The sequence below is a fragment of the Exiguobacterium sp. SH5S4 genome (genome assembly GCF_004337045.1).
GTDB classification, from domain to species: Bacteria; Bacillota; Bacilli; order Exiguobacteriales; family Exiguobacteriaceae; genus Exiguobacterium; species Exiguobacterium aurantiacum_A.
The window spans coordinates 1-54,333 of sequence record NZ_SJUQ01000013.1 but is presented as its reverse complement, the minus strand read 5'-3'; the positions used below and the strand labels follow the sequence as shown (position 1 = coordinate 54,333).

The 54,333-nt window shown below is 53.6% G+C and carries 64 protein-coding genes, 1 pseudogene and 1 other annotated feature (1 of these 66 only partly in view); of the genes and pseudogenes, 33 read left to right on the top strand and 32 right to left on the bottom strand.

Going from position 1 to position 54,333, the window contains the following annotated elements; genetic code table 11:
* Positions 1–384, bottom strand: partial view of a glycoside hydrolase family 55 protein gene (locus EVJ32_RS08825; protein WP_131457932.1) — the start only. 1,215 nt of this gene lie to the left of the window's left edge; only the first 384 of its 1,599 coding nucleotides appear in the window; the start codon lies at positions 382–384; its stop codon lies beyond the left edge, outside the window.
* Between the two features lie 265 nt (positions 385–649).
* On the opposite strand from EVJ32_RS08825, the gene EVJ32_RS08820 reads away from it, so the two are divergent.
* From EVJ32_RS08820 to EVJ32_RS08800, 5 genes are all read left to right on the top strand, one after another.
* Positions 650–850 (top strand): cold-shock protein, encoded by a 201-nt coding sequence (locus tag EVJ32_RS08820; protein WP_016507985.1) that lies wholly within the window; start codon positions 650–652, stop codon positions 848–850.
* 125 nt (positions 851–975) lie between these two features.
* Positions 976–1,389 (top strand): pyridoxamine 5'-phosphate oxidase family protein, encoded by a 414-nt coding sequence (locus EVJ32_RS08815; RefSeq protein WP_070328358.1) that lies wholly within the window; start codon positions 976–978, stop codon positions 1,387–1,389.
* A 213-nt stretch (positions 1,390–1,602) separates the two neighbouring features.
* A complete protein-coding gene (locus EVJ32_RS08810; protein ID WP_131457931.1) occupies positions 1,603–2,694 on the top strand; it encodes an RNA-guided endonuclease TnpB family protein in 1,092 nt (363 codons plus the stop codon).
* Between the two features lie 315 nt (positions 2,695–3,009).
* Entirely contained in the window at positions 3,010–3,513 is a 504-nt protein-coding gene (locus tag EVJ32_RS08805) for a DoxX family membrane protein (RefSeq protein ID WP_131457930.1), read from the top strand.
* 82 nt (positions 3,514–3,595) lie between these two features.
* A complete protein-coding gene (locus EVJ32_RS08800) occupies positions 3,596–3,892 on the top strand; it encodes a DUF3817 domain-containing protein (RefSeq protein WP_021068057.1) in 297 nt (98 codons plus the stop codon).
* 25 nt (positions 3,893–3,917) lie between these two features.
* On the opposite strand, the gene EVJ32_RS08795 is transcribed toward EVJ32_RS08800, so the two are convergent.
* The 3 genes from EVJ32_RS08795 to EVJ32_RS08785 form a co-directional block, all read right to left on the bottom strand.
* A complete protein-coding gene (locus tag EVJ32_RS08795; RefSeq protein ID WP_201740688.1) occupies positions 3,918–4,223 on the bottom strand; it encodes a hypothetical protein in 306 nt (101 codons plus the stop codon).
* Positions 4,220–4,465 (bottom strand): hypothetical protein, encoded by a 246-nt coding sequence (locus EVJ32_RS08790; RefSeq protein ID WP_131457929.1) that lies wholly within the window; start codon positions 4,463–4,465, stop codon positions 4,220–4,222. Before EVJ32_RS08790 ends, EVJ32_RS08795 begins: the two co-directional genes overlap by 4 nt.
* Positions 4,466–4,529: 64 nt before the next feature.
* Complete coding sequence (locus tag EVJ32_RS08785; RefSeq protein ID WP_071398828.1) at positions 4,530–4,856, bottom strand: winged helix-turn-helix transcriptional regulator; 327 nt, start codon at positions 4,854–4,856, stop codon at positions 4,530–4,532.
* A 106-nt stretch (positions 4,857–4,962) separates the two neighbouring features.
* On the opposite strand from EVJ32_RS08785, the gene EVJ32_RS08780 reads away from it, so the two are divergent.
* Positions 4,963–5,763 carry a VOC family protein gene (locus tag EVJ32_RS08780; protein ID WP_131457928.1) on the top strand — a complete coding sequence of 267 codons (801 nt, stop codon included), beginning with the start codon at positions 4,963–4,965 and terminating at the stop codon, positions 5,761–5,763.
* A 12-nt stretch (positions 5,764–5,775) separates the two neighbouring features.
* Here EVJ32_RS08780 and EVJ32_RS08775 read toward each other — a convergent pair whose 3' ends face one another.
* The gene (locus EVJ32_RS08775; protein ID WP_070328350.1) at positions 5,776–6,768 is read right to left on the bottom strand and encodes a 5'-3' exonuclease; all 993 of its coding nucleotides are present in this window, start codon (positions 6,766–6,768) and stop codon (positions 5,776–5,778) included.
* Between the two features lie 193 nt (positions 6,769–6,961).
* On the bottom strand, positions 6,962–8,272 hold the full coding sequence (locus EVJ32_RS08770) for a hemolysin family protein (protein WP_071398830.1): 1,311 nt from the start codon (positions 8,270–8,272) through the stop codon (positions 6,962–6,964).
* Positions 8,273–8,473: 201 nt separating this feature from the next.
* Between EVJ32_RS08770 and EVJ32_RS08765 the strand changes: the two genes are divergently transcribed.
* Entirely contained in the window at positions 8,474–9,271 is a 798-nt protein-coding gene (locus EVJ32_RS08765) for a glucose 1-dehydrogenase (protein ID WP_131457927.1), read from the top strand.
* A gap of 41 nt (positions 9,272–9,312) precedes the next feature.
* Here the strand turns inward: EVJ32_RS08765 and EVJ32_RS08760 are convergent, their stop codons facing one another.
* Positions 9,313–11,268 (bottom strand): HAMP domain-containing sensor histidine kinase, encoded by a 1,956-nt coding sequence (locus EVJ32_RS08760; RefSeq protein ID WP_131457926.1) that lies wholly within the window; start codon positions 11,266–11,268, stop codon positions 9,313–9,315.
* 216 nt (positions 11,269–11,484) lie between these two features.
* On the opposite strand from EVJ32_RS08760, the pseudogene EVJ32_RS08755 reads away from it, so the two are divergent.
* Positions 11,485–11,718: pseudogene (locus tag EVJ32_RS08755) on the top strand (PadR family transcriptional regulator); the annotation flags it as partial.
* A gap of 73 nt (positions 11,719–11,791) precedes the next feature.
* Here EVJ32_RS08755 and EVJ32_RS08750 read toward each other — a convergent pair.
* The 4 genes from EVJ32_RS08750 to EVJ32_RS08735 all read right to left on the bottom strand — a co-directional run bounded on the left by EVJ32_RS08750 (position 11,792) and on the right by EVJ32_RS08735 (position 16,155).
* Entirely contained in the window at positions 11,792–12,487 is a 696-nt protein-coding gene (locus EVJ32_RS08750) for a LutC/YkgG family protein (RefSeq protein ID WP_131457924.1), read from the bottom strand.
* A complete protein-coding gene (locus EVJ32_RS08745) occupies positions 12,484–13,887 on the bottom strand; it encodes a LutB/LldF family L-lactate oxidation iron-sulfur protein (RefSeq protein WP_131457956.1) in 1,404 nt (467 codons plus the stop codon). The genes EVJ32_RS08750 and EVJ32_RS08745 overlap by 4 nt, the downstream gene beginning before the upstream one ends.
* Before the next feature lie 2 nt (positions 13,888–13,889).
* A complete protein-coding gene (locus EVJ32_RS08740; RefSeq protein ID WP_131457923.1) occupies positions 13,890–14,627 on the bottom strand; it encodes a (Fe-S)-binding protein in 738 nt (245 codons plus the stop codon).
* 238 nt (positions 14,628–14,865) lie between these two features.
* Positions 14,866–16,155: an NCS2 family permease gene (locus tag EVJ32_RS08735; RefSeq protein WP_016507932.1), complete on the bottom strand. Its 1,290-nt coding sequence runs from the start codon at positions 16,153–16,155 to the stop codon at positions 14,866–14,868.
* Between the two features lie 236 nt (positions 16,156–16,391).
* On the opposite strand from EVJ32_RS08735, the gene EVJ32_RS08730 reads away from it, so the two are divergent.
* The 5 genes from EVJ32_RS08730 to EVJ32_RS08715 all read left to right on the top strand — a co-directional run bounded on the left by EVJ32_RS08730 (position 16,392) and on the right by EVJ32_RS08715 (position 19,206).
* Complete coding sequence (locus EVJ32_RS08730; protein WP_131457922.1) at positions 16,392–16,625, top strand: hypothetical protein; 234 nt, start codon at positions 16,392–16,394, stop codon at positions 16,623–16,625.
* An 11-nt stretch (positions 16,626–16,636) separates the two neighbouring features.
* A complete protein-coding gene (locus tag EVJ32_RS08725) occupies positions 16,637–17,596 on the top strand; it encodes a LacI family DNA-binding transcriptional regulator (protein WP_131457921.1) in 960 nt (319 codons plus the stop codon).
* A 67-nt stretch (positions 17,597–17,663) separates the two neighbouring features.
* On the top strand, positions 17,664–17,948 hold the full coding sequence (locus EVJ32_RS08720; protein WP_131457920.1) for a HesB/YadR/YfhF family protein: 285 nt from the start codon (positions 17,664–17,666) through the stop codon (positions 17,946–17,948).
* A 96-nt stretch (positions 17,949–18,044) separates the two neighbouring features.
* On the top strand, positions 18,045–18,179 hold the full coding sequence (locus EVJ32_RS16450) for a hypothetical protein (protein ID WP_255417550.1): 135 nt from the start codon (positions 18,045–18,047) through the stop codon (positions 18,177–18,179).
* A 97-nt stretch (positions 18,180–18,276) separates the two neighbouring features.
* Entirely contained in the window at positions 18,277–19,206 is a 930-nt protein-coding gene (locus EVJ32_RS08715) for a manganese-dependent inorganic pyrophosphatase (protein WP_131457919.1), read from the top strand.
* A gap of 46 nt (positions 19,207–19,252) precedes the next feature.
* Here EVJ32_RS08715 and EVJ32_RS08710 read toward each other — a convergent pair whose 3' ends face one another.
* Genes EVJ32_RS08710 through EVJ32_RS08700 form a run of 3 tightly spaced genes read right to left on the bottom strand, consistent with a single transcriptional unit; the run spans position 19,253 to position 22,621 of the window.
* Positions 19,253–20,377: a DUF418 domain-containing protein gene (locus EVJ32_RS08710; protein ID WP_131457918.1), complete on the bottom strand. Its 1,125-nt coding sequence runs from the start codon at positions 20,375–20,377 to the stop codon at positions 19,253–19,255.
* Between the two features lie 21 nt (positions 20,378–20,398).
* Positions 20,399–21,952 carry an ABC-F family ATP-binding cassette domain-containing protein gene (locus tag EVJ32_RS08705; protein WP_131457917.1) on the bottom strand — a complete coding sequence of 518 codons (1,554 nt, stop codon included), beginning with the start codon at positions 21,950–21,952 and terminating at the stop codon, positions 20,399–20,401.
* A gap of 60 nt (positions 21,953–22,012) precedes the next feature.
* The gene (locus tag EVJ32_RS08700; protein ID WP_131457916.1) at positions 22,013–22,621 is read right to left on the bottom strand and encodes an NAD(P)-dependent oxidoreductase; all 609 of its coding nucleotides are present in this window, start codon (positions 22,619–22,621) and stop codon (positions 22,013–22,015) included.
* Positions 22,622–22,819: 198 nt separating this feature from the next.
* Here EVJ32_RS08700 and EVJ32_RS08695 point away from each other — a divergent pair, with 198 nt between their 5' ends.
* Positions 22,820–23,467, top strand: a complete 648-nt coding sequence (locus EVJ32_RS08695) for an NAD(P)H-binding protein (protein ID WP_131457915.1) — start codon at positions 22,820–22,822, stop codon at positions 23,465–23,467.
* A complete protein-coding gene (locus EVJ32_RS08690) occupies positions 23,464–23,856 on the top strand; it encodes an RDD family protein (RefSeq protein ID WP_131457914.1) in 393 nt (130 codons plus the stop codon). Before EVJ32_RS08695 ends, EVJ32_RS08690 begins: the two co-directional genes overlap by 4 nt.
* 25 nt (positions 23,857–23,881) lie before the next feature.
* On the opposite strand, the gene EVJ32_RS08685 is transcribed toward EVJ32_RS08690, so the two are convergent.
* Complete coding sequence (locus EVJ32_RS08685) at positions 23,882–25,147, bottom strand: purine/pyrimidine permease (RefSeq protein WP_131457913.1); 1,266 nt, start codon at positions 25,145–25,147, stop codon at positions 23,882–23,884.
* Positions 25,148–25,222: 75 nt separating this feature from the next.
* Here EVJ32_RS08685 and EVJ32_RS08680 point away from each other — a divergent pair, with 75 nt between their 5' ends.
* Positions 25,223–25,927 carry an alpha/beta hydrolase gene (locus tag EVJ32_RS08680; RefSeq protein WP_131457912.1) on the top strand — a complete coding sequence of 235 codons (705 nt, stop codon included), beginning with the start codon at positions 25,223–25,225 and terminating at the stop codon, positions 25,925–25,927.
* A 32-nt stretch (positions 25,928–25,959) separates the two neighbouring features.
* Here EVJ32_RS08680 and EVJ32_RS08675 read toward each other — a convergent pair whose 3' ends face one another.
* The 3 genes from EVJ32_RS08675 to EVJ32_RS08665 form a co-directional block, all read right to left on the bottom strand.
* Entirely contained in the window at positions 25,960–27,141 is a 1,182-nt protein-coding gene (locus EVJ32_RS08675) for an MFS transporter (protein ID WP_236635539.1), read from the bottom strand.
* Between the two features lie 114 nt (positions 27,142–27,255).
* Positions 27,256–28,047: an endonuclease/exonuclease/phosphatase family protein gene (locus tag EVJ32_RS08670; protein WP_070328331.1), complete on the bottom strand. Its 792-nt coding sequence runs from the start codon at positions 28,045–28,047 to the stop codon at positions 27,256–27,258.
* A gap of 52 nt (positions 28,048–28,099) precedes the next feature.
* Positions 28,100–29,728 carry a PTS transporter subunit IIBC gene (locus tag EVJ32_RS08665; RefSeq protein WP_131457910.1) on the bottom strand — a complete coding sequence of 543 codons (1,629 nt, stop codon included), beginning with the start codon at positions 29,726–29,728 and terminating at the stop codon, positions 28,100–28,102.
* A 221-nt stretch (positions 29,729–29,949) separates the two neighbouring features.
* Between EVJ32_RS08665 and EVJ32_RS08660 the strand changes: the two genes are divergently transcribed.
* The 3 genes from EVJ32_RS08660 (at position 29,950) to EVJ32_RS08650 (ending at position 31,822) form a co-directional block, all read left to right on the top strand.
* Complete coding sequence (locus EVJ32_RS08660) at positions 29,950–30,714, top strand: TrmH family RNA methyltransferase (RefSeq protein ID WP_131457909.1); 765 nt, start codon at positions 29,950–29,952, stop codon at positions 30,712–30,714.
* A gap of 58 nt (positions 30,715–30,772) precedes the next feature.
* Entirely contained in the window at positions 30,773–31,228 is a 456-nt protein-coding gene (locus tag EVJ32_RS08655; protein WP_236634030.1) for a GNAT family N-acetyltransferase, read from the top strand.
* A gap of 90 nt (positions 31,229–31,318) precedes the next feature.
* A complete protein-coding gene (locus tag EVJ32_RS08650) occupies positions 31,319–31,822 on the top strand; it encodes a hypothetical protein (protein ID WP_131457908.1) in 504 nt (167 codons plus the stop codon).
* 34 nt (positions 31,823–31,856) lie between these two features.
* Here the strand turns inward: EVJ32_RS08650 and EVJ32_RS08645 are convergent, their stop codons facing one another.
* A complete protein-coding gene (locus tag EVJ32_RS08645) occupies positions 31,857–32,366 on the bottom strand; it encodes a hypothetical protein (RefSeq protein ID WP_131457907.1) in 510 nt (169 codons plus the stop codon).
* A 115-nt stretch (positions 32,367–32,481) separates the two neighbouring features.
* Here EVJ32_RS08645 and EVJ32_RS08640 point away from each other — a divergent pair, with 115 nt between their 5' ends.
* Positions 32,482–33,138 (top strand): TVP38/TMEM64 family protein, encoded by a 657-nt coding sequence (locus EVJ32_RS08640; protein WP_131457906.1) that lies wholly within the window; start codon positions 32,482–32,484, stop codon positions 33,136–33,138.
* A 31-nt stretch (positions 33,139–33,169) separates the two neighbouring features.
* On the opposite strand, the gene queF is transcribed toward EVJ32_RS08640, so the two are convergent.
* From queF to queC, 4 genes are read right to left on the bottom strand one after another with little or no spacing between them, the layout of a single operon-like run.
* Entirely contained in the window at positions 33,170–33,658 is a 489-nt protein-coding gene (queF, locus tag EVJ32_RS08635) for a preQ(1) synthase (RefSeq protein WP_070328325.1), read from the bottom strand.
* 13 nt (positions 33,659–33,671) lie between these two features.
* Entirely contained in the window at positions 33,672–34,367 is a 696-nt protein-coding gene (gene queE / locus EVJ32_RS08630) for a 7-carboxy-7-deazaguanine synthase QueE (RefSeq protein ID WP_201738352.1), read from the bottom strand.
* Positions 34,364–34,822 carry a 6-carboxytetrahydropterin synthase QueD gene (gene queD / locus EVJ32_RS08625; RefSeq protein ID WP_131457904.1) on the bottom strand — a complete coding sequence of 153 codons (459 nt, stop codon included), beginning with the start codon at positions 34,820–34,822 and terminating at the stop codon, positions 34,364–34,366. The genes queE and queD overlap by 4 nt, the downstream gene beginning before the upstream one ends.
* On the bottom strand, positions 34,819–35,463 hold the full coding sequence (queC, locus tag EVJ32_RS08620) for a 7-cyano-7-deazaguanine synthase QueC (RefSeq protein ID WP_035386372.1): 645 nt from the start codon (positions 35,461–35,463) through the stop codon (positions 34,819–34,821). Before queC ends, queD begins: the two co-directional genes overlap by 4 nt.
* Positions 35,464–35,671: 208 nt before the next feature.
* On the opposite strand from queC, the gene nhaC reads away from it, so the two are divergent.
* The 4 genes from nhaC to EVJ32_RS08600 all read left to right on the top strand — a co-directional run bounded on the left by nhaC (position 35,672) and on the right by EVJ32_RS08600 (position 39,291).
* Positions 35,672–37,048, top strand: coding sequence for a Na+/H+ antiporter NhaC (gene nhaC, locus EVJ32_RS08615; protein ID WP_131457903.1), 1,377 nt, complete (start codon positions 35,672–35,674; stop codon positions 37,046–37,048).
* An 80-nt stretch (positions 37,049–37,128) separates the two neighbouring features.
* On the top strand, positions 37,129–37,719 hold the full coding sequence (locus EVJ32_RS08610) for a DNA-3-methyladenine glycosylase (RefSeq protein ID WP_131457902.1): 591 nt from the start codon (positions 37,129–37,131) through the stop codon (positions 37,717–37,719).
* Between the two features lie 71 nt (positions 37,720–37,790).
* Complete coding sequence (locus tag EVJ32_RS08605) at positions 37,791–38,303, top strand: type 1 glutamine amidotransferase domain-containing protein (RefSeq protein ID WP_131457901.1); 513 nt, start codon at positions 37,791–37,793, stop codon at positions 38,301–38,303.
* Between the two features lie 154 nt (positions 38,304–38,457).
* Positions 38,458–39,291: an undecaprenyl-diphosphate phosphatase gene (locus tag EVJ32_RS08600; RefSeq protein ID WP_070328320.1), complete on the top strand. Its 834-nt coding sequence runs from the start codon at positions 38,458–38,460 to the stop codon at positions 39,289–39,291.
* A gap of 166 nt (positions 39,292–39,457) precedes the next feature.
* On the opposite strand, the gene bshB2 is transcribed toward EVJ32_RS08600, so the two are convergent.
* The 3 genes from bshB2 to pdxK are packed head-to-tail and all read right to left on the bottom strand — an operon-like array spanning position 39,458 to position 41,360.
* Positions 39,458–40,111 (bottom strand): bacillithiol biosynthesis deacetylase BshB2, encoded by a 654-nt coding sequence (gene bshB2 / locus EVJ32_RS08595; RefSeq protein ID WP_131457900.1) that lies wholly within the window; start codon positions 40,109–40,111, stop codon positions 39,458–39,460.
* Complete coding sequence (locus EVJ32_RS08590; protein ID WP_016509734.1) at positions 40,108–40,479, bottom strand: YojF family protein; 372 nt, start codon at positions 40,477–40,479, stop codon at positions 40,108–40,110. Before EVJ32_RS08590 ends, bshB2 begins: the two co-directional genes overlap by 4 nt.
* Before the next feature lie 56 nt (positions 40,480–40,535).
* Positions 40,536–41,360 (bottom strand): pyridoxine/pyridoxal/pyridoxamine kinase, encoded by an 825-nt coding sequence (gene pdxK / locus EVJ32_RS08585; RefSeq protein WP_071398865.1) that lies wholly within the window; start codon positions 41,358–41,360, stop codon positions 40,536–40,538.
* Positions 41,361–41,546: 186 nt separating this feature from the next.
* Between pdxK and cbpA the strand changes: the two genes are divergently transcribed.
* Positions 41,547–42,182, top strand: coding sequence for a cyclic di-AMP binding protein CbpA (gene cbpA, locus EVJ32_RS08580; protein WP_070328318.1), 636 nt, complete (start codon positions 41,547–41,549; stop codon positions 42,180–42,182).
* A gap of 33 nt (positions 42,183–42,215) precedes the next feature.
* Here cbpA and EVJ32_RS16405 read toward each other — a convergent pair whose 3' ends face one another.
* The 4 genes from EVJ32_RS16405 to EVJ32_RS08565 form a co-directional block, all read right to left on the bottom strand.
* Positions 42,216–42,452, bottom strand: a complete 237-nt coding sequence (locus tag EVJ32_RS16405) for a GNAT family N-acetyltransferase (protein ID WP_255569901.1) — start codon at positions 42,450–42,452, stop codon at positions 42,216–42,218.
* Between the two features lie 12 nt (positions 42,453–42,464).
* A complete protein-coding gene (locus EVJ32_RS16400) occupies positions 42,465–42,740 on the bottom strand; it encodes a hypothetical protein (RefSeq protein ID WP_236639501.1) in 276 nt (91 codons plus the stop codon).
* 49 nt (positions 42,741–42,789) lie between these two features.
* On the bottom strand, positions 42,790–43,674 hold the full coding sequence (locus tag EVJ32_RS08570; protein WP_201738353.1) for a diacylglycerol/lipid kinase family protein: 885 nt from the start codon (positions 43,672–43,674) through the stop codon (positions 42,790–42,792).
* Positions 43,675–43,765: 91 nt separating this feature from the next.
* Positions 43,766–44,140: a hypothetical protein gene (locus EVJ32_RS08565; RefSeq protein WP_131457899.1), complete on the bottom strand. Its 375-nt coding sequence runs from the start codon at positions 44,138–44,140 to the stop codon at positions 43,766–43,768.
* A 159-nt stretch (positions 44,141–44,299) separates the two neighbouring features.
* On the opposite strand from EVJ32_RS08565, the gene EVJ32_RS08560 reads away from it, so the two are divergent.
* The 4 genes from EVJ32_RS08560 (at position 44,300) to EVJ32_RS08545 (ending at position 48,175) form a co-directional block, all read left to right on the top strand.
* Positions 44,300–44,731: a MarR family winged helix-turn-helix transcriptional regulator gene (locus EVJ32_RS08560; protein ID WP_016509745.1), complete on the top strand. Its 432-nt coding sequence runs from the start codon at positions 44,300–44,302 to the stop codon at positions 44,729–44,731.
* 118 nt (positions 44,732–44,849) lie between these two features.
* On the top strand, positions 44,850–45,485 hold the full coding sequence (locus tag EVJ32_RS08555; RefSeq protein ID WP_131457898.1) for an FMN-dependent NADH-azoreductase: 636 nt from the start codon (positions 44,850–44,852) through the stop codon (positions 45,483–45,485).
* A 78-nt stretch (positions 45,486–45,563) separates the two neighbouring features.
* On the top strand, positions 45,564–46,241 hold the full coding sequence (locus EVJ32_RS08550) for a uracil-DNA glycosylase (RefSeq protein ID WP_201738354.1): 678 nt from the start codon (positions 45,564–45,566) through the stop codon (positions 46,239–46,241).
* 123 nt (positions 46,242–46,364) lie between these two features.
* Positions 46,365–46,559, top strand: a binding site (T-box leader).
* Positions 46,560–46,612: 53 nt separating this feature from the next.
* Positions 46,613–48,175, top strand: coding sequence for an aromatic amino acid hydroxylase (locus EVJ32_RS08545; protein WP_131457896.1), 1,563 nt, complete (start codon positions 46,613–46,615; stop codon positions 48,173–48,175).
* 39 nt (positions 48,176–48,214) lie between these two features.
* On the opposite strand, the gene EVJ32_RS08540 is transcribed toward EVJ32_RS08545, so the two are convergent.
* On the bottom strand, positions 48,215–49,204 hold the full coding sequence (locus EVJ32_RS08540; RefSeq protein ID WP_131457895.1) for an alpha/beta hydrolase: 990 nt from the start codon (positions 49,202–49,204) through the stop codon (positions 48,215–48,217).
* 32 nt (positions 49,205–49,236) lie between these two features.
* Complete coding sequence (locus EVJ32_RS08535) at positions 49,237–50,058, bottom strand: Cof-type HAD-IIB family hydrolase (RefSeq protein ID WP_131457894.1); 822 nt, start codon at positions 50,056–50,058, stop codon at positions 49,237–49,239.
* A gap of 125 nt (positions 50,059–50,183) precedes the next feature.
* On the opposite strand from EVJ32_RS08535, the gene EVJ32_RS08530 reads away from it, so the two are divergent.
* From EVJ32_RS08530 to EVJ32_RS08515, 4 genes are all read left to right on the top strand, one after another.
* On the top strand, positions 50,184–50,876 hold the full coding sequence (locus tag EVJ32_RS08530) for a response regulator transcription factor (protein ID WP_131457893.1): 693 nt from the start codon (positions 50,184–50,186) through the stop codon (positions 50,874–50,876).
* Positions 50,873–52,252, top strand: coding sequence for a sensor histidine kinase (locus tag EVJ32_RS08525; protein WP_131457892.1), 1,380 nt, complete (start codon positions 50,873–50,875; stop codon positions 52,250–52,252). Before EVJ32_RS08530 ends, EVJ32_RS08525 begins: the two co-directional genes overlap by 4 nt.
* Positions 52,253–52,317: 65 nt before the next feature.
* On the top strand, positions 52,318–52,683 hold the full coding sequence (locus tag EVJ32_RS08520; RefSeq protein WP_131457891.1) for a DUF1499 domain-containing protein: 366 nt from the start codon (positions 52,318–52,320) through the stop codon (positions 52,681–52,683).
* Entirely contained in the window at positions 52,680–54,104 is a 1,425-nt protein-coding gene (locus tag EVJ32_RS08515) for a dihydrolipoyl dehydrogenase family protein (RefSeq protein WP_131457890.1), read from the top strand. The genes EVJ32_RS08520 and EVJ32_RS08515 overlap by 4 nt, the downstream gene beginning before the upstream one ends.
* Positions 54,105–54,333: the final 229 nt, after the last annotated feature.

Below are 54,333 nucleotides of genomic sequence, written 5' to 3'. Positions count from 1 at the left end.
CACGTGGACGTGGCGGTTCGACCGAAGCGCGAGCCGGAATGCGAGCGTGCAGTCCGTCTTGCCGTCCCCGACGGCCCCGTAATCGGTCACGTCGACGTGATGGCGTGTCGTCTGCAGTAAATTCAAATGTTCCGCGTCGAGACGACGCATCCAGACGGGCCGGACGAGATCGTCGACGACCTCGAGCGGGAGTGCACTCGTCACCGGTGTGATCCGTTCCGTCATCGGCAAGTGGGAGCGGTACGACTTCGATTGGTCAGGATAATGGTCGTGTCGCGTCGCTTGATGCCAAGCGAGCGTCTCCGTCAATAGCTCATCTGTCGACCAGGCCGCGTAGCGGGCGATAGTGGCAGCGATATGCGTGCGGTCAATTTGATTCATCATATGAGTCGTCCTCCTAACGTTCACTACATGTGATGTACCCGTTTTGAAATTATTTTTAGCAAACCGAAGTATTTAGTAGACAGAAGCATTTATCCATGGTATATTACATATGTGCTTAATTAAGAATAGCTGGAAACATAATTCACAATCGCTTGGGATTATTTTTCATGAAAGATAATCCAACAAGTTTTGTGCTTTTTTTTGGTCAGTTTTTTCTAGTAAGGCACTACTAGAACGCACAGCGTTTATTTCAGGAGGGTTCATTATGAACACAGGTAAAGTAAAATGGTTTAACTCAGAAAAAGGTTACGGCTTCATCGAAATGGAAGGCGGAGACGACGTATTCGTACACTTCTCAGCAATCCAAGGCGACGGCTTCAAGACACTTGAAGAAGGCCAAGCAGTAACTTTCGAAATCACTGACGGAGCTCGTGGCCCACAAGCTTCTAACGTTGAAAAAATCTAATCTTCCTTTCTAAGGAATTTTATAACCTGCTCGCTTCGGCGAGCAGGTTTTTTCGTGTCTTCGTGTTTAATCAAATGCCGCAAGGGAATGATTATACGAGTGACTATGATAAGGGGGCTTTTTAAATGGATGCTAAAACAACGGCACAACAAATTCTAGATGCAAGCAACGTCGGAACGATGGCCACGGTATATAAAGGGAAGCCGCACAGCCGATACATGACGTTTTTCCATGACGGTCTGACACTCTATACGGCAACCTCGAAAGATACGGATAAAGTCGATGAGTTGAAGAACAATCCGTACACGCACGTCTTGATCGGCTACGACGGGGACGGGGTCGGCGACACGTATCTCGAGATTTTAGGAGAGACGTCGGTGTCTGATGACGAGTCGATGAAAGAAAAAGTGTGGAACGAAAAACTTGAGGGCTGGTTCGACGGCCCGGATGATCCAAAACTCGTCATTTTAAAAATCTCACCGCAATCGATGCGTGTGATGAATAAAAAAGGCCAACCGCCACAACAAGTTGATCTTTAACATAATTAAGCGAGAATTCTCCCACCTCTAAGCGTCTGGGGCGAGGCCCAGCGTAGGTGGGAGATGAATCGCCCGTACATAAACCTCTTGGCCACCCCTGTGACAGATATGACGAACATAAGTTCGTAATTCCGTCAGATTTCCCTTCCCCCGTCGCGGGTATCGGATGAGGAAGGCGTTCATCACGATCATCGGCCGAGAGGAGGGGGAGACATGCTGAATGGCTACAAATACAGGCTCCACCCGACGTCGGAACAGGCCGATTTCCTGGTCAGGACGATCGGCTGTGCCCGGTTCGTCTACAACAAGCTGCTCGAGGACCGCATCGCTATCCACGAGGAGACGAAGGCGAGCGGCGGGTCGAAGCGAAAACTGCCGACACCGGCCTCGTACAAGCCCCTGTTCCCGTTCCTCGCCGAGGCGGACAGCCTCGCGCTCGCCAACGCGAAGCTTCACCTCGACGCGGCGTTCGCGAAGTTCTTCGCCGGGACGGCCGGCTTCCCGGTGTTCAAGTCGAGACGAAAGGCGCGCGCCTCCTACACGACGAACAACCAGCACGGCACGATCCGCATCGAGGGGGACCGGGTCCGGCTCCCGAAGGTCGGGTTCATCCGCTTCACACAGCACCGAATCTTCGACGGCGAGATCCGATCGGCGACCGTGTCGATGACGAAGACGGGCAAGTTCTTCGTGTCGCTCCTCGTCGAGCAGCCCGACGAGCCGTGGGTCCCGGCCGAGCACAAGATCGGGATCGACCTCGGCCTCGGGCACTTCGCCGTCATGACGAACGACGCGCTCGTCACGGAGAAGATCCCGAACCCGCGCAACCTGCGCGAGGCCGAGGAACGGCTGAGACGAGCGCAGCGCGCGCTTTCCCGCAAGAAGCCCGGCAGCAGGAACCGCGAGAAGGCACGGCTCGTCCTCGCGAAGAAACACGAGCAGGTCAAGAACCGACGGCACGACTTCCTCCACAAGCTGTCGCGACGCATCGTCGACGAGAACCAAGTCGTCGTCGTCGAGACGCTGAAGCCGAGGGAGATGATGCAGGACCGCCGCCTGGCGAAGTCGATCGGGGATGCCGGGTGGGGCGAGTTCGTCCGCCAGCTGGAATATAAGGCGAGGTTCTATGGACGGACGCTCATCAAGGCAGACCCCTGGTTCGCCTCGACCCAGGTCTGTTCGGCCTGCGGCGAGAACGGCGGCAAGAAGGGCCTGCACGTCCGCGAGTGGACCTGTGCCGCATGCGGCACGCACCACGACCGCGACGTCAACGCGAGCCTCAACCTGTTGCGTCTCGCAGACTAAAACACCCCAGGGCAGGGACTGCCCGACGAGCTTGGTCCACAACCGTGGCTAGTCAAAGCACGGTCTTCCCAAGAAGCTCCCACTTCAAGTTGCGAAGCAAATAAGTGGTGAGTAGTTCACAGCAGTGGAAGCGATGTCTCGAGTAGACATTGCTTTTTTTTGGTGCAATTTCCAAAAAGTTACTGACCTGTGACACACATATGAACGAAACGTGAACTATTGTCTCAAGCTATGTGAAAACATGAACATGGATGGTATATTGTGAATGTAATCACATATAAGCCATTATTCAACCATTCAAAAGGAGGAATTATCATGTTCACAAAGTTTTGGCAAAACCACAACATCGCAACCGGCATCTTGACGGTGTTACGGATCTGGCTCGGCTATCAATGGCTCACAGCCGGATGGGGTAAAATCACGGGCGGCTTCGGATCAGGCGGTTACCTTCAAAACGCAGCTTCACTCGCGACGGGAGATCACCCGGCGGTCGCCGGATGGTGGGCAGCTTTCCTTGAAAAATTCGCGATTCCAAACGCAGCACTTTTCGATATCTTAATTCCGTATGGTGAGTTCTTGGTCGGTCTCGGTCTCTTGCTTGGCGCCCTCACACGCAGCGCGGCTTTCTTCGGACTCGTCATGAACATGGCGTTCTTATTGTCAGGGACGGTCAGCACGAACCCGACGATGTTGATCGTATCGGTCTTGATTCTCGTCGCGGGCTACAACGCAGGCAAAATCGGCGTCGACGGCTTGTTCCTTCGCCGCTTCGTCGAAACAAAAATTGCGCATCGTTCACCAAATCGTCAAATAGCCTAACGACTTTCTAACGTTCCCCTGTGACAAACTTCACCTCTATCGGCTACGATGAACGTAGCATCGATTAAAAAGGAGAACGGATATGAACGCAACTCGATTCAAATGGCTCGGTTATACAGAGGGGATGTCATTCCTGCTCTTATTGTTGATCGCCATGCCGCTCAAGTATTTGGCTGGCATGCCGCTAGCCGTCAGCATCGTCGGTGCGGCCCATGGTTTCCTGTTCGTCGCTTACGTGGCGGCAGCGGTTTACATGGCGTGGCGCTTCAACTGGGGCTTCAAAGTGTTAGTCCTCGCGGTCATGGCTTCGGTCATCCCGTTCGGGCCGTTCTTGTTAGAGAAACGAGTCCTTCCATCAACAGAGAAGACATCGAACTGAAAAACGTTCGATGTCTTTTTTTCGTTCATTGATGTGTCGGCGCGCTTTCGACTTCAGCCAGTACCGTCGCTTTTTCAGCCGCGATATCGTGACGGATGCGATGCATCGCGAACAGCGTGATCGAAAGCAGGCATACCATGCAAATCGCATAAAGTGACGTGACCGACATCCATTCGCTCAATAACCCGAACGACACGAAACCGAGCGGGGTGATCCCCATCGCGAGCGATTCGAGGACGCCCATGACACGACCGAGGTAGCTTGGTTCCGTGTTCGTCTGCAAAAACAGTTGGATGGGAATATTGACGCGGATGATGAAGAAACCGCTCAACAAAGCGAATCCGGTGAGGAAGACGATGGCGGGTGTGACCGAGAAGTCGAAATAGAGCGGGACGGCCGGGCCGATTTTGCTTTATGTTGTGTCCAAACAGACGGTTCAAATTGAAGCGTGAAGCCGTGGCGTGCGAACGTCGTCTCGGCGTCGTGAAGTAAACTATGACGCGCGGCTGGTACTCCGGACGACGGGGCGGTTACGCCGACGTGGCGACCGGTCAACTGTGGATAACGAATCATGAGATCCTCCTGTGGATAAGTGATGGGCAGTGATACGGAAATGAGTTATCCACATGTGGACAATTTATTTTTGTTGCATGCGCGCAGCGTGCTTCATGCCCCAAGCGTTCATCGTCTCGAGTACCGGGATAAGCGTCTTGCCGTACTCGCTCAACTGATAGTCGACGCGCGGCGGGACTTCCGGATAGACGGTACGGATGATGATATCTTGCTCTTCTAAGTCACGCAACTGGGCTGTCAAAATCTTTTGGCTAATGTTCGGGAGCGAGCGTTTCAGTTCACTGAACCGGAGCGTCCCCCCGTTGATGAGCGCGAGTAAAATCGATGGTTTCCATTTACCGGTGATCAGTTCGAGTGCGGTATCGACTTCACAGCTTGAGATCATCGTCATGAGTCTCGCTCCTCTCTAAGTATCCTTTCGGTAACTATACCACCTTTTTGTGCCGTCTTCTGCAAACGGGACACGGCATGTATAGTAAAGAGAGAGGTGAGAAAACATGAAATTAACCAATATCCAACTCGGACCGGTCACGCTCCGGGTCAGTGAATTAGAAAACATGAAACAGTTTTACGAACAAGTCATTGGAATGGACGTACTCGAAGTCGGTAGCGACCGCGTCACGCTCGGTGCGCCGAATGCGCCGCTCGTCATCTTGCATGAAGTCAAAGGTGTGCGTCCGAACCGGAAGGCGGCCGGCTTGTTCCACATGGCAATCTTGCTGCCGGACCGCGTCGAACTCGGACGCATTCTCCGTCATTTGATCGAGCGACGGATTGAAGTCGGTCAAGGCGACCATTTGGTCAGTGAGGCGTTTTATTTGAACGATCCGGAAGGGAACGGCATCGAGCTGTATGCCGATCGGCCACGTGAGCAGTGGGAATATGAAGCGAACGGTCACGTGAAGATGTCGACCGATCCGGTTGAGTACGAATCGATGCTCGAGGCGGCAGCCGACCGTCCGTTCACAGGTCTTCCTGTCGGGACGACGATGGGACACGTTCACTTTAAAGTACGTTCCCTCGAAGCGGCCAAGTTATTCTATCAACATCGACTCGGGTTTACCGTCACGACCGATTCATACCCGGGCGCACTGTTCCTCGCGGCCGACGGGTATCATCATCACATCGGTGCGAACGCCTGGGCCCGTCCGACTGAACCGATGAACGACGAGGCGGGACTTGAAGCATGGACGCTTTTTGTCGACGCTTCGACGAACCACGAACTCGGAGGGACGACGTCGGAATGGTCGCTCACCGACGCCGATGGGATTACGGTCAATATAAAAAGCGTGGACTAATGTCCGCGCTTTTTAACGTGCTGAAATTTTCTTTTGACTCGAATCAAACGAGAGGCGAATGCCGCGTTTTTGATACGCTTGTTCGACCCGTTTTGAATTGATGCTGAGCTCAAGATGAGCCAGTTTCAAATGTTCAAGTTCTGGCACCGTGACATCGAGACGGACGAGCTCCATGTTGCGCTCGGCTTTTTTGCGTGTACGTCTCAAGTTACGGGGCACTTCCTCTGACGTCAGTGCCGCGATCGTTTCATTGATCAGTTGTCGTTTATCGCCTTTGACGCTAAGCGCCGTGTAAAGCTTATCGAGCGAACCGAAGCGTTTGATCAACTGTACCGATTGACTTTCGTCAAGGCCGGCTACAGGTGGGATGCCGTCTGAACGGTCTCCCGTCAACGCTTTGACCGCTGAGAGCTGTTTCGGCTTCAATCCTTCGTACAACGCTGCAATCTCCTCAGGACGAATCTCGAGATGTCGCTTGAGTGGGAGCGGGCGGTTGTCTTGGATATCACAACGAGCTTGCATTTGCTGAAGCTCCTGTGTTTGAAGCCATACTGTGATACGTGGGCTCACGAGCTGAAGCAAGTCTTTATCCTTCGTCATGATAACGACAGGCGCGCTGCAGCTGAACTTCCGAGCGATGTGGGCAATCAAATCTTCTCCCTCATAACCTTCGACTTGATATTGCGGGATTCCGCTCTCTTCAAGCAATTGGCGCATGAGTTCCATTTGAGCCTTCAACTCGGGTGGTGTCTGGCGACGGCGGCGTTTATAGCCGGGATAAAGCTCGCGACGCCACAATGTTTCACGTGAGACGTCCCATACGACGACAAAATGAGACGGACGATGTCTGCGTAGAATCGTCCGGATGAGGCCGGTCATACCGATGACGGCACTCCGATCGTTTTTAGATACCTCGCGTCCTTTTTTCGTTCGGCTCGCGGCGGCACCGTAGTAGGCACTGGCCAGCATGGAGTTTCCGTCAATTAAAAATAGTTTACGTTCCATGCGTAACCTTCTTTCTGTAGTTGTTGGACCGAACATTAATGAACTGTTCGGTGATGTTGTGTCAATGAGTGACACGCACTCAAATTAGCAACATATGTGCAGTATATCACGACAAGCCTTGAAAATATAGCGACAGTTCGAGCGTCAATCGAAAAGCCCTCCCTAATGTTCAAGGGAGGGCAGTCAAAGACACTCAGTCCATTTCGGCTCGAAGCTGATCTTTATGCGCAAGAATCAAGTCGACGAAGACGATGCGGTGATTGTCGATCTCGCGGACGATCAGTTCGTGCTCACCTGGCAGGACGAAACGTTCGCCGGTGCGTGCATTCGCTTTTTGCGAGAGGACGAAACCACCAATCGTATCGACGTCATCCTCGATCTCAATGCCGAAGCGCTCTTCGATCTCTTGCGTGAGCACGAGACCAGACAAGCGATAATGGCCTGGATTGACTTCAGTGATCTCGGCTTGTTCGTCCCGGTCGAACTCGTCGCGAATCTCACCGACGATCTCTTCAAGGATGTCTTCGATCGTGAGCAGGCCGGCGGTGCCGCCGTACTCATCGATGACGAGACACATCATCGTCCGTGCGTTCTGCATTTTCACCATCGCTTCTTGGAGCGGTGTGAATTCTGTGACGAGCGGTAACTGATGGATAAACGATTCAAGCGGGGCGTCACTCTTGACGAGTTGGGCCGTGAACACTTGTTTGGCGTTAATAAAACCGAGCACGTCATCGCGGTCACCGTCTCGTGTGACCGGATAGCGCGTATATTGATGTTCTTGGACGGTCGCGATAATCGTCTCGATCGAGTCTTCTTCATCGATCGTCACCATATTCATCCGCGGCACCATCGCATCTTTTGCGACACGTTCATCAAACGAGAAGATATTTTGAACGTAAGCGAGTTCGTTCTCGTTGATTTCGCCACTTCGAAAACTCTCCGTCATGATAATTTTGAGTTCTTCCTCCGAGTGCGCCGTCTCTTGCGCCGTCGTCTTGACACCGAACAAGCGGAGCGTGAGCCGGGCCATACTGTTGAGCACCCGGATGAACGGGTACAACAGCTTCGTGAAGAAGTAGAGCGGCCGGGCGACGAGCAGCGTCAATTTCTCGGCTTCATGTACGGCGAGCGTTTTCGGGACAAGTTCGCCGATGACGACGTGTAAAAAGGCGATGAGCAAAAAGGCGATTAAGAACGACAGGAATGTGGAAACCGACGGCGAGACGCTCAAGCGGTCGACGAGCGGTTGAATCATTCCTTCGATTTGATCGGCACCGATCCAACCAAGGCCGAGCGCGGCGAGCGTGATGCCGAACTGCGAGGCGGATAGCGAGTCATCGAGGTTCTCGATCACTTTTTTAGCGACGGACGCTCGTGAGTTTCCTTCTAGCACGAGTTGGTCGAGCCGTGCGCTCCGGACTTTGACGATTGAAAATTCGGCCGCCACGAAAAAGGCGGTCATGAAGATGAGAAAGGCGACGATCAATAAACTGAGTAACATGGGACTGTCCAAAAATTCCCCAAAAAATCGGGGATTCACCTCCATAAGAATAAGTTTGTACGTTTTTCAGGCGAGTCCTGAAAACGAATAGTTTGTTTCAGTATAGTAGATTTCCCATAAATATTCAAAAGACAGCCCGAAAGGTTTCATGAAGAGGGGAATGCGGGAACTACAAACCGAGAAGACGAAAGGGGAACCGACATGGCAAATTATCCAGAACTTCAAGGGAAAGTCGCAGTAATCACAGGCAGTTCAAAAGGAATCGGACGAGCGGTGGCCGAACGCTATGCGAAAGAAGGCGTCAGCGTCGTCTTAAATTATAGAAGCAGTGAAGACGAGATGAAGGAAGTCATCCGCGGCATCGAGGTGGCCGGAGGCAAAGCCGTCGCTGTCCAAGGTGACGTCGCCGAAGAAGGGCTCGCCGAGAAGATGATCGAAAAAGCAGTGTCTGAATTTGGACAGATGGACATTTTCGTCAACAACGCCGGTGTCCAAGTCGAAGCGAAAACGCACGAAATGGAGCTCGACAACTGGCAGAAAATTATCGATACGAACCTGACTGGGACGTTCCTAGGGGTGCGGGCCGCACTCAAGTACTTCGTCAAACATGATCTGAAAGGAAACATCATCAACATGTCTTCGGTGCACGAGGTGATCCCACGCCCAGGCTATACGCATTATGCGGCGAGTAAAGGCGGGGTCAAGATGTTCACGAAGTCGGTCGCGCTCGAATATGCGGCGAATCAAATTCGGGTCAACGCCATCGCGCCTGGTGCGATCGACACACCAATCAACAAAGAGACGATGCGAGACCCAGAAGAGAAGACAGGGCTCGAAGCGCTCATCCCGACCCATAAGATCGGGCGGCCGGAACAGATTGCTGCGGTGGCAGCGTGGCTCGCATCAGACGAATCGTCTTACGTCACGGGCACGACCATCTTTGCTGACGGTGGCTTGTCGCTCTATCCGGCATTCGGTCCAGAAAGCAAAGTTCAATAACATAAGGGATGGCTCGCCCGAGGCGAGTCATCCCTTATTGTTTAGCCGCTCATTTGATCTTCCTCGATATATTTCGGCAAGACGATCGTGAACGTCGATCCGAGACCGACACGTGAGTCGACCCGGATCGTCCCGTCATGCCCTTCGACAATCTCTTTACAGATGGCAAGACCGAGACCGGTGCCACCGATCTTCCGGCTGGCCGAATTGTCGACGCGATAAAACTTGTCGAACAGTTTCGGGAGCGCTGAAGTCGGGATTCCGATGCCAGAGTCCGTGACGGAAATTTCGACGCCGTCCGACTGGTCATTCGTGACGGACACCGCAACTTTTCCGCCGTTCGGTGAATATTTGATCGCGTTATGGAGCAGGTTCGTGAACAGCTGGCTGAGCCGGTTCCGGTCCCCGTACACGAGGACGTCGGTGTCACATTCAAACGATAAGTAATGGTGTTGACTCGCGCCTTGATGGACGGCAATCGTTTCTGCCAAAATATCATACAAGCTTTCGGGCTCGTTTTGATACGTCTGTTTACCTGACTCCATCCGCTGAACGTCGAGTAAGTTGGAGATTAAATCCTCGAGACGGAGCGTCTCTTGATGAATCATCCCTAAATATTGATCGGTCCGTTCAGCCGGCATCGTCCGATAGCGCATAAGTTCGGTAAACCCGATGATGCTCGTTAAGGGGGTGCGCAGTTCATGAGACACCGTCGAGACAAGTTCTGTCTTCAAGCGGTCGACCTCGGTTTCTTGCGTCACGTCCCGGAAGACGAGCATCGTGCCGTGGCGTGTGCCACGCAAATGAATCTTTTCAGCGTACATTTGGATGAACCGTTCTTCTTGATTCATCGAGAACGTCACGCTCTCTTCCATCGCTTCGCCGTCAAACGCTCGGCGCATGAACGAGAAGAACGAGTCTTTTTGATCGACTTGGAGACCGAGTTCTTCAAGGTCGGCATCAAGCCGATACAGGTCCGTCTCGTTTTGCTTTGTGATGGCCTGATTGAACATGACGAAGAGCGCCTGGTTGGCGAGTTTCTCATGCGTCGTATGTTCAACGTAAATGACGGCATCACGGATCGAGTGCAAGAGTCGCGCGGTCTTCTCACGCTCTTCTTCGACTTGATAACGTTGCGACGACAGTGACGACGCCATTTGACGGAACGAGTCGGTCAGTTGGCCGACCTCGTTCCGGGTCGATACCAAAACAGGGACGGGTATGACCCGATCGTCGGTGAGCCGCTTGCTATTCGTGATCAACTCTTGCAGTTGACCGGTCAACCGTTGTACGTAAGGCCGAGCCGCAATGAAGAGGACGAGTAGTACGGTGAGTAGCGACAGGAGCCAGAGCACTTGCGCCCATTTCGTATGGGTGGCGAGCTGTTCACGGAGTTGGTTTTCTTCCGCGTTCAAGGCGTTGCGGTATTCGGTGAACACCGTCTCCATGTCGACGATACTCGCGCTCATGTCAGCCGCGCTCTTCGAGTTGATCTTGAATTTCCGATCGGCCTGTGCTTCGGTTTGAGGCGTCACTTTCCCGAGCGTCGGCATTTGCAGGAACGGCTCGGTGACCGTGCCTTCCCGCTTCGCGACGACGTAGCGCTCGAGGCTAGGCATGACGCGTTGTTGATAGGCTGAGAATAACGCTCGGGCATCCCCCGCATACGTCTGTTCTTTTTCTGTGACCGCGTTCGTTTCGAACCAGGCGGTCTGTGTCTCGATCAAGACTTGTTTCTCTTTGACGCGGACGAGCAACTCCTCGTCACCGAGGAGGACGTAACCGCGCATCTCATATTGCATCGACTGCCATGTCTCGAATAGCTCGGTCGCATTCGTGCGACGTTCACTGACGTTCTCGAGCGATGAAGTCGTCTCTTCGATTCGATTTTCCGTATATACGTATACGGCGAGTGAGGTGAGGAGGATCAGTCCAATGAATAAATAGAAGACGAATAAAAACTGCCTTCCGATCCGCTCGTCAATCCAAGCTTTCATAGGGACCGTTCCTTCCTGGAACTACATACATTCCGGCTGTGACAATTATTTTCTACGAGTGTCGTTCCCCTATTGTACAGATTTCGGCAGCGATATACCACTTATCGAGATGTAGTAAACATGCTAGCTAACGTCTATTGAACAATTGCGAACGATGTGTTGTTACCTAATAGATAGTGGAGGGGGTGAGAGGGATGCTAAGTTTAAAAAAGTGACATCTCAGAAGATGTGGTCTATCCGCTCCTGAGGCGGCTCACGTCGGAAGGCTACTTCACGACGTATTTGAAGGAGTCGGCAGAAAAACCGCCACGGAAATACTACGCAATCACGGAGCAAGGAATGGCCCAGTTAGACGAATTGCGAGCGGGCGACTCGATGGGGAAAATTGACGAAGCGATGAGTGCGGGACAAGACTTTGACGTTCAAACATCGAACATTCACTTCGCTTGAAGACGACGAACGGCAGCATCACCGTCGAATAAAGAATAAACGAAAAGACTCGCCACGACGGCGAGTCTTTTCGTTAGAGATCATGTACGAGAACGTAGGCGACACGGACCGGTCCGTGGACACCGACAATCAAGTTCATCTCAATATCGGCCGAGTTTGACGGGCCCGAGATGAAGTTGACGCCTTGCGGTGAGGCGAGCTCGCCGTTGCGATCGAGTTCGGCCAGCTGTTTCGCCGCTTGCGTCATGCGGGGCACGAGCACCGATTTCGGGATGATGGCGATGTGATCTTGCGGCAACAAGCTGATCGTCCGCGATTTTCCAGGGGCCGCGTATTGGACGATGGTCGCACTTTCAGCGAGTGCTTGATCGGCAATCGTGATCCCAATGTCAGCTTTCACGGCAAGAGCGCGGCTGTCATCCGGACGCGCGGCATCCCACCAGTCGAACGCCCGGCTCGTTTCGGGTGCCCATTCCTTAATGCGTGCATCGTCCTCGGCGATAATCGTCTTGCCGTCGTATCGTTCGAGGAGAAGACGGAGCGTGTCATCGAGATGAGTCGACTCACATTCGACGACGTCGGTATGAATGCGCGTCGCGACCATACGGAACGTCTCGAGGAGTTCCTCTGTTGAAGCGTCTTTCAACACCTCGTCTTGCGGACGGTGCTTGTATACTCGTTTCGGAGGCGTCAAATCGACGTCGCGTCCGAGTTGTCCCGCGATCCGCTTTAAAAAGTCTTCACGGTTGGTGATCGTTCCTGGATTCATTGTGCATTCCCCCGTTTCTTAAACCAGTCGCGGACCGTCTGTTTGGCCGGCTGCGGCAAGTCTTTCGAGTCGGTCCAAGCTGGTAAGCCTTTGTCGATTTGCCCTGCTGTCGCAAACGGGGACGACGCGAACGGCGCGATCTGTTCGGCCGCCTCGAACAAGAACGGGCTCGATGACGTGACGGCGAAGCCTTTCATGGCGATGCGTTCGACGAACGGTGATTTTTTCTTGTCTTCGACGATGACGCGGCGATGCTCGATCAACAGTTCATGGAGCGGAATTTTGACCGGACACGCTTCCGTACAGGCACCACAAAGGCTTGACGCATACGGCAGTTCTTTATAGTTCTCGTAACCGTCGAGCAGCGGGGCGAGCACGGCGCCGATCGGTCCCGGATAAATCGAGCCGTAGGCGTGGCCGCCGATATGGCGATAGACCGGGCAGACGTTGATACATGCCGCGCAACGGATACATTGGAGCACGGACTGGAACTGAGTCCCGAGAATGCCTGACCGCTTGTTGTCGACGATGACGAGATGGAATTCGTCCGGGCCGTCGACTTCGCCGACGCTTTTCGTGCCGGCGAACGTCGTGATGTATGACGTGAGCCGTTGACCGACCGCGCTCCGGCACAACATATTGACGAGTACTTCGAACTCTTCGTAAGACGGGACGACCCGCTCCATCCCCATGACCGAGATGACGGTGTTCGGGAGTGACGTGACCATCCGGCCGTTACCTTCGTTCGTGACGAGACCAACGGCGCCGCTCTCGGCGATGGCGAAGTTACAACCGGTGATGCCGACCTCTGCTTTCAAGAAGTCTTTGCGCAGTTCACGGCGCGCGTAGCGGCCGAGCTCGGTCGGGTCGTTCGTTCCGTCGTAGCCATGGGTCGTGAACGTCTTGTGGACATCGTTCCGGTCTTTGTGGAGCGCCGGTGCGACGATGTGCGACGGTGGGTCGTTGTCGAGCTGAAGGATCCATTCCCCGAGATCCGACTCGACGACCGTACACCCTTCTTCGTGAAGCGCCTCGTTCAACCCGATCTCCTCGGTCACCATCGACTTCGATTTGACGATGTGTTTGGCGTCTTTTGCGCGCACGACTTCGCGGATATAGCGGTTCGCTTCTTCCGGCGTCTCGGCGAAGAAGACGTTGCCGCCCCGCTTCGAGATATTCTCACTCAACTGGTGTAAGTAGTAATCGAGATGCTCGAGCACGTGCTGACGAATCTCTTCCGAATGGTCGCGGAACGCTTCCCAATCCCCGAGTTCCCCGGCCGCGTTCAAACGTCCGTCGCGCAGGCGATTTTGCGCCGAGCTGACGGCTTGGCGCATGAACGGGTTATCGATCCCGTCTTTCCGCCGATCTTGAAACTTCTCGTCTAACCGAATCCCCATGCTCATGCTTGTTTCACCCCTTCGTTCAACACTTCCGCGATATGCATCACTTTGATCGGATGCCCTTGTTTATGCAGGCGTCCCCCGATGTTCATCAAACAAGACGCATCAGCGCCGATCAACACGTCGGCCCCTGATTTTAAAATTGACTCGACTTTCTCGTCGACCATCTGCACCGATACGTCCGGCATCTTGACCGAGAACGTCCCGCCGAAGCCGCAACAGTTATGTACCCCTTCGAGTGGGACCATCGTCAACCCATTAACGTTTTTCAACAACTGTCCCGGTGCCGCCTCGATCCCGAGCAAGCGCGTCATATGACACGAGGCGTGATACGTCGCTTTCGCCGGGAATTTCGCCCCGACGTCTGTCACTTCGAGCACATCGACGATGAACTGCGTCAGTTCGAACGTCTTCGCCGCATGGGCTTCGGCCCGCTCTTTCCAGACGGGATCGTCTTTGAACAAGTGCGGATAGTCGCGCATCATCATGACACACGAGCCGGACGGTCCGACGATATAGTCGGCGTCCGCTTTCTCGAACGTCTCAATCATGTGTTTGGCAATCTTTTTCGTCTCTTCATGGTAGCCGCTGTTATAGGCCGGTTGACCGCAGCACGTCTGCTCGAACGGGAAGCTGACGTCACAACCGAGATGTTCTAATAGTTCGACCGTCGCTTGTCCTACCGATGGGAATAACGTATCGGAGAGACAAGTGACGAACAACGCCACGTTTGGCATGTCCATTCCTTCTTTCCTGTTAAATGATACTTTCGAAAACGATTTCATCGCCATTATTCCATATCTTTGAGTCGGAAAACAGAAAAATGGAACGGATTTCTCAAATAATTGTAAAATAATGCCTAATTGAGAACCGGATGATAATGAACGAATATTCAGTAACCGACTGCTATACGACAGTGATTCCCTGATTAATAACAGAAAAACCCTCGTCGGGGACGAGGGTTAAAGTCAAGTATTATAGGAAAAACATTTCCAAAATAAACAATCCGGCGAACAAGTAGATGAGCGGGTGGACCGTCTCTTTGTTCATCGCCTTGAAGATCGGGTAGAGGATGAACCCGAAGGCGATCCCGCGTTCGATACTGCCTGAGAGTGGCATGATGAGGATCGTCATGAACGCCGGGAAGTATTCACTGAAATCTGTCCAATCGATATAGCGGACGTTCGTCAGCATGAGTGCGCCGACGATGATGAGGGCCGGCGCCGTAATAGCGGCGACACCTGAGATCGCACCGATGAGCGGGCTGAAGAACAATGTGAGACCGAACAAGCCGGCGACGACGGCTGTCGTCAGTCCGGTCCGTCCGCCTTGGGCGACACCAGCGGCCGACTCGATGTAGGCCGTCGATGGACTCGTTCCGACGAGTGAGCCCCCCATCGTTGCGAGCGAATCAGCGAACAAAGCCCGGTGCCCGTTCTCGATCGTCCCGTCTTCTTTCAACAAGCCGGCTTGCTTGCCGACACCGACGAGCGTTCCGGTCGTGTCGAACAACGTGACGAGGAAGAACGACAACACGGCCCCGAACAAGCCATATTGGATGACGTCAGAGAAAGCGGTGAGCGGGTTGACCATCAACCCTTCCGGTAGCGTCGGCATCGCCGTCACGCCTTCGATTTTCAATAGCCCCATGAAGTAGGCGGCAATCCCAGTGACGACCATCCCGATGAGCAGCGAGCCCGGGACGTTACGTGAGAAGAGGAGGGCCGAGACGATCAGTCCACCGAGGACGAGCAAGACGCTCGGTGACGACAACTCCCCGAGACGGACGAGGTTCGCCTCATCCGCGACGATGAGTCCAGACAGCTTCAAGCCGAGCGAGGCGATGAACAACCCGATGCCGGTCGTGATGGCGTGCTTCAATGAAGCCGGGATCGCTTGAATCAGTTTCGTCCGGATCGGTGACAGCGATAAGATCAGGAAGAAGACCGACGACACGAAGACGACGCCGAGCGCGGCTTCTGGTGCGATCTGTTGTTGCGCGACGAGTGTATAGGCGAAGAAGGCGTTCAAGCCCATCCCAGGTGCGACCGCGATCGGCAGGTTGGCATAGAACGCCATTAACCCTGTTCCGATCAAGATGGCGATGATCGTCGCCGTGAACGCCTGGGCGAACGGGATGCCTGCGTCCGACAAAATCGCCGGGTTGACGACCGAGATGTAGGCCATCGTGACGAACGTTGTGATGCCGGCCATCACTTCTTGTTTAACGTTCGTCCCGTGTTGCTGTAAACGGAATAAGTTCATTAGGAAGACTCCTTATAAGTAGTAATTTCCGAACATTAATTGTCTAGTAAAGTGGAATACACGTTATCAACCTGTTGACTATACGAAATCGAATCGACATCGTCAATGATTTTGAGTTAAAAAACTAAAAAAGTTCTCATTTAAGTATTTAATGTTCGGAATTAGAGTTTTTTACTAAAGTGCTTGCTCTGAAACGCGTTTCAGAATGTACGGTAGAGTCAAAGGAGGGAAGCCTGATGAATCCGACGACGTGGAAGACTTGGTGTAGCGGGATTGTCTATGAACTGGTCATCAATCAATTGTACACACCGTTCGGACGCATGTTGTGCGCCCAGTTTCAAGATGAGTTTCTGCACTTACCTGTCGAAGAACGGTTTCGTCTCGCCCAAGCGATTCGGCGACAAGTGATGGCAAGAGATGACAGTCGGTCAGTAGAATGGGTACACTATATGGAAAGACTGACGGATTGAGGTGAGGCGGGATGGCGAACATTCGAGATATCGCGAAACAAGCGGACGTGTCGGTGACGACGGTCTCGCGGGTGATTAACGAACATCCATACGTTTCAAAAGAGAAGCGACAGCGCGTCCATGCAGCGATGGCAGAGCTTGGCTATTTACGGAATCAGCAGGCGTTGACGCTGTCGACTGGGCGCACGCAGCGATTCGTCGTCGTGTTGCCGTATATGGACCATCCGTACTACGGACTGTTCGTCAACGGACTCGCGAAAGCGGCGCTCGTGAAAGGGTATCGTCTCGTCATGTGGCAGACCGAGTACAAGCTTGATCAAGAGCGGCAAGCACTCGACTTACTGAAGCATCGTGAAGTCGACGGGGCGATTCTGTTGTCGCATGCGATGTCGTTCGAAGAATTGGAGACGTACCGTGGCTTCGGCCCGATCTCGGTCGCGACGGTCGGTGCGCCTGAGACGATCTCCTCGGTCCATGTCGACCATTACGCGGCGTTCGTCGCCGGATTGCATGTGTTAACGCAAGCTGGCTATGAAGATATCGGCATCGTCTTATCGCGGCAGTCTAGTCCGAGCTCAATCGCGCGTCAGCGGGCCTACTTCGATGAAGTGGCGTCCGCGCGTGAGCGATGGGTATGGACCGGTTACTTGACGAGTGAAGACGGGATCCGCTTAGCGGCAGAGTTCCTTCAACGAACAGAGCGTCCCCGCGCGCTCTTTTTGTCGTCCGATTACGTCGCGCTCGGTTTTTTAGGGGAGATGCACCGGCGTGGCGTCCGCATACCGGAAGACGTCGCCATCCTCGGGTTTGACGGCCACCCGATCAGCCAGGCGTTCGGTTTAGCGACGATGCACGCGCCGCATGAAGAAATCGGTCGCGCCTTGTTCGACGTGACGTTCGATGAGATGGACGGCGGTGCGGTTAGGACGCAAAGTCTGACCGTCACGTACGTCCCGGGCACGACACTCTAGGCAACTTCCTCGCTCGCTTTTTGAGAAACGATTAGAATGAAGACAGAAGTCGAGAGGAGGATGTTACATGAAGATCAACGTGACGGAAGAAGCACTCCAATTTTTTAAAGACGAAATGGAAGTCGAGGCGGGACAGACGGTTCGTCTGTTCGCCAAATACGGGGGTTCGACTGATTTGACGCACGGGTTCTCGGTCGGTGTCATCACAGAAGAGATCGACAATGCCGCCGTCGAAACGAAAGCGGACGGAATTCGTTTCGTCGTCGCCGAGCAGGACGAATGGTTGTTCCAAGGACAAGACGTCAACGTCGAGATCCGCGGGGATGAAGTCGTGTTCGTTCAGGCTGACTGACATGACAGTTTGTTTACGGATGTGAGACATCCGTTTGACCGCGTCAACCTCGGGGAACAGTCTACGACAAGACTCGGTACCGAAAGGATGAGACAGATGTCAGACCAAGACAAACGTGAACAAGAAGAACAAGAGAAGTTGAACCGGGACCAACCGGATATCTCGCACGAAGAAGATTCAAAAGGGGATCATTCGGACCTCGAAGAGACAGACGAAGACGAACAATCGTGAAGAGCCGAGTTTAGGCTCTTTTTGTTTTGGAATTGAAAGAATGGGGATTGACGGTATAATGGATAAGGGAAAACTATAACAGTGAGGAGAATGCATCATGAGTACAGTACTTGTCTTCGGACATAAAAATCCAGATACGGATACAATCTGTTCGGCGCTCGCTTACGCTGAACTGAAAAAGAAATTAGGGATGGACGCCGAGGCGGTCCGTCTCGGTGACGTGAACGGGGAGACGCAATACGCGCTCGACCACTTCCGTGTCAAGGCGCCGCGCCTCGTCGAACGTGTATCGGACGAAACGAGCTCGGTCATCTTAGTCGACCATAACGAGTTCCAACAAAGTGCGGCCGACATTGCTGACGTGCGAATCCTTGAAGTCATCGACCACCACCGCATCGCTAACTTCCAAACGGCAGACGCACTCTACTACCGGGCGGAGCCGGTTGGCTGCACGGCGACAATCTTGCTCAAGTTGTACAAAGAACACGGTGTTGAAATCGCGTCTGACATGGCCGGCTTGATGCTATCGGCGATCATCTCGGACTCGCTCTTGTTCAAGTCACCGACGTGCACGGACGAGGACGTCAAAGCAGCGAAAGAACTTGCAGACATCGCCGGAACTGACGTCGAGGCGTACGGTCTCGAAATGTTGAAAGCCGGAGCCGACCTGAGCCAGAAGACGGTGCCTGAACTCATCTCGCTCGACGCGAAAGAGTTCGCGATGGGCGACTACCGCATCGAGATCGCGCAAGTGAACACGGTTGACGCGCACGACGTGTTGAGCCGTAAAGCTGAAGTTGAAGCGGCGATGGCGAAGACGATTGCTGACAAACAGCTTGACTTGTTCGTCTTCGCAATCACGAACATCTTGACGAATGATTCAGAAGCACTCGTTGTCGGTGCGAAGCATGATTTGTTCGAACAAGCGTTCAACGTCGAACTGTTAGACGGCCTGGCGACACTTCCTGGCGTCGTATCACGTAAAAAACAAATCGTTCCTGTGTTGACAGCAGCGGCGACGAACTAAGAAATGAGAAAGGCTCGAAGCGAGATGCTTCGAGCCTTTCTGCATGCTATGATACTTTCTTCTGAATCCCATACGTCCCGATCCGCCATAACTTCTCGAACGGTCCGTAGCGATGAGACTTGAGCCACCACATTGAGAAGAACGTTTGGGCAATCAAAATCGCGATACTCAAGAACAATCCTTCAGTGAGCGACAGACGTCCGTAATACCCGAGGGCGATGACGGGAAGGACGACGACGAGCGTGTGCGTCAAGTAGTTCGTCAGCGCCATCCGGCCGAGCGCCTGGAGCGGACGGAACGTGAGTCCTTTTCGGACGGCGACGGTGAACAGACAGACGTACGTCGTCGCGAGCAGTTTTCCTGAGATGAGGACGGCTGCTAGGTTCGTCCAGTAGTAAGCATCACCACCGCCGTAACGATGCCAGAGGATGACCCCGAAAAACGGCAAGGCGAGAACACTGCAAATAATGGCCGTTCGTGTCAATCCTTGAAGCGTCCATGTGAGCAGCTTCCGCTCACGCCCGATATAGAGACCGAATAAAAATAGGCAAAAGATTTCGATCCCGACAAGCAGAGAGTTTGAGATTGCGCTAAAGATCTCGACGTCGAGCCGGTAATCGAACCAAGCGCCAAAGCCGGCGTTATACGCGGTCGGGAACGGATAGCCGGGATTGAAATACCCCGTCGTCCACTCCATCAAGACAGATGAGCCATAGAACAAGAGAAAACTCCCGATCAACAAACTCCACGCCCACGTCAAAATCGCGCGGTTGCTCAATCCATAAAACAAGGGGAGCAACAACCCCCACATCGCATACGTATGTAAGATGTCACCCGACCAGATGGCCAGGTGAGCAAGTCCGAACAGGAAAAGAATGATGATGCGTCGGACATAGCGGCTCGCCGAGTCCCCACGCGCGTACGAGCGTTCGAGGAAAATCGAGAAGCCGATGCCGAACAGTAAAGAGAAAATTGTATAGAACTTCGTCTGGATGAACAAGTCGAACAGTGTCCTTACGACGAGGTCACTACCTTCATACATAGGTTTACCGAAGATCCAGTCGCTCCCGAGCATGCTCGGGATGTTGACGAGGAAGATGCCGCACAGGGCAAACCCTCGAATGATGTCATAGAGAACGATGCGTTCGTTCAATTGGATTGGGCCTGTCATGCGACACTTCCTCTACACGTTTTAGAATACTTTCGTCGTCCACGATTCACAGTTCCAGACGTCGGTGACGATGTCTTGATAGAACTCCGGTTCGTGACTGATGAGTAGGATACTACCTTTATACTCTTTCAATGCGCGCTTCAACTCTTCCTTCGCGTCGACGTCCAAGTGGTTCGTCGGCTCATCGAGGAGGAGCAAGTTCGATTCGTTGTTTTGGAGCTTACAGAGACGGACTTTCGCTTTTTCGCCACCACTGAGGACAGCGATTTTACTCTCGATATGCTTCGTCATGAGACCGCACTTTGCGAGCATGGCCCGGATTTGTTGTTGGTTGAGTGACGGGAACTCGCTCCAAATCTCTTCGATACACGTGTTGTTGCTGACGGCCGCTTCTTGTTCGAAGTACCCGATCTCTAGGAACTCGCCGCGTTCGACCGTTCCTTCGAGCGGATTGATCATGCCGAGCAGACTCTTCAGGAGCGTCGTCTTCCCGATCCCGTTCGCACCGACGAGGGCGATCTTCTGACCGCGCTCCATCTGCAGGTCGAGTGGACGTGAGAGCGGCTCATCGTAACCGATGACGAGATCTTTCGCGTCAAAGATGAGACGGCCTGACGTGCGCGCCTGCAAGAAACGGAACTCTGGCTTCGGACGTTCCGCGCTCAGCTCGATGACGTCCATCTTGTCGAGTTTCTTTTGACGTGACATCGCCATGTTTCGTGTCGAGACGCGGGCCTTGTTACGGGCGACGAAGTCTTTCAAATCAGCGATTTCCGCTTGTTGGCGTTTATAAGCCGACTCAAGCTGCGACCGTTTCATCTCGTACACTTCCATAAATTTGTTGTAATCGCCGACGTAACGCGACAAATCTTGGTTCTCCATATGGTAGACCAAGTTGATGACGCTGTTTAAGAACGGGATATCGTGCGAGATCAAGATGAACGCATTGTCGTAGTTCTGAAGATAACGCTTCAACCACTCGATATGGATCTCATCCAAATAGTTGGTCGGCTCATCGAGGAGGAGGATGTCCGGCTTCTCAAGGAGCAGCTTCGCGAGCAACACTTTTGTCCGTTGTCCACCTGATAGGTCAGCGACGTCACGGTCGAGACCGACGTCTAAAATACCGAGTCCGCGGGCGACTTCTTCGACTTTCGCATCGATGATATAAAAGTCGTTCGAATCGAGCGTCTCTTGCAGTTCGCCGACTTCAGCGAGCATGTCGTCCATCTGCTCAGGTGACGCGTCGCCCATCTCCATGTAGAGTTCGCCGATGCGTGTCTCCATGTCGATCAAGTATTGGAATGCGCTTTTCAACACGTCACGAATCGTCATCCCGCGTGCGAGGACGGCGTGCTGGTCGAGGTAACCGACGCGGACGTTTTTCGCCCACTCGATTTTCCCTTCATCCGGTTGCAGTTTGCGCGTGATGATGTTCATGAACGTCGATTTTCCTTCACCGTTTGCTCCGATGAGGCCGATGTGTTCACCTTTTAATAGACGGAAAGACACGTCATTTAAAATGGCGCGGTCACCGAAACCGTGGCTCAAGTTTTGTACTGTTAATATACTCATAATTCGTATTCGTTCCCTTCAAAGTTGACTATCCGATATTGTAGCATGGATTCAAAAAAATTAGTACGCCAGTCCGACCGACTGCCGGACGAAACTGTTCTCTTCGACCGTGTTCAACATGAACTGGGCGACGTCGGCACGTGAAATCTGTTTACCGTCGGCAGGGATCCCGTCGATGTCCGTCCGGTACACTGATGTCCGCGGACCATCCGTCAGTTGCATCGGCCGCACGATCGTGTAGTCGAACGACGAGTTGCGCCACAGGTCGACCGCGGCCCGGTGGTCGCGAAGCGGCTTCCGGAGCATGAACGTCACGACCGTTCCGGCGATCCCGGGAATCTCTTTGTCAATCCCGGCAGACGCGAGGTACAGAATGCGCGTCACATCGTTCGCTTTCATGGCGGGGACGAGCGCATCGGTCACGCTGGCCAAGAAATCGGGGTCGCTCAAATCGGTCCCGAGACAGCTGATGACGGCGTCGTGCCCGGCAAGCGCGTCGGTCAACGCCGCACTGTCCGTCACGGCGCCTTCGATGATTTCAAGTTGCGGGGTCGGGATGAGTTTTTTCTGTTCGCGCACGAAGGCGGTCACATGATGGCCGTGCTCGATCGCTTGATCGACAAACTGATGACCGGTCCGTCCGGTGGCACCAAGAACGAATAGCTTCATACACAACTAGCTCCTCTCGTTTTTCCAGTACCTTCAGTATACAGCAGTTTCAGAAAAATCGAACTTTTTGCCGTCTTTTCATAAACGGGTTGCAATTGCCGCAATCTCGTCTTCGATTGATTGTGTCTGGTCTCAGTCGTTGCCGATGAACGGCAAGTCAGCTAGACTGAAAGAAGTACGTAACAAGGGGGAACTAGAATGGGAAAAACAGCACTCGTTGTCGGCGCGACCGGTTTGATCGGACGCGAGCTCGTCGAGCAGTTGCTCGAACAAGAACGGTATGACGCGGTATGGATCGTCGTCCGCCGCTCGAAACGTTGGAGTCACCCGAAATTACATGAAGTTGTCGGCTTTGAGAAGATGGATGAGACGTTGCCGCACATTGACGATGTGTACTGTGCACTCGGTACGACGATTGCCGTCGCCGGATCACGTCAGGCGTTCAAACATGTCGACCTCGAGTTACCGCTCGAAGTCGCGCGTGTCGCGAAACAGCACGGCGCCACACGTTACGCCGTTGTCTCGGCACAAGGTGCGTCATTGCGCTCGCCGTTCTTCTACAACCGAGTGAAAGGTGAACTCGAGAACGGGCTTAAAGTGTTCGGGTTCGAGCACTTGATTATCGCCCGCCCGTCGCTCTTGCTCGGCGACCGCGAGTCGTTCCGGCTCGGTGAGAAAGCGGCTGAAGTCGTAAGCCGTCCGTTCCAACCGCTGTTGCTCGAAAAAGTTCCAAATGCGGCCCCAATCCAAGCGTTACACGTGGCCCGAGCTTTGATCATGGCCGGAGAAGAAGGACAAGGCACGGAAGTGTTGACGTCCGGAATGATGCAGCGAATGAGCCAATGAAGCGAGTGACGAGCAAACGCACGAAAGCCGTCTTGATCGACGGTGTCATTGCCGAGCTCCTTAGTTTCGGTGTCGAACAGCTCGTTCGGAAGAAAGTGAAGAGCGAGTTCGTCCACGCGGTCATCACACCAACACTCGTCTCTTATGCGATCGAGGCGTGCCAGATGAGCCGTGGTGGTCAAACGATCGGCTACAAGCTGATGGGTCTCGAACTGAAGAACGATGACGGAACACCGGTCACGGCCGAGCAAGCGTTCAAGCGTGCCCTTCATCGGGACACGTTGACGGTTGCGGCTTACTTCAAGGACCGCGAACACTTCGAGGCGGAAGACGGTGCCGTCTTGCCGCACGACAAAGCTTTCCATATGCACGTGACCGAAAAGAACTGACCTCAGGCGCGAGGTCAGTTCTTTTTTAGTCGTGGATTCGGCTCAGGATGGCGGTCGTCAAAGAGACGACCGTCCCGAGGACGAGACCGTTCGAGAACACGGTCGCAAGAAGCGGCGGTAAATCGTTCATCGCTCCAGGCGGGAGCAACATCGCCCCGGCCCCGATGACGAGCGGGAGGCCGACCGTGAGCGACGCCGTCTTTTGGTTCAACTCGAACGCAGCCTCGTTAATCCCGATGATGATCATCGTCGCGATGAGCGGGGTGACGATGGCGTACCCGACCGCGGCCGGGATGCTTGCGATGAGCGACACGAACGGTCCGATCAAAGCGAGCACCATCATCAAGCCGTGAGCGACGAGGTGAGGGGCACGGTGCACGCTCTCCGTTGACGACAAGAAACCGGCTGTCCCAGAAATCGCGACCGGTCCAGGCGTTCCAAACAGACCAGCGACCATCTGACTGACACCGCTGACGACGCCAGACGCGGCGACGTGGCCTTCGACTTGTTGTTTCGTCCGTGAACTGACGATGCGCTCAATCAATTTGATGTTCGCGAGCACGTTCGTCATGAGTAGAAGTGTGATGACGAACGCGGTCGGAAGTAAGTTCCAATCCCATACCCAAGCGCCGAACGGGAACAGCTCAGGTACGAGGAAGAACGACTCAGAACGAACGATCGGGTTGCCGAGACCGAGCAGATTGAACAACCCGAACCCGACGAAAAGCGTCATGACGAGACCGTATTGTTTGAAGCGGCTCCGCTCGAGCGTGAGCGCGAACAAGACGAGCCCGGCTGTCGCGACGGCTTGGACGATATTGATGCCGTCCTCGCTCACACCGAAACCGCCTTTAATGACGGCACCGGATAGTTGCAGGACGAGCAGGATCATATAGACGCCGAGCACTTGAGGCGTGAACAGCGACAGCATGCGCCGTAACAGTCCGGTCACGGTCATGACCACGCCGAGCACACCGCTCAAGAACAGCATGAAGCCGAGCGCTTGGAGCGTCTCTTGCCCGCTGCCGTAGAGGGCAGGGCCGATCGAGGCGTACAGCGTGAACACGCCCCACCAAATACCGGCCGGTCCTTCTAAGATCGGCAGACGGTGGCCGAACAGCGTCTGGATGATGCTGAACAGTGCGAAGATGAACAGCGAGCGCGAGATGAACGTCATCGTCTCGGCCGGCGACAGTTCAAATAGGGCGGCGATGGCGAGCGGTGGTACAATGTTGGTAGCTAAAATAAAAATAAACCACTGAATCGTCGTGGTTACAGAACTTTTCGTCATGGTGTCCCCCTGATATTTCCCTTTTTTACTATTAGTGTACCGTGACGACGAAGTGGATGCAAATGGAGGTATATAATGAAGAGAAAACTGAAGTGGATCGGACTGTCGTTGCTTGCCGTCATCCTTGTCGCCGTGATCGGCTTCGTCGTTTGGACGCAAATGACATACGGACCGACGGATGAAGCGCTTGGCTATGCGGCTGAAGCTGAACAGGTCGACAACCGACTAGAGTTCGGAGACCGGAGGCGTGAGGTCGGGATTATCTTGTATCCGGGTGCAAAAGTCGATAAAGAGGCGTACGCCTATTACGGGACCCGATTGGCGGAAGCAGGGCACTTTGTCGCCATCCCGTCGCTTCGCTTGAACCTCGGCATCTTAGATATCGATGCGGCGGAAACAATCATCGAGGCACATCCCGATATCGAGCGTTGGTACGTCGCCGGTCACTCGCTTGGCGGTTCGGCCGCCTCGGGCTATGCGCTCGAAAACGAAGATAAAGTCGACGGGGTCATCTTCCTCGCCTCGTATCCGATCAGCGCGATGACGGATAGCGACTTGCGCGTCTTGTCGATCTCGGGTGAATTGGATGGTCTGGCGACACCGACCGATATCGAGACGAGCCGTGACAGCGTGCCGAGTGACGCCACGTTCCATCAGATCGAAGGTGGCAATCATGCCAACTTTGGGATGTACGGGCCGCAAGACGGGGATAATGACAGCCCGCTCAGCGCAAGAGAACAACTTGATGAGACGATTGATCAAATCGTAGATTGGCTTTAAAAAAACAGCGTGCCCGGGTTCGGGCACGCTGTTTAGCGTTGGTCGAGACGATGACTAAGCGACGTCAAGGCCGCGGTCAGTAAGGCGACGGCGCCACCGACGAGGGCGAGCATCATGACCGGTGCGTTCGCATAGACGAGACCACCGAGAGCTGACCCCATACCGATGCCGACGTTGCTCGCGACCGGCATGAGTGACGAGGCGAGTCCTTTCGCATCTGGGTTGAACTTCTCGGCCAAGTCGATCAAATAAATTTGCGTCGACGTCGTGAGCAGAATCGCCATGAACGACATGAGGGCGATGTTGATGAGACCGAGCGTCACGTTCGACGTCGTCACATAAAGCGCCGCGAGCACGACCGCTTGGATGAGAAAGACGAACCGGAGCCGACCGATCGGGTTATGGCTCGCGATTTTCCCGGCCGCCATGTTGCTGAAGATCGAGATGAAACCGTAGGCGAGCAGGATCGGACTGACCCATGCGACCGGGACGCCAAGCACGCCTTTTAAGATCGGGACGAGATACGTATAGACGACGTACGTCGCACCGAATCCGAAAGCCGGGATGAAGAAGGCGATCAAAATACGCGGATTCGTTAAGAGCCGGAGCTGGTCAGAGATCGACGTCTTCGCGCTCGATAACTGGTTGGGGACGACGCGGTAGACCGCGAATAAGGCGACGATACCGAGTGCGGTCGTCATGAAGAACGTCGCTTCCCAGCCCGCGCGTTGCCCGATGAACGTCCCGAGTGGAACACCGAACACGTTCGCCATCGTGAAGCCGCCGAAGATGAACGAGACGGCGATGCCGCGCTTCGTCGGCGGTACCGATTCACTGGCGACGAGCATGGCGAGCGAGATGAGCACACCGGTCACGACCGCGGTCACCATGCGTGTCGACAGCAGAAGACCGTAGTTCGGTGCTTGGCTGCTCAAGAAATTGAGCACGATGAAGCCGAGCGTGAGTCCGAGCATAAGTCTTCGTTTCGGCAAATGGCTCGTGAACGACATCATGAGCGGGGTGCCGATAGCAAAGCTGATGGCGAAGGCGGACACGAGCGTCCCGGCGGTGGCAATCGAGATGGTCAGTCCATCCGCGATATCGGGTAAAATTCCGACAATGACGAACTCACTCGTGCCGAGCACGAACGTGAGCAGCGCCAGTGATAAGATGAGCGTCCAGTCGTTGCGACTGAGCGATGGGGTGGTCGTCAAGATGCAATCACTTCTTTCGTTCAAAGGTTGTTAGACATCAGTCGTTTCCAACATACAGGATTTTTTGACAAAGCAAAACCCCTTTCTCTCCAGTTCGGAAAGAAAGGGGTTGTCTCATCGCCAAAACGCGGTCGCTTCGACACCGGCATGGTCTGACACGATTGGTCCGTTGTCGCCGTCAAAGACGACGGCGTGGCGCGAAACGTGGATCGGGGCGTTCGTCAACATCAAGTCGATGCGAAGCGCCTGCTTGTTCTCGTCCCAACCGGCGATTTTGCCTTGGACGGTCGCATCGCCTTCGCGCTCGGCTGCGAGAAAGAACAAGTCTTGAAGACCGTGGTCGATCAAATAGTCGTAGCCTTCACCGCGCAGAAACGCGTCGTTGTTGAAGTCGCCGAGCAGGAGAGCCCGGTCGTCATCTTCGACGCGGCGAAGCAGTTCATCGAGCTGGTGACGAGCCGGTTCGTCTGCATCATGCCACCAACCGAGATGGCACGAGTAGACGGCTGTCGGTTCGTCCGTTCCGCTGACGACGGCTTTGACGATTTTTCTAGACTTGTAATCGTTCGGGTCGGTCGTTTGGGAGACAAAGAACGATTCGGTCGAGACGAACGGTGTCCGCGATAAGATCGCGACGCCTTCTTCGTAGATATCATAGCCGTAATGGGCGAAATCCCATGTCATGTAATAGGCGACCCCTTGCTCACGGAGTTTTTCAACGAGGACGTGGGCAAAGTTGTTTTCACGGATGAGACCGTCAATCAGCGGCGCTTCTTTATGTTGGTTCACTTCTTGGAGCGCGATGATGTCATACTCCTCGCTCGCGATCCGTTCCACGATCGAGTCGATTTTCTCTTGTTGTCGATCTTCTAACCAGGCGTGACAGTTGAGTGTCAAAATATTCACAGTAGTCCTCCTTTAGAAAAAACAGGCCAACTCGCACGAGCTGGCCTGTTGATTATGCACCGATGACGTCTTGAATGTCAGACTTCAATACGTCGGCTTTCGGGCCGTAGATTGCTTGGACACCACGGTCTTTCAAGATGAGACCCATGGCGCCATTCTTTTTCCATTCGCGCTCTTCTGAGACGAGCGACATATCTTTCACTGTGACACGAAGACGTGTCATGCAGGCATCGACGTCCTCGATGTTATCTTCCCCACCGAGTAGCGCGATAATCCCCATGACCTGCTCGTTGCCGGTCACCGTCGATTGCTCTGTCGCTTCTTCCATATAGTTGCCGTTGCGTCCAGGCGTCGGCAAGTTCATCTTCTTGATGAAGAAGTTGAACACTCCGAAGTTGATGAAGAAGAACGCAGCCGAGACGAGGAAGAAGTTGATCAAGTCTTGCAGGAGTCCGGCTTTGATGATCATCGGGATCCGCGTCAATAGCTCGATCGCACCGAACGCGTGGACACGAAGGTCGATAATGTCCGCCAAGGCGAAGGCGGCACCGGCCATGAGTGCATACATGACGTAAAGGACTGGAGCGACGAACATGAACATGAACTCGATCGGCTCAGTGACACCCGTCAAGAAGACGGCGAGACCGGCCGAGAGGAACATCGGTTTGTACTGGGCTTTCTTGTCCTCGTCGACGTTACGGTACATCGCATAAGCGGCACCGATGAGCGCGGCGAACGACAAGATGACTTGACCGACTTTGAAACGGGCCGGTACGACGTCAGCGAGCAGCGTGTTGTAAGCAGCTGTATCTCCAGCGGCGCGAAGGTTGACGAGGTCCGTCACCCAAGCTAACCAAAGCGGATCTTGACCGGCGACGACTGAACCAGCTGTCGCGCCCGTTAAAATCGTGTACGTGCCCCCGAGCTCCGTGTAGTTCATCGGGACGGTGAGCATGTGGTGAAGACCGAACGGTAACAACAGACGTTCGAGCGCACCGTAGATGAACGGCGCAAGGATCGGTGCCGTGTCACGTGACGTGGCGATCCATTGGCCGAAGCTGTTGAGTGCCCCTTGAATCGTTGGCCAGATGATCGACAGCGCGATCGCCGCGACGACCGAACCGAGGATGACGACGAACGGGACGAACCGCTTCCCGTTGAAGAACGACAAGGCGTTCGGTAATTTACTGAAATTGTAGAATCGGTTATAAAGTGCACCACCAAGGAAACCGGCGATGATCCCGACGAACACACCCATGTTCAGGGCAGGTGAACCGAGGACAGATGTAAAGTAGTCAGCGACGACGAGGTCGGCCCCAAAGAGGGATTGGACTGTCGCTTCCGGGTCTTGGAGCATGGCGCCGTTGACGTTAAAGATGGCGCCTGTGACACGGTTGATCAAAATGAAGGCGATCAGTGCGGCGAACGCACCACCGGCCTTGTCTTTCGCCCAGGAGCCACCGATGGCGACCGCGAACAAGATATGTAAGTTGACGATGATGCCCCAACCTAAGTCTTCGATGATGCGTGCCGTCGTCAGGAGGATCCCGACGTCTCCGGCTGACATGCCGATCAATTTACCGATCGAGATCATGAGTCCTGCTGCCGGCATAACGGCGATAACGACCATCAAGGCCTTACCGAGCTTTTGCCAAAAATCAAATGAGATGAGCTGTTTCATGCTATCCGCTTCCTTCCTGTTCGGAACTTTTTCTCTGTTAAGAACGGCTGCTGATGCAACCGCTTGCATTAATGATTGTAATCGATTGCATAAATTTGTGCAACCGGTTTCCTAAAATTCATAAATTTTCATGGGAGGATGAAAATACGCTGTTTTACGACGTCGCTTGTCAGTCGAAACGAATCCCGCTAAAATACTAGAGGTTGAAAGGGGCGAGAAGAATGGGATGGAGACAGACGACATCAGCATTGTCACAAGAAGAGCAGGCCACGTTGCTTGAAGAGTTGTTACGAACGGGCGTGATGAAAGAAGAGGATCGGCTCTTGTTCTCGATGCTCATGCCAGACCGCGTCAAGCGGATGCAAGACGTATTGAACACGCGGACGAATCACATCACGGTATTGACCGAGGGCGTTGACGATCCGCACAATCAGTCGGCCGTATTGCGTTCGGCGGACGCGTTCGGTGTGCAGACGCTGCACGTCGTCGAGGGACGGGCCAAGTTCAAACCGAACTCGATTATCGCCAAGAGTGCCGATCGCTGGGTCGACGTCGTCGAACACGCTTCAATTGAGGAAGCGATCGATCAGTTGAAAGCGGACGGCTATCAAATACTCGCGACGGCGCTCAGCGAAGAGGCGATCCCGCTCGAAGACGTCGACGTGTCAAAACCGACCGTGCTCTTGTTCGGGAACGAGCATCACGGTGTGTCGGAGCAGGCACTCGCGAAAGCGGACGGGAATTACGTCATCCCGATGCAAGGTTATGTCCAAAGTTTAAATATCTCGGTCGCTGCCGCCATCTCGCTCTATGACGTGACGACGCGGGCCCGTCATATCGTGACGGAAGGATACGGACTATCGATCGAGGACAAACAACGTGTGTTCAAAAACTGGATGGTACGGAGCCTCCCGAAACGTTCGCTCGGGGTGTACAAACAAAAAGGTTTGAACGCATTTGAGCGAGAAACAGGAAAATCCGAGTAGATGGCGAAATAAACAGGCGTACGAGTAACTTGTCCATATTTCGAAAGGGGATGGAAAGATGAGTACGACCAGTTCATTTATCGTGAAAGATGTGACGACGAACTTTAACGAGTTTGAAGAGGAATTCTTCAACCTGTATCGCCATCTGTACGGCGACATCGACCAACTTCGTTTTAAAGAACGACTGTACCGCCATGCCAACCCGCTCGTGTTACTCGCATTTTCTGACGACCGGCCCGTCGGATTCAAGATCGGCTATGAGGCTGAGCCATATCGCTTCTATAGCTGGGCCGGCGGCGTGCATCCTGAGTTTCAAAAGTACGGGATCGGCCGCAAGTTGATGGATACGCAACTCGAATGGGTGAAAGCGCAAGGGTTCCACTCGATTCGGACGAAAGCGCGCAACACGAACAAAGGCGTTATCATTTTGAACCTGTTGTGCGGCTACGACATCATGGGGGCGTACACGGAAGATGGCGCACCGCGCATCATGATGGAGAAACAATTGAACTGACCGATGAGCCGTGGCGCATGCCACGGCTTTTTCGTGAAGATGAAACCAAATGGAATCACGTTCGTATTATAGAAAAAAGGGGGAGACATCATGGTCCATACGTTTGCATTCGGGGAAGAAATATACATCGATTCGACAGGGATGGGAGATTCGTTTTTTAGTGGGATGTTCAGTATTTTCCCGATTTTTATTATCGGCATTCTAACCGTGATTATAATCGCTATTATAAGCATGATTCGCCAAGTGACGAAGACGAAGGGTCTATTGAAAGATATGCAACGCTTCGCGACGGAGCTCGCCGACCATCCGGACGACGAGGCGGCGAACCGGCTCGCGGATTATTTGCGGGACGTGGCGTCGTTCCCGGTCGATCGGACATACATGGAGCCGTTCCGGGTCGCACTCGGCAGCTATCAGTTGGTTATGGAGTCGCCGCATGTGAACGATGGGACGAAGGAGCGGGTCGACCGCCAATACAAGCGGCTCGGCATTTTAGACGGGGAGAAGTTCGCCGATGAGCCGGCGCCGAGACGTCGTTCTGGTTCGCACCATCATGACCACCACAATCATCATAACGACCATCATCACATGTAAAACGCGCCGGGAAGGTCCCGGCGCGTTTTACAACTTACATATATCGGCTCGCATCAAAATCGATTTCGGTCCGGTGATTGGCCGCATCGATAGCGCTTGAGATACGGTTGGCCCGTTTCTCGACGTCGAGCGCCTTCAGACGGTACAGTTCCGGATCATAAAGCGCGTGCTTGATGACAGAAGTGCCTTCACCGTGACCCGATTGAAATTCGCGTTTCGGACGTTCGGCCAAGTCTTGATACATCCGAGCCTGAGCTCGCAACTGAACGGCGAACTCGATCGCCTCGACGAGCGGGAGCGGTCCATCGTTCGTCTCGATGACGGTATGCAAGTGCGCTTCACAGACAAGGCGGTCGAGACGACGCATGTCGGTCCGAATCGATTGGAGCTCGACCTCGATATCCTCGAGCGAGCGGGATTGGATCGTCGGGAGCGGCTCATCCTTCTCGAGCTCGATGAACGCGACCCGTTCGACTTCTTGTAACAACTTATCAATCTGCTTCAAGAGCAGGTGTTTCAATTTGATGGCATCTGCCAGGTACATTGGGATTCCTCCTTCTGCTTTTTCTAACCGTACCACACTGTGATTCCTAAAAAAAGGAAGGCGTTACTTTTTCGAGGTGAGGCGATATGATGAAAGAAAGAGGGGAGGTCGACCGATGAACAAGTGGAAAACACAATGGGTCATTGCCGTCGTTTTGCTCGTATTCGGGACAGCGACGTTTCTCTATCAGTGGATCGACTTGCGACCGGGGGAGATCCGAGATTATATCGTTCAATTCGGTTGGCTCGCCCCGCTCATTTATATTTTATTGTTCACCGTTCGCCCGTTGATTTTATTTCCGACGTCCGTCTTGTCGGTTGCGGGCGGGTTGGCGTTCGGGACGCTGCCCGGTGTCGTCTATACGGTCATCGGCGCCACGCTCAGCGCACTCGTCGCTTATTATGTAGCGGTTCGCTTCGGAGACCGGTTTCTGCGCCATTTCGAATCGAGCGATTATGAGAAGATTCAGCACAAAATCGAAGAAGACGGATTCTTTTACGTCTTGATCTTACGATTGATCCCGCTCGTCAACTTTGATTTGGTCAGTTATGCCTCAGGTTTGGCGAAAGTACGACTCCCGGCTTATGTCTTCGCGACCTCGGTCGGTATGATTCCAGGGGCGTTCGCTAATAATTTTCTCGGTAGTAGCCTCGCGAGCGGGGATATGAAGCTGGTCATCCTCGCACTCTTCGTCTTTGTCGTGTTGACACTCGTCGCGACCGTGTTCCGCGAACCGATCAAGCAACAAATCAATCGTTACAAAAAGAAGTAGGCGCTCAATTGGATGAGCGCCTACTTTTTGCTTAACGGTTGTCGACCGTCTCAGGGTACAAGTCGTGGTTGAACAGGCGATGTTCGGCCATTTGCTCGTACTTCGTGCCCGGCTTGCCGTAATTGTAGTACGGGTCGATCGAGATGCCGCCGCGGGGCGTGAACTTGCCCCACACTTCAAGGTAGCGCGGTTCCATCAGCTTGACGAGATCTTTCCCGATGACGTTGATGCAGTTTTCGTGGAAGTCGCCGTGGTTACGGAAGCTGAATAAATAAAGCTTGAGTGACTTCGACTCGACGAGTTTCTCGTCCGGGATGTACGAGATGTAGATCGTCGCAAAGTCCGGCTGATTCGTGATTGGACAGAGCGATGTGAATTCCGGTGCGTTGAACTTCACGAAGTAGTCGTTTTCCGGATGCCGGTTCGGGAACGCCTCGAGCACGTCTGGGGCGTATTCAAAAATGTATGGGACGCTCTTCTGGCCGAGGAGCGACAAGTCTTGTAAGTCTTCTGGTCTCATAGATATCTTCTCCTTAGACGCCACGTTCGTTGGCGTACAGTAATGTGTGTAGCTGCGGCAAGACACGGACGCTTTGCCATGACGGGTCACGCGCGACGTCTTCCCACAACTCTTTCAAACGTCTGAGCTGCGCGTCGGTGATGTCACCGTCCGCCCCGGGCTCAGGGTTGCCGGCCGACAAGTACATGACGTCCGGGGTGTAGCGGGTTTGGACGTCTTTCGCATAGGCGAGATCGACTTCGTCGAACACGGCGATTTTGAACGTCGTCTGTTCGGGACGCAGCCGTTCGACGATGGCGTCGAGTTTTTCCCAATCGGTCGTCATGCCGGACGACGGTGGTTTCGGGCTGAGCGTCACGTCGTCGATGTCTTGGAGCCAGTCTTGATACCGGCTACCTTGTGTCTCGACGGCGAGCTTGACGCCGCGCGCCTTCAACTTTTCGACCAAATCTTTCATACCGGCGATGAGGAGCGGGTTGCCGCCTGAGATCGTGACGTAATCGTACATTCCGAGCACGTCGAGACGCACGATGATGTCATCAGCCGTCAGCATGTCGGGTTTTTCCGAACCGTCCCAGGTGAAGGCGGAGTCGCACCAGGCGCAGCGATAATCGCAACCGGCGGTCCGGACGAACATCGTCTTCTGTCCGATGGCACGGCCTTCACCTTGAAACGTCGGTCCGAACACTTCGAGGACAGGGATCTTCATTCGTCCACCAGCCATTCACGTCGGAACTCGGCGTATGACGTCGGTGTCTCATAAAGGCGGACGAATTCGACGCGGACGTCGCGTTCGTCAGGCAAGTGCTTAGCGAGCTGATCGAAAATCCAATAGCACATGTTTTCTGCTGTCGTATTCATATATGGAAGGGACTCATTTAAATAGCGGTGGTCGAGATACGGTTCGAGCTCTTCTTTAAAGATGGCTTTCAAGTCACCGAAGTCGAGCGTCATCCCGCGATTATCGAGGAAACCGCTGATCCCCATTTGAAGTTTGTACGTATGTCCGTGGAGCGCTCGGCACTTCCCATCGTAATCAAACAAGTGATGGGCCGCATCGAACGTCACTTCTTTGACGATTTGGACGCGGTGCGGGCAGTAGATGAGCGAGCCGTCTTGTTTGGCCTCGACGCTCGTCGGGGCGAGGAATGGGGCGTGTTTCATACGCGTACCTCCTCGTATGCAGCGAGCCCGTTTTGACGGAGCACACACGCCGGACATTCGCCGCAGCCTGAACCGAGCACACCGTTATAGCAGGTAAGGGTCCGCTCTTTGATGAAGTCGAACGCACCGAGCCGGTCCGCGAGTTCCCACGTCTGCTTTTTATCGAGCCACATGAGCGGCGTATCGATGACGAACGGGTAGTCCATCGCCAAGTTGAGCGTCACGTTCAATGATTTGACGAATTGGTCGCGACAGTCCGGGTAGCCCGAAAAGTCGGTTTCACAGACGCCGGTGATGATGTGATGCATACCGAGTTGTTTGGCCATGACGGCCGCAAAGGATAAGAATAAATGGTTGCGTCCATCGACGAACGTATTTGGGACGTCCGCATTGTCGATGTCGAGATCATGTCTCGTCAACGCGTTTGAGGTGAGTTGTCCGAGTAAGGACAAATCGAGGATGTGGTGCGGGACATCGAGTTCGGCCGCAATCTCTTTCGCGACCTCGATTTCCGCGTCATGGCGCTGCCCGTAGGCGAACGTCACGGCTTCCACATGAGAGAATTGTTGTTTTGCCCAAAACAGGCAAGTGGTTGAATCTTGACCGCCACTGAAGACGACCAATGCTTTTTCGTGTTGCAACGTGCACACTTCCTTTTTCGCTAGTTTTGATGTCGGAGGAGGTTACGAACTCCGGAGGTCACCCTCGAGCGTTTACTTTACCATAAAAAGACGTTTGACAGGGAAAAGAGAAGTAGGTATAGTAAAGAACATCACTGACATACTTTCATGCATAAAAGCGTTTAAGCGGTTAGGTAGAAAATAATGGAACTGAAAGGAGGGGACGTCGATGCAGATGAAAGGGAAAGAGGCTGTATTCGTCGTGCTGATGAGCGGGATTTCCTTGCTCGCACTGATGTTTTTGGCCAAAGCGACGCCACATATGGCGATCTTTGGCACAATGGTACTAATAGGGGGTTACGCGTATTATCGTACGCGCGACTTTAAACGCATCGAGACCGCGATGATCAACGGGATTCGTGAAGCGATTATGCCGATCATGATTTTATTGTTGATCGGGATGCTGATCGGAGTATGGCAAATGTCCGGTACGGTGGCGACGATCCTCTCCATCGGTTTAAATACAATCTCAGCCCAGTGGTTCTTACCGAGCGTGTTGCTCATCACGATGATCGTCTCGACGTTCACAGGGAGTGCCTTCACGACGGTCGGTACCGTCGGGGTCGCCTTGTTCGGGATCGGGATGGCACTCGGGATTTCCCCGGCGCTCGCCGCCGGAGCCATCGTGTCAGGTGCGCTCTTCGGTGATAAGATGAGCCCGCTATCGGATACGACGAATTTTGCGCCAGCTGTCGCCGGTGTCAAACTGTTCGATCATATCCGCTTCATGATGGGGACGACCGTTCCCGCATTTTTGATCACACTCATCCTGTTCACAGTTCTCGGACGGAGCGGTCAAGCGGCTGACACGACGCAAATCGCGGAAGCACAGACGGCACTCGCCGGACGGTTCAACTTGTCATGGTTGACACTGCTCGCACCGGTCCTCGTCGCCGTGCTCGCCTTCCGTCGGATGCCGGTATTGCCGACGATGCTCGTCGGGATGTTTGCCGGTGTATTGACGGCCGGTTTCGTCCAAGGTAACTGGAACGTCTCGAACTGGTTCGGTGTCATGCAGGCCGGATTCAAGTCGGGCGTCGAGAACGAGACGATCGCGGCCGTGCTCGACCGCGGTGGCCTCGAATCGATGCTTTGGTCGGTCAGCCTCGTGTTGATTGCCCTCGCCTTCGGTGGACTGCTCCGTGAACTCGGTGTGTTCCAAGCAATCGTCGATGCGTTACTAGAGCGTCTGAAGTCGCCAGGCAGCTCGGTGCTGTCGGTCGTGCTCAGCTCGATCGGCGTCAACTTGCTCGCCGGCGAGCAGTACTTGTCGATCTTGCTCCCGGGACAAGCGTTCAAACAAGGGTTTATCGACCGCGGCATCGACCCGCGTTACTTGTCGCGTGCGCTTGAAGACGGCGGGACGGTCATCAACCCGCTCATTCCTTGGGGTGTGTCCGGTGCCTTCTTCGCCGCCACGCTCGGCGTGCCGGTGCTCGAGTACGCACCGTTCGCGTTCTTCCTTTGGCTCAGCCCGATCTTCTCAATCGTGCTCGGTTACGTGAAGTTGGGGAAGCAGCGTGATGCGATCAAGCTCGCATCGTAATGAAAGTGATGTCCTGAACGCGCTCAGGGCATCTTTTTTGTGTCGCCAAGCCTCGTTTGAGAAAATAAGGACGAGGAGGGATGACGATGAAACGGCTCGACCCATCATTTTATGAACAACCGACGCTCGAACTGGCCCGGTCGTTGCTCGGGCACTATCTCGTCCATGATCATCTCGACGGACAGATCATTGGCAAAATTGTCGAGACGGAGGCGTATCTCGGGGCGGTCGATCAGGCAGCCCACAGTTTTGGCGGCAGACGGACGAATCGGACCGAAATCATGTTCGGGCAGTCTGGACATGTGTACACGTATCAAATGCACACGCATACGCTCTTGAACATCGTCAGCGGTCCGATCGGCTCACCGGAAGCCGTGTTGATCCGGGCGATCGAACCCGTCGCCGGGCAGGAGTTGATCGAATTCAATCGTCCTGGCATCAAACGGTTCGACCGGACGAACGGACCCGGTAAACTGACGAAGGCGCTCGGGATCACGATGGACTTATACGGACACTCGCTCCAACACGAACCGCTCTACATTGTCGAAGGGGACGGCGTGAACACAATCGAGGCCGGTCCGCGCATCGGCATCCCGAACAGCGGCGAGGCGCGTGACTATGCGTACCGCTTCTTCGAGCGGGACAATCCGTACGTCTCGAAATTCCGCTGAATGTTTAATGGCCGGTGACGGGTGGAACAGTCCCTATGTGCGTAAAACAAAAAATAGGGAGTGTTTCCGATATGGCAAAAGTAGCAACGCTCATCACGGATATGTTTGAAGACGTAGAGTTCACAGGTCCACGCGACGCATTGGTGGAAGCGGGGCACGAAGTTGTCACGATCGAAAAGGCAGCCGGTCACACCGTCGAAGGCAAACAAGGCGAGGCGAAAGTCACGATCGACAAAAGTGTCGACGATGTGTCGCCAGAAGACTTTGACGCTCTGCTCTTACCAGGCGGATTCTCACCTGACTTGTTGCGCGAAGACGAACGTTTCGTCCAGTTCGCGAAAGCGTTCATGGATGCGAACAAACCCGTATTCGCCATCTGTCACGGGCCGCAACTGTTGATCACGGCGAAGACGCTCGAAGGCCGCGACGCGACCGGCTATAAGTCGATCAAAGTCGACATGGAGTATGCCGGTGCGAAGTATGCCGACAAAGAAGTCGTCGTCTGCCAAGATCAGCTCGTCACGAGCCGTCAACCGGACGACATTCCGGCGTTTAACCGTGAGATGCTCAACCTATTAAAATAATCTATCGGCCACGGACATGTTCCGTGGCTTTTTTATGTACATGAGGTGAAAGGGGGCATTTCACTGCGCCCTCTTTTTTACGTCTCAAGACCGAGAGAGAACGTCGTCCCGTCCGTGTATGATAAAAAGCAATACTGGAGTAGGGGACAATGCAATGGAATGGTATGAATTATTCATCGGTTTTTTATTAGGCGTCGTCGAAGGATTGACGGAATTCGCGCCTGTCTCTTCAACCGGACATATGATCTTGGTCGACGATATTTGGCTCAACTCGAGTCGTTTTCTAGGTCAAGAAGTAGCCAACACGTTCAAGATCGTGATTCAGCTCGGTTCGATCTTAGCGGTCATCGTCGTTTTCAGGAGTCGGTTCAAAGCGTTATTGAATCCGAAAGAATTGCTCGCGATTCGACACGAAGGGCCGACGAAAAAGTTGAACCTGCTACATATCTTTATCGGTCTGCTCCCGGCGGCCGTGCTCGGACTCATGTTTGAGGACTACATCGACACGCATCTGTTTTCGATTAAGACGGTATTGATCGGACTCGTCATCGGTGCGTTCTTCATGATTGCCGCCGACTTGTCCGGCGTGAAACGACAGACGACGCCGACACTCGACGACATCACATACAAACAAGCGCTTGGAGTCGGCTTGATTCAATGTTTCTCGCTTTGGCCAGGCTTTTCACGTTCGGGCTCGACCATTTCGGGCGGAGTGTTGCTCGGGATGAGTCACCGGGCTGCGGCCGACTTCACGTTCATCATGGCCGTCCCGATCATGTTCGGGGCGAGCGCGCTCTCGCTTTACAGCAAGTGGAGCTATTTCACGGTCGACACGCTGCCTGTTTTCCTGATCGGTTTCGTCAGCGCGTTCTTGTTCGCGTTGCTGTCGATCAAATTCTTTTTGAAGTTGATCAACAAAGTGAAACTGACGCCGTTCGCGATTTACCGGCTCGTCTTGGCTGCCGTTATCTACGTCTTGTACTTTTAATAAAAATAACGCGTGTTCGCACACGCGTTATTGAAACTTATTACTCATTCAGTTCGTAAAACCAAGTAGAGGTGAGAACATGGGACATATCGTCGTCGTGCTAGGAACGTTGATCGGGTTAGGGACTGTAGGTTTGTTGCTGTATATGACGCGTTACGCGTTTGAATCATGAGAACGGATAATGATAGAAGCGCTCACGTTGGAGTAACTCCATGACGTGGGCGTTTTCTGCGTTGTCGATTGCACGGAGCAACCCTTCCGTCTGTGAACGGTGGGCGAGCAACGCCTCACGTTTGGCGGCACTCTCCTGACCGACTTCGATGAGGACGTGAGGTTTGCCGAGCTCATCTTCCGTCCGATGATCGAAAGCGACACCTAAAAATTCGGGACGCTTCGCTTCGTCCATCTCTTGGAGCGCCCGGACGACCGCTCGTGCCGTCGCCTCATGGTCGGGATGGACGGCATAGCCTGGATAAAATGAGATGACGCGGGTCGGTTTCACTTCGGCGATCAACTTGCTGAAGCGATTCGTCAGTTCGGTCTCGTCTTCGAATTCGACGGTCTTGTCGCGCAGTCCCCACATCCGGAGATCGTCGATGCCCATGACGGCACAGGCGTCCTCAAGCTCGCGTTTACGGATTCTTGGCAGTTCTTCACGTGTCGTGAAGATTGGCGAGCCCATATTACGGCCCATCTCACCAAGTGTCAGACAGACGTATGTGACGGGGAAGCCGTTCTTCTGATGTTGAAGGATCGTTCCGGCCGAGCTGAACGCCTCGTCGTCCGGGTGTGGGAAAATAACAAGTAACGGTCCGTTCATTGGCTGTCCACCTCCGATGCTCCTTGCGGGAGCGGTTTGACGTCTAGATGCAGCGCGCAGGCGAGGCGTCCGAGACGGTCGTGCCCGGCGAGCAGCAACTGTTCACCGTGTTGTTCGAAATCGGTCAATCCTTCGACGTAGAGCCAACCGTGATCGAGCTTTAGTCCGACTCGATACGGTCCGTCTCCTTTGATTTGACCGATGCTGTACTCGATCACGACGTTACGGATAAACATCCCGGCGTTATGGAAATCGGGATCGTTATGCGTGGCGTAAGCGCCGTTCGTCGTCTCGACGTGAGCGTATAACGGCGTCGACACGTGTGCGTTTAAATACGTTTGAATCGTTTCAGGTTGAATCGGTTTCACGCTAGTCTCCTCCAATGGCAATAATGACCCAGGACGTTCGCCCCGGGCCACCTTGTTTATGATTGTGTTGCTAGTTTTTGACGATAACCGGTATGGTTCGTCGGCCCAACGTATTGGTTGAGGCGGAACGAGTGACGGACCGCTTCGGTGATGAACTCTTTCCCGATGCGAATCGACTCGTCGACGGAATGTCCGTTCGCGAGTGATGCGGCGATGGCTGAAGAGAACGTGCAACCGCCACCGTGCGTGAAAGCAGGTTCGATCTTTTCACTTTCGAGCAGACGGTACTCGTTACCGTCATAGAGGACGTCGAACGCCGTGTCGAACCCAAGTTTTCCGCCGACTTTAACGATGACGATTTCAGCCCCGAGCTCATGGATCAAGCGTGCGGCTTCTTTGATTTCTTCCATCGTCGACGGTGTCTTGTCGAGGCCAGCGAGCATACGCGCTTCGAACAAGTTCGGCGTGATGATTTTGGCGACAGGGACGAGATATTTGCGCATCGCGACGGCGACGTCCGGGTTGAGGATCTCGTCGGCGCCCTTACAAGCCATGACCGGGTCGACGACTGCGTTTTGAATGCCGTACTCTTTAATTTTACGAGCCGCGAGCTCGATGATTTCTGGCGTCGGGAGCATCCCTGTCTTGACGGCATCGACGCCGATTCCGGCGAGGACGGTGTCAATCTGCTTCTCGATCAACGTCGTATCGATCGGGAAGACTTCATGGTGCCAAGCGTTATGCGGGTTTTGGGCCACGATGACCGTGAGTGCGGTCATGCCATACACACCGAGCTCTTCCATCGTCTTCAAGTCAGCTTGAATGCCTGCACCGCCACTCGTATCTGAACCAGCGATCGTTAATGCTTTTTTCATCGTCATAGTCGTTCAATCCCCTTTGTCTGTTTGGATAGTTTCACTATAACGACTTTTAGGCGTTACGACAAATCCCATGACCGCCAAAGGTTGAATCGAAGTTTTGAAAAAGATGGCAGGATTTCAATCATATTTGGGGAATAGTAATGAATAGGGTGTAGACCACTTTCAATTTGCTAGGAGGAAAACCGCATGTTAGTGCATAGCTTATGCATTCCAAAAAAAGACGTCGTCACAATCAGTGAAAAGGCGACGTTACGTGAAGCGCTCGATACGCTTGAAAAGACAGGATACCGCTGTGTCCCTGTCCTCGATGAGACGGGAATATTTTTCCGCGGTAACATTTATAAGATGCATATTTACCGTCACGGAATGAGTGGCGCGAGCCTTGACGACAACGTCATGGAATTGATTAAAAATACGCAGAAATACGTCCACGAGTCGGACGGATTCTTCAAAGTCTTCTTCTCGATCAAAGAGTTACCGTATATCGCGGTCCTAAAAGACGAGAGCAATGAATTTTACGGCATTTTGCCACACGGGAAGATGCTCGGCATGCTCGAAGAGGCGTGGAGCCGTGACACAGGCAGCTACGTCGTCACGATCGCACTCAGCGAGCAGGTAGGTGCGCTCGAGAAAATCACGAAAGTCGTCAGCAAATACTCGTCAATCGCGAGTTTGATGACGCTCGACGCGAAGAGTAAAGTCCTTCGCCGTGTCTTGATCACGTTGCCGCCTGACTGTGATGAGCCGAAGAAAGACAAGATCGTCGCCAAACTCGAACAAAAAGGGTTCCGCGTCGTCGAAGTCGAAAACTTGAACAACTGACGAAAGACCTTCCTCGCTTGAGGAAGGTCTTTGTCATGTCAGTCGCTTTTCCATGCGGATATCAGGCCAAAATTGTTCGTTCCAGTACGTGAACGCATCGATGCGCGCAATTTCTTCATAGCCGAGCTTCTTATAAAGATGGTGTGCCGCCTCGTTGAACCCGAACACGCCGAGCTCGATGCGCGGCGTGCCTTGGTGACGAAGCCGTTCCTCCAAAAGTCGGAGTGCCTCGCTGCCCGCACCCTTGCCGCGACCCGCCGCTTCCCCGATGACGAGTCCGAGTCAGGCACTCCCTGGTTCTTGAACGTATAGATGGTTTGCGTCATACATCACGTTCACCTCGCCGACGAGCCTGTCGTCAGCGTAAATGAGAAAGATATCGTGTGTCTGAAGTCGATCCGTCAAGTCGGCGACGGTCATCCGTTGCTCGGCCGCAAGTTCTTCTTCCGAGCGAGCAGGGCGGATCAAATGAACGATTTCAGGATCGTTGTTCCACCGGTTGAACGTCTGGACGATGTCGTCTGACGCTTCGAGCAGCGGAACGAGTGTGATGTTCATCGAACGATCTCTCCTTTCTCGATCAAGCCTTCTGTGCCGAGGCGAGAGATTAGACTGGTTTCAGCACTTGGAGATGGCTTGGGAGCACTTCAAACGTAAGCGGGAGTTTCCCGCCCGTGTCCCCATCGGCGTTGACCGGAAGCGAATCAGGCGAATCGATATACACCCGCTTCGTCTGGAATGCGGTCACACTGTCTGTTTCTTTAAGCTTGCCGGTAAATAAGGCCGGGGCGAGCTGGAAGGCGTCTGTGAAACCGAGATTCTCAAACAAGTAGACGTGAAGCAGACCATCGTTCAACTTCGCATCAGGCTCGAAGTTTTCAAAGCCGCCGACCGAGTTCGTCAGCGCGATGACGGCGAGAAAAGCGTCCCCGTCGAACGTATGCTCTTCGGCCTGAACTGATAACGAGTAAGGACTGTGTTCCCGGAACGCTTTGATACCTTCGATCAAGTAGGCGAACGGGCCCCATTTCGTCTTCTCTTCGACGCTGACTTCATCGACCGCCTCAGCGATGAGGCCGATGGCGATGACGTTCATGAAGTAGCCGTGTTCATACTTCCCAATGTCCATCGGTGTCGGTTTTGCCGTTCGCAGCGCTTCAATCGCTTCTTTCGGGTCGCTCGGTACGCCGAGAGCCCGTGCCAAATCGTTCACCGTTCCGAGCGGGATGATTCCAAAGTCAGGACGATGATCGGCTTCGGCGAGACCGGCCACCGTCTCGTTCAACGTGCCGTCGCCGCCCATGGCGACGACGGCTTTATATTGTTTCGACGCCGCTTCTCGTGCGAAGTGTGTGGCGTCGTCGGCTTTTTCAGTAAAACGGATGTCGACGTTTCCGTAACGTTCGCGCAGCACTTCTTCAGCGAACGGCGCGTGCTCTTTCCCTAATTCTTTCCCAGACGATGGGTTGACGATCAACATAGCTGTATCCATTCAAGACATTCCCCTTTATCAGTCAGATATTGTTCTATATTCCCGTCCGTACTCGAACCTAGTCATCAAAAAAACAACGCGCGTGCGTTGTTTAGTAATGGCGGAACGCCGACATATCGAGATGGCTCGCATCGGATTCGTCGACGGCGAGTTCGATTTTCAAATATTCGTGGAAAGGCGAATCATACGCTCCCATGCAGGCGACCGGTTCATGGCCGGGTACGGGCGATTTTCGTTTCGTCTTGACGAACAGGTAGTCTTCGCGCGCCAACGTCAACAAGAAACGCTCGACTGCGTGCGGTTCGCGCGTGACGTTCGGCCATGGCAAGTGGTTGAACAGTAAAAAGACCGCGCCTTCTTTTTCAAGGGCATAGTCAGGGGCGATGCCTTCCCGGTTCAACAACTCGATGACCGAACTCAAATAGCCTGCTTTAATCGTCAATGAAATCTCATAATACTCACGCATACCGTCCACCCTTTCTAAAAATCACAATAGTTCTATTCTAAACGTTTCAAGGAGACGCGACAACGGAGAAGTTTCTTGACGAAGTGTTTTTAGCGACGTATACTGCTCATGTCCTGCTATACTAAAGGTAAATGATGAACGAATTGAGGTGAAACCGACATGATTGAATCACTCGAATTGAAGGCATGGGTCGTCTTAGCAAGAGCGATGGACGCAATCAGTGATCGTGTCAAAGACGATCTTAGACGCCACCAATTGAATTCAACAGAGTTCGGTGTTCTATCCGTATTGTATAAACGAGGAGATACGCCGCTGCAACAAATCGGTGATCAAATTTTGATCACGAGTGGCAGCGTCACGTATGTGATCGACAAGCTTGAGAAGCGAGGGCTCATCGAGCGCGTCGCCTGTCCGTCAGACCGTCGTGTCACGTATGCATCGTTGACAGGCGAAGGCAAGCAATTGATGGACGTCGTCTATCCTGAGCATATTGAAATCTTCAAAGATATTTATGGACCGCTCAGCGAACAAGAGACCGAGACGTTGATCGATTTATTGAAACGCGTCGGCTACAACGCGGCAGGCAAATAACGCCTGCCTGTTTTTTTGTCAATTATCTTGAAGTTGAAATAATTGACGGTGAGATATACAGATGATATAGTTTTAACTGTTGTTATCAAAATAGAGATTACCAGTGGAGGAACCCATTATGAATAAAGTATTATACGTATCAGCTAACCCAAAACCGACAGAATTGTCATACAGCAAACAAGTCGCCGAGGCGTTCATGACGAAACTTCAACAAGAGAACGCATCGTTTGAAGTCGAAGCAATCGAGCTTTACGATGTCGACGTCCAAGAAATCGATGGCGACGTGTTAAGCGCTTGGGGAAAATTCGCGTCTGGTGAAGCACTCACAGACGTCGAAGCTTCAAAAGTCGCGACGATGAACGGCATGCTCGAGAAGTTCATGGAAGCAGACCTTTACGTGTTCGCGACGCCGATGTGGAACTTCTTCTTCCCAGCACGCATGAAGATGTTCCTCGATAGCGTCCTCTCAGCTGGCAAGACGTTCCGTTACACAGAGCAAGGGCCAGTCGGTCTCCTTGAGAACAAACAAGCGATTCACATTCAAGGCACAGGCGGCATCTACACAGGTACAGACCTCAACTTTGCAGACGCGTACCTCCGTCAAGCGCTTGCGTTCGTCGGCGTGAACGAAGTAACGACACTTGCGGTTGAAGGAATGAACCAGTTCCCAGACAAGATCGAAGACATCGTTGCTGACGCGACAGCGAAAGCAGAAGCACTTGCGAAAGAAGTAGCAGGCACAGTCATAGTATAATCATCGGACGAGTCCACTGGGCTCGTCTTTTTGTGTGCCATCGATTCGGGTATGATAAGACGGAAAGGGGCGAATCGAATGGAAGAACAGTTATCAGACCGCTTGCTCGGCGACTGGAGCGACATCATTGAAGCGGAGATGGAGCAGCCGTACTTCGTTGACTTGAAAGCGTTCGTCGATGAGGCGTACACGACGACGACCGTCTATCCGCCACGGGAAGACATTTGGAACGCGTTCGTCTACACGAAGTTTAAAGACGTCAAATGTGTCATCCTCGGCCAAGACCCGTATCACGGTCCGAATCAGGCGCACGGACTCAGCTTCTCGGTCCAAGACGGTGTCCGTTTTCCACCATCGCTGCGCAACATCTTTCAAGAGTTGCATGAAGACTTGGGTTGTAGCGTGCCGAAGAGCGGGAATTTAGAGAACTGGGCCCGCCAAGGCGTATTGTTGCTCAACACGGCGCTCACGGTCGAAGCGAGTAAGGCCGGATCACACCGCGGACAAGGATGGGTTCAGTTCACGGACTCGATCATCGAGCAACTCGGGAAGCGTGAGCAACCGATCGTGTTTATTCTTTGGGGAAACGATGCCAAAAAGAAACAAAAGCTGATCGGGCCGCAGCACGCGATCTTGACATCGGTCCACCCGAGTCCGCTGTCGGCACACCGCGGCTTCTTCGGATCCCGTCCGTTCTCGCAAGTGAACGATTTGTTGAAACAGTGGGGACAGCCTGAAATTGATTGGTGTTTGTGACAGTTCGCAGTTGCGGACTGTTTTTTTGTTGACGTCGACAAAACGATTTGGTAAAGTTACAACCAACAAGATACTTTAACGCTTAAAAGCAAGTTCGCATAGAAGCATAACTGCATAACAGTAACAAAAGCGATGATCAAACCGAAGTAGAGACATCTTCCCTGGCCCAGAGAGCGTGTGGTGCTGCGAACACGCCCAAAAGATGAATCGAATTACAGTTTGTGAGCTCTCACATGTGAGCGGTCCCCCGTTATCGGATTAGAGTGACTAGACAACGTCTAGTAATCAGGGTGGTACCGCGGCTAAGTCGTCCCTATCGAGTGAATCGATAGGGACTTTTTGACGTCCAGTAGACAAAAGGAGGAAATATCATGCTCACACAATCAATCCCACGCCACTTGGCGCCTCATATCTCGCCCCAGTTTTACAACGAGTACACACCGACCGATCACGCGGTGTGGCGCTTCGTATTACGGCTCAATTTGCATACGCTCGAAGGCAAGGCCCATCCGTTCTACATCGAAGGGTTGAAAAAGACAGGCATGGGACCAGAACGCCTCCCGGACGTCGAAAAAATGACCGCCGAGATGCGAGCGGCCGGTTGGTCGACGGTCGCGGTCGACGGATTGATTCCTGGCGTCGCGTTCTTTGACTTCCAAGGGAACGGGATGTTACCGGTCGCGACCGACATCCGGAAAGTCGAGAACATCTTGTACAGCCCGGCACCAGACATTATCCATGAGGCGGCCGGTCACGCGCCGATGCTGATGGACCCTGAGTTTTCTAAAATCGTGAAACGGTTCGGTCAACTTGGCGCGAAAGCGTTCATGAATCGTGAGGAACACGCCTCGTTCGCGGCACTCAAACGACTGACGATCGTGAAAGAGAATGCCAACTCGACGGAAGCGGATGTCAAAGCCGCCTTAGAAGCGCTGCATGAAGCGAAAGCGCAAGTGACGGGCTTCTCCGAAGCGCAGCAAGTGGCACGTATCTTTTGGTGGACGGTCGAGTTCGGACTGATCGGCGACATCGAGCGCCCGCTCATTTACGGGGCCGGACTGTTGTCTTCGGTCGGCGAGAGCCGTCACTGCCTGACCGACGCCGTCACGAAACATCCGTTCAACCTCGAGCATGCGCTAGAGACGAAACAGGATGTGACGAATATGCAAAGTGAACTGTTCGTCATCCCTGACTTCGAGGCGTTGACGGATGCGCTCGATGAACTCGAATCACGGATGGCCGTCCACACGGGCGGAATCGCATCGCTTGAGAAGGCGCTCGCCTCAGGAAGTCAATCGACGATCCGGCTCGAAGATGGGACCGACCGTGTCGGAACGGTTCGACACGTGACGAACACGGGCCGAGTTGCCCTCGTTCAATGGGGGGACTGCGTGAAAGTTGACCACGGCCAGCTTCGCAATTGGAGCAATCACGGACTACTCGTTTTAGATGGACCAATCCAAGAAGCGCTCGCGGAAGCGGACGTTCGCCTCGATGGTCGCATCGTCAGCGAGACGACAGACGCGATCACGCTAGAAGACGTGAGCGTGCACATCGACGGCAAACAAATCGAGCTCGCGACGCTTGAAGTGAGACACGATTCGTTACCGTCGATCTTCCCGGGCACGGACGTCGAAGAGCTCGTCGTCCTAGAGAAACCGGTTCAAATCGAACGGGACGCCCGGACGTGGACGGAAGACGACCCGCTCTTCAATCGCATCCGGCTCATGCGTGAACAAGGGGAGTCGATCGACGCTCTCGTCCCGATGGTCCTCTCGGAGCATGCGGACGCCTGGTTGGCTCAGATTGAATGCTTGGAACTCGTTCAGTCAGACGAGCTTCGTCAAGCACTCATCGACCGGCTACAAGCGTTACGGAAAACTTCAGACTCTCGCAACGAGCTGATTGGCCGCGCAATGGATTTGCTCAAATAACGCAAACAACCCCGACTTTTTTCAAAGTCGGGGTTGTTTTTATTTGGTCGTTTCGCGCAAGAACGTGATCAAGCGACGATACGTTGAGCTGGCTGCTGGTTGATCCATCTCGAAGTGATAGCTGTTTCCGAGTTCGTATTCGTCTCGATTATAGAAGACGCTCGTCACATCAGTCCGTCCGGAGAGAATTGTCGCGAACTCTTTCGCTTGCGTCTCGAACGACCCCTTGTTCCCGTCGGTGATGAACGTCGGGACGAACGTGGCCGGGATGTTGACGAGAGGGGACGCTTCGGTGACGACGGGGAGGTTCTCCCAATTGTACGTCCCGAAGTAGGCCCAACCGATCCGCTTGAACAAGAAACGGTTGACGGCTTTCGAAGACTCGAGAATCGTCCGTTTCAAATCATACGGGCCAGACAAGAGAACCGCGCCGAGGATCGAGTCTTGCGGGACGACTTGATTCACTTCGGCTGACGGTGCATAGTCATCGTTCAGTTGAATCCCGATGAATTGGGCGACGAGCTGCGCTCCGTTCGAGTCTCCGGCGAAGAAGACGCGGTCGAGATCGAGTCGGAAGCGATCGTTGTTGTCGGTAATATACGTGTACGCCTCTTCGATTTGCTGGAGCGGCACCGGATACGTGACGTCCGGGGCGAGGGCGTAGTTGATGCTGACGACGTTGTAGCCGTTGCTTGCAATCGACGTCGCATACTTGAACACATCAGCCTTATCACCGCCAACGAACGAGCCACCGTGCACCCAAAAAATCGTCGGGACGACATGCTTATCGCCTTCATAGCGAATCAAATCGAACGTCCCGTTCTCGTAGGCAGAATAGTAATCGATGTCTTTACGGACCGACGTCTTTTGAACGACTTCGTCGAATCCTTTGATCGCGACTTCCTTGCCTCCAGTAAATGAAGTTTTGACGAGACGGGACGCAGGCTTCGGTGACAAGAAGACGTAGGCGGCACCGGCGACGGCCGTTCCGACTAGTCCGAGTCCAGCTCGTTTCAATCCTTTATTCATCGTGATTCCTCCTTCGTTCAAACGGTTATTGCTTAACGATTCGTAACGACACTGCTCATGTACGTCTCGATGACGTGGGCAATCCCATCTTCATTGTTTGACTTCGTGATGAAGTCGGCTTTTCCTTTGACCGTGGCGTTGGCGTTACCCATGGCGACACCGAGTCCGGCCCATTCGATCATCGTCAAGTCGTTGTTGCCGTCTCCGCAAGCGATGACGTGTGCTTGGTCGATTCCGACGTGGTCAGCCAAAAAGGCGAGACTCGTCCCTTTCGTCACACCGGCTTCCGTGAACTCGAGGAAGAACGGTTTCGAACGGGCGACGGCGAGCTTGCCTTCGAGCTCGAGTTGCAGCTTCGTCTCGATTGGAGCGAGCGTGTCGCCATCGCCGAGCATGAGGCATTTGACGACAGGGGTCGTGACGGTTTCTTTGAAATCGTTGACGTGGATGACCGGCATGCCCGTCAATTCGCCTTCGATATCGGTATACGGGTTCGGCTGATCGGTTACGATTTCGTTACCGATGTACGTATGAATCGCGATTTCCTCCCGGACACTGATATCATGGAGGTGGGCGACTGTGTCCGGCATTAACGTGCTCGAGAAGATTTCTTCATTTGTTTCACAATTGATGATTGAAGCACCGTTGAATGACAAGATGTAACTACCATATTTGGCGAGCTCAAGCTCACGGGCCGCTGCCCACATGGCGTACGTCGGACGTCCGCTTGCTAAAACGACTTTATGGCCGCGTTCTTGGACGTCAAGCAACGCCGCTTTCGTGACAGGGGAAATCGTGTGGTCGCTCGTGAGGAGCGTATCGTCCATATCTAAAACAATCATGTTATAACTCATAGTGGTAAGGAGTCCTCCTTTAGAATCTAATGACTCCATCCTAATACGATTTGAGGTCAATTGACAACCTTGTCGCAAAAACGTAACTATAATGTAGAGTAGTGAACTCCAGAAGAGGTGGAAATATGAATCGGATATTAGTAGCCGAAGATGAGCATGCGATTCGCAGCTTTATCATCGTAAATTTAAAACGAGCCGGATTTGATGTCTTTGAGGCGACGAACGGCCGTGAAGCGGTCACCGCATTCGATCGTGAACCGTTCGATATCGTCTTGCTAGACGTCATGATGCCTGAGATGGACGGCTTTGAAGCGTGCGCCGCGATTCGTGACTTAGACGAGAACGTCGGGATCATCATGTTGACGGCACGCACGCTTGAAGAAGATAAAATCGAAGGTCTCGGGAAAGGGGCGGACGACTATATCGCCAAGCCGTTCAGCCCGGGCGAGCTCATCGCGCGCATTCATGCGCTCCTGCGACGCGTTGAAAAAGTGAAGCGCAAAGAGAAGAAACGTCTCAAGTCAGGACCGTTCGCCATCGACTTGGCGGCGAAACAAGTGACGAAATACGGACAATCGATCGATTTGACGCCGACCGAATATGACTTGATCTGTCATCTCGTCCAAAACGAAGAAGTCGTCTTATCACGCGACGCACTTCTTGACGCGGTTTGGGGCATCAACTACTTTGGGGACCGGAAGACGGTGGACGTCAACATTCGCCGCTTACGGCAAAAGATTGAAGACGACCCGAGCCATCCGGCTTATATCGAGACGCTATGGGGGCATGGCTATAAGTGGCGGAGACATGACGGATGAGACAACAGCTCGTCATCCGCATGATGATTGTCGTGACACTCGTGCTCTTACTGCTCGTAAGCGTCCTGTCGTACGGTACGTACCGTTATTACTACGAGTATGAGTCCGATGCGTTGGTCAGCCATGCGACGACAAGCGCTTATTTGTATCCACAGGCACAAGTCGGATTTGAGACACCGAGCGCGTTCTCGGTTCTCGTCCGGACGTTCGGGTATCCGGGTACCGATTTGACGATGGTCGACCGCTCTGGCGCGATTATAAAAACAACCGGACAGCGAGCACAACAAGCGTCGTATACACCTGAGCAGCTCGAGCGTCTCGCTAGAGGCGAGTCGGTCGTCCAAGACTATGACGTGAGCGAGGAGCACTTTCTGTCGGTGACGAGCCCGATCATGACCGAGGGGACGAGCGAGTTCGCCATCAGTTTCACGCGTCCGCTCGCAGACTTAGACACGCTCATCCGCGAGATTTGGATGGCGGTCCTCATGATCGGTGTCTTGATTTGGCTCGTGGCGCTATACGCGGTCATCCGAATCGCGGACCGATTCGTCCGTCCGATCCGCGAGATTATTGAGACGGCTGACGAGATGGCGCAAGGTGATTTCGACGTCGAGGTATATTCGAACGAGAAGCACGAGCTCGGGGCGCTTGCCCGGACGCTGACTTACTTAGGCGCTAAAGTGCAACAGCACCAATCGACGCGCAACGAATTCTTGTCGAACGTCTCCCATGAGCTTAGGACACCGCTCACTTCCATCAAAGGCTGGACTGAGACGATCCGAGGCGGGGACGAACAACTGTCAGACGAGACAGAGCTCGGTCTGAGTATCATTCATTCGGAGACCGAGCGCATGATCGGTCTCGTCGAGCAATTGCTCGACTACACGAAAATCGAGGAGAGTCGTCTCGTGCTCTATCGTCAAGAACTCGATCTCGTCTCACTGTTACGTAAAGTAACGATTCAACTGAAACAATCGCTTGAAGATAAGCAGATTACGTTAATCGAGCGCTACCCGGCCAAGTCGGTCGGTCTATTCGATGAGAACCGGCTCAAGCAAGTATTCTTAAACTTACTTGAAAACGCGATCCGGTTCTCACCAGTCGGCGGGACGCTCACGGTTCGCTTCGTCCAGTCGGAGCGGGTCGCCTTCATCTCGATTATCGATCAAGGACCTGGCATCTCGAAAGAACACTTGCAGCGCATCACGGAAATGTTCTATCAAGCGCAAGTGACGAAAGGCAGCAGCGGCCTCGGCCTTGCGATCGCTAAGGAGTTGATCGAGGCGCATGAAGGGAAACTTGTCATCGAAAGTGAAGTCAGACAAGGCACGACTGTGACAGTTCTGTTACCGCTCGACCCGAGCGAACTGCAATAAAAGGGTTAAACCTTCCGAATTCAGGATACATACAATTGTATGTAGAATGAGGGAGGTTTTTTGTCTTGGCCGCAAAAACATTGAAACCGTTGAAAGGAAGTCCGAATGCCGTATCGACACAAACGTCGATCAAAGCGCTGCACATGGACCCGCTTCCGTATGGAAAAGACCGCAATCAAACGGTCGAAACCATCAAAATGGTGATGGGGCAGCTGCCTCGGACTGAACTTGCCGAAGAGACGACGGACACGCTCCATTACGTCGTCTCTTCGAAACTGATGCGTTTTAAAGATGATGTGGAATTTTTATTTGACGATGAAGCGAGACAAGTAGAATTTCGTTCTGCTTCACGACTCGGTCATTCCGACTTCGGTGTGAACCGGAAACGGATGGACGACGTAAGCAAACGATATCGGAGGTTGATGGGATGAAGGACTATCAGTTGATTGTAATCGGGGGAGGCGCGGCCGGGATGACGGTAGCAGCCGGTGCCGCGAATTTAGGTGTGAAAGTCGCACTCATTGAGAAGAAAAAACATCTAGGCGGCGATTGTCTCCACGTCGGCTGTATCCCGTCGAAGGCGCTCATCGCAGCCTCGAAAGATGCGAGTTCAATGATGCAGGCCGCACGTGTGCTCGGAGCCGAGTTTGACGGGCGCGATCATTATAAGACGACGAAGGCACGAGTCGACAAAGCGCGGGCGATCATTCAAGAACACGATGGGACGGAGCGTTTCGAAAAGATCGGGGTCGATGTGTACATCGGGGAAGCGTCGTTCCAAAGCCCGTACGAACTGAAAGTCGGTGACGATTTACTGATCGGTAAAAAGTTCGTCATCGCGACCGGGTCGAAACCGACCGTCCCGCCAATCGATGGATTGGACAGCGTTTCCTACTTAACGAATGAAAACGTGTTTGAAGAAGAGACGCTCCCAGAGAGCATCATCGTTATCGGGGCTGGTACGGTCGGGCTTGAGCTGGCGCAGTCGTTCGCACGGCTCGGTAGCCAAGTGACCGTGCTCGAGGCACAAGACACGTTCTTACCGAAAGAAGACGAGTCTGTCAGTGCGTTGCTCCGCTCACAGCTTGAGATGGCGCTGCATCTAGAAATCGGTGTCAAGGTCAAACAGATTGCTGAAGTGGCAGGACGCATCAAAGTCACAGCCGAAGTCGATGGGGAAACTGTCGAGTATGAGGCGGAAAAACTGCTCATGGCGACAGGACGTGTTCCACGCATCGAAGAACTTCGCCTTGATCGGGCGAAAGTCGACGTGAAAGATGGCTATGTCGATGTGACGTCGACGTATCGGACGTCACAGTCCCACATCTTCGCCATCGGAGATACGATCAAGACGTTACCGTTCACACATGCGGCCGGCGAAGAAGGCAAGGCGGTCGTCGCCAACGCCTTATTCGGGCTATGGAACAAGGTCGATTACAGCAAGATGCCTTGGATCACGTTTACCGACCCGGAAGTGTTCCATGTCGGATTGACCGAGGCCGAGGCGCGTGAGCGTCACGGGGATGACATCGAAATCTTTGAGGCGAAGCTGTCCGAAGTCGATCGGTTCGTCGCCGATCGCCAAGAGACAGGCTTCGTCAAAATCATCACCCGGAAGAACGGCAAGATTCTCGGAGGACACGCGGTCGGGATGACGGCTGGCGATTGGATGCAGATCGTCGTCTATGCGATGCAACGTGGTGATAAGATCGGCAAGTTGTCACGTATGATCTATCCGTATCCTTCGCGGAGTGAGGCCGTTAAGAAAGCGGCCGATCTATACTGGCGGAAGCGGCTCTTCGAGAGCCCGCTCACCGAGCTCGCCCGAAAATATTTTGAATGGACACGTTAACAAAAAGCCCACTCTGTCGCGAGGGCACTGAAAAACCTCCGCTCTATCCGAGCGTGAACAGAAAAAAGGGCGATTGGACCGACTCAAGTCGGGACAATCGCTCTTTTTCCTTGCCCTTATCCTGTTTTTTCTTTTGAGAGGGTGATGATCCGCTTCAGGTTTACCGCGATGATCGCCATCACGCTCTGTAACGTCATGCCTTTCAGGTCTGACGTTTTGTTTCGCGCCA

Excerpts from the sequence above, each read along its gene's own strand:
- EVJ32_RS08760 (WP_131457926.1), bottom strand. The coding sequence starts at position 11,268 with ATGAAAGCTTGGATTGACGAGCGGATCGGAAGGCAGTTTTTATTCGTC.
- cbpA (WP_070328318.1), top strand. The coding sequence starts at position 41,547 with ATGTTAGTGCATAGCTTATGCATTCCAAAAAAAGACGTCGTCACAATC.
- EVJ32_RS08815 (WP_070328358.1), top strand. The coding sequence starts at position 976 with ATGGATGCTAAAACAACGGCACAACAAATTCTAGATGCAAGCAACGTC.
- EVJ32_RS08710 (WP_131457918.1), bottom strand. The coding sequence starts at position 20,377 with ATGACAGGCCCAATCCAATTGAACGAACGCATCGTTCTCTATGACATC.
- EVJ32_RS08570 (WP_201738353.1), bottom strand. The coding sequence starts at position 43,674 with ATGGATACAGCTATGTTGATCGTCAACCCATCGTCTGGGAAAGAATTA.
- EVJ32_RS08735 (WP_016507932.1), bottom strand. The coding sequence starts at position 16,155 with ATGAACTTATTCCGTTTACAGCAACACGGGACGAACGTTAAACAAGAA.
- EVJ32_RS08525 (WP_131457892.1), top strand. The coding sequence starts at position 50,873 with ATGAGACAACAGCTCGTCATCCGCATGATGATTGTCGTGACACTCGTG.
- EVJ32_RS08650 (WP_131457908.1), top strand. The coding sequence starts at position 31,319 with ATGGTCCATACGTTTGCATTCGGGGAAGAAATATACATCGATTCGACA.
- EVJ32_RS08560 (WP_016509745.1), top strand. The coding sequence starts at position 44,300 with ATGATTGAATCACTCGAATTGAAGGCATGGGTCGTCTTAGCAAGAGCG.
- EVJ32_RS08540 (WP_131457895.1), bottom strand. The coding sequence starts at position 49,204 with ATGAATAAAGGATTGAAACGAGCTGGACTCGGACTAGTCGGAACGGCC.
- EVJ32_RS08790 (WP_131457929.1), bottom strand. The coding sequence starts at position 4,465 with ATGATTCGTTATCCACAGTTGACCGGTCGCCACGTCGGCGTAACCGCC.
- EVJ32_RS08550 (WP_201738354.1), top strand. The coding sequence starts at position 45,564 with ATGGAAGAACAGTTATCAGACCGCTTGCTCGGCGACTGGAGCGACATC.
- EVJ32_RS08555 (WP_131457898.1), top strand. The coding sequence starts at position 44,850 with ATGAATAAAGTATTATACGTATCAGCTAACCCAAAACCGACAGAATTG.
- EVJ32_RS08680 (WP_131457912.1), top strand. The coding sequence starts at position 25,223 with ATGAAGAGAAAACTGAAGTGGATCGGACTGTCGTTGCTTGCCGTCATC.
- EVJ32_RS08745 (WP_131457956.1), bottom strand. The coding sequence starts at position 13,887 with ATGGGGATTCGGTTAGACGAGAAGTTTCAAGATCGGCGGAAAGACGGG.
- EVJ32_RS08715 (WP_131457919.1), top strand. The coding sequence starts at position 18,277 with ATGAGTACAGTACTTGTCTTCGGACATAAAAATCCAGATACGGATACA.
- EVJ32_RS08515 (WP_131457890.1), top strand. The coding sequence starts at position 52,680 with ATGAAGGACTATCAGTTGATTGTAATCGGGGGAGGCGCGGCCGGGATG.
- EVJ32_RS08770 (WP_071398830.1), bottom strand. The coding sequence starts at position 8,272 with ATGTTACTCAGTTTATTGATCGTCGCCTTTCTCATCTTCATGACCGCC.
- EVJ32_RS08685 (WP_131457913.1), bottom strand. The coding sequence starts at position 25,147 with ATGACGAAAAGTTCTGTAACCACGACGATTCAGTGGTTTATTTTTATT.
- queE (WP_201738352.1), bottom strand. The coding sequence starts at position 34,367 with ATGAAGATCCCTGTCCTCGAAGTGTTCGGACCGACGTTTCAAGGTGAA.
- EVJ32_RS16400 (WP_236639501.1), bottom strand. The coding sequence starts at position 42,740 with ATGAACATCACACTCGTTCCGCTGCTCGAAGCGTCAGACGACATCGTC.
- nhaC (WP_131457903.1), top strand. The coding sequence starts at position 35,672 with ATGCAGATGAAAGGGAAAGAGGCTGTATTCGTCGTGCTGATGAGCGGG.
- EVJ32_RS08645 (WP_131457907.1), bottom strand. The coding sequence starts at position 32,366 with ATGTACCTGGCAGATGCCATCAAATTGAAACACCTGCTCTTGAAGCAG.
- EVJ32_RS08545 (WP_131457896.1), top strand. The coding sequence starts at position 46,613 with ATGCTCACACAATCAATCCCACGCCACTTGGCGCCTCATATCTCGCCC.
- EVJ32_RS08605 (WP_131457901.1), top strand. The coding sequence starts at position 37,791 with ATGGCAAAAGTAGCAACGCTCATCACGGATATGTTTGAAGACGTAGAG.
- EVJ32_RS08725 (WP_131457921.1), top strand. The coding sequence starts at position 16,637 with ATGGCGAACATTCGAGATATCGCGAAACAAGCGGACGTGTCGGTGACG.
- EVJ32_RS08690 (WP_131457914.1), top strand. The coding sequence starts at position 23,464 with ATGAAGCGAGTGACGAGCAAACGCACGAAAGCCGTCTTGATCGACGGT.
- EVJ32_RS08565 (WP_131457899.1), bottom strand. The coding sequence starts at position 44,140 with ATGCGTGAGTATTATGAGATTTCATTGACGATTAAAGCAGGCTATTTG.
- queF (WP_070328325.1), bottom strand. The coding sequence starts at position 33,658 with ATGAGACCAGAAGACTTACAAGACTTGTCGCTCCTCGGCCAGAAGAGC.
- EVJ32_RS08805 (WP_131457930.1), top strand. The coding sequence starts at position 3,010 with ATGTTCACAAAGTTTTGGCAAAACCACAACATCGCAACCGGCATCTTG.
- EVJ32_RS08695 (WP_131457915.1), top strand. The coding sequence starts at position 22,820 with ATGGGAAAAACAGCACTCGTTGTCGGCGCGACCGGTTTGATCGGACGC.
- EVJ32_RS08730 (WP_131457922.1), top strand. The coding sequence starts at position 16,392 with ATGAATCCGACGACGTGGAAGACTTGGTGTAGCGGGATTGTCTATGAA.
- EVJ32_RS08660 (WP_131457909.1), top strand. The coding sequence starts at position 29,950 with ATGGGATGGAGACAGACGACATCAGCATTGTCACAAGAAGAGCAGGCC.
- EVJ32_RS08655 (WP_236634030.1), top strand. The coding sequence starts at position 30,773 with ATGAGTACGACCAGTTCATTTATCGTGAAAGATGTGACGACGAACTTT.
- EVJ32_RS08765 (WP_131457927.1), top strand. The coding sequence starts at position 8,474 with ATGGCAAATTATCCAGAACTTCAAGGGAAAGTCGCAGTAATCACAGGC.
- EVJ32_RS08720 (WP_131457920.1), top strand. The coding sequence starts at position 17,664 with ATGAAGATCAACGTGACGGAAGAAGCACTCCAATTTTTTAAAGACGAA.
- EVJ32_RS08535 (WP_131457894.1), bottom strand. The coding sequence starts at position 50,058 with ATGAGTTATAACATGATTGTTTTAGATATGGACGATACGCTCCTCACG.
- EVJ32_RS08800 (WP_021068057.1), top strand. The coding sequence starts at position 3,596 with ATGAACGCAACTCGATTCAAATGGCTCGGTTATACAGAGGGGATGTCA.
- EVJ32_RS08740 (WP_131457923.1), bottom strand. The coding sequence starts at position 14,627 with ATGCCAAACGTGGCGTTGTTCGTCACTTGTCTCTCCGATACGTTATTC.
- EVJ32_RS08820 (WP_016507985.1), top strand. The coding sequence starts at position 650 with ATGAACACAGGTAAAGTAAAATGGTTTAACTCAGAAAAAGGTTACGGC.
- EVJ32_RS08700 (WP_131457916.1), bottom strand. The coding sequence starts at position 22,621 with ATGAAGCTATTCGTTCTTGGTGCCACCGGACGGACCGGTCATCAGTTT.
- EVJ32_RS08750 (WP_131457924.1), bottom strand. The coding sequence starts at position 12,487 with ATGAATCCAGGAACGATCACCAACCGTGAAGACTTTTTAAAGCGGATC.
- EVJ32_RS08610 (WP_131457902.1), top strand. The coding sequence starts at position 37,129 with ATGACGATGAAACGGCTCGACCCATCATTTTATGAACAACCGACGCTC.
- EVJ32_RS08665 (WP_131457910.1), bottom strand. The coding sequence starts at position 29,728 with ATGAAACAGCTCATCTCATTTGATTTTTGGCAAAAGCTCGGTAAGGCC.
- EVJ32_RS08775 (WP_070328350.1), bottom strand. The coding sequence starts at position 6,768 with ATGGAACGTAAACTATTTTTAATTGACGGAAACTCCATGCTGGCCAGT.
- bshB2 (WP_131457900.1), bottom strand. The coding sequence starts at position 40,111 with ATGAACGGACCGTTACTTGTTATTTTCCCACACCCGGACGACGAGGCG.
- queD (WP_131457904.1), bottom strand. The coding sequence starts at position 34,822 with ATGAAACACGCCCCATTCCTCGCCCCGACGAGCGTCGAGGCCAAACAA.
- EVJ32_RS08810 (WP_131457931.1), top strand. The coding sequence starts at position 1,603 with ATGCTGAATGGCTACAAATACAGGCTCCACCCGACGTCGGAACAGGCC.
- EVJ32_RS16450 (WP_255417550.1), top strand. The coding sequence starts at position 18,045 with ATGTCAGACCAAGACAAACGTGAACAAGAAGAACAAGAGAAGTTGAAC.
- pdxK (WP_071398865.1), bottom strand. The coding sequence starts at position 41,360 with ATGACGATGAAAAAAGCATTAACGATCGCTGGTTCAGATACGAGTGGC.
- EVJ32_RS08780 (WP_131457928.1), top strand. The coding sequence starts at position 4,963 with ATGAAATTAACCAATATCCAACTCGGACCGGTCACGCTCCGGGTCAGT.
- EVJ32_RS08600 (WP_070328320.1), top strand. The coding sequence starts at position 38,458 with ATGGAATGGTATGAATTATTCATCGGTTTTTTATTAGGCGTCGTCGAA.
- EVJ32_RS08530 (WP_131457893.1), top strand. The coding sequence starts at position 50,184 with ATGAATCGGATATTAGTAGCCGAAGATGAGCATGCGATTCGCAGCTTT.
- EVJ32_RS08705 (WP_131457917.1), bottom strand. The coding sequence starts at position 21,952 with ATGAGTATATTAACAGTACAAAACTTGAGCCACGGTTTCGGTGACCGC.
- EVJ32_RS08640 (WP_131457906.1), top strand. The coding sequence starts at position 32,482 with ATGAACAAGTGGAAAACACAATGGGTCATTGCCGTCGTTTTGCTCGTA.
- EVJ32_RS08785 (WP_071398828.1), bottom strand. The coding sequence starts at position 4,856 with ATGACGATGATCTCAAGCTGTGAAGTCGATACCGCACTCGAACTGATC.